This is a genomic window from Agrobacterium tumefaciens, assembly GCF_031801495.1.
Lineage (GTDB): Bacteria > Pseudomonadota > Alphaproteobacteria > Rhizobiales > Rhizobiaceae > Agrobacterium > Agrobacterium tumefaciens_K.
On record NZ_JAOEGC010000001.1, the window covers coordinates 1568115 to 1625785 of the forward strand.

At 59.5% G+C, this 57671-nt stretch carries 52 protein-coding genes and 1 pseudogene (2 of these 53 cut by a window edge); 33 read left to right on the plus strand and 20 right to left on the minus strand.

Annotation, left to right across the window (positions count from 1 at the left end; genetic code table 11):
* Positions 1-183, plus strand: the 3' end of a protein-coding gene (locus N7578_RS07335; protein WP_422646674.1) for a fasciclin domain-containing protein. 375 nt of this gene lie to the left of the window's left edge; the window shows 183 of its 558 coding nt (coding positions 376-558); its start codon lies beyond the left edge, outside the window; it ends in the stop codon at positions 181-183.
* A 191-nt stretch (positions 184-374) separates the two neighbouring features.
* Here the strand turns inward: N7578_RS07335 and N7578_RS07340 are convergent, their stop codons facing one another.
* Positions 375-1166, minus strand: a complete 792-nt coding sequence (locus tag N7578_RS07340; protein WP_311109619.1) for a DUF4394 domain-containing protein — start codon at positions 1164-1166, stop codon at positions 375-377.
* Positions 1167-1362: 196 nt separating this feature from the next.
* Here N7578_RS07340 and N7578_RS07345 point away from each other — a divergent pair, with 196 nt between their 5' ends.
* The 8 genes from N7578_RS07345 to N7578_RS07380 all read left to right on the plus strand — a co-directional run bounded on the left by N7578_RS07345 (position 1363) and on the right by N7578_RS07380 (position 8848).
* Entirely contained in the window at positions 1363-1914 is a 552-nt protein-coding gene (locus N7578_RS07345) for a sigma-70 family RNA polymerase sigma factor (RefSeq protein ID WP_311110083.1), read from the plus strand.
* The gene (locus N7578_RS07350; RefSeq protein WP_311109620.1) at positions 1911-2618 is read left to right on the plus strand and encodes an anti-sigma factor domain-containing protein; all 708 of its coding nucleotides are present in this window, start codon (positions 1911-1913) and stop codon (positions 2616-2618) included. Before N7578_RS07345 ends, N7578_RS07350 begins: the two co-directional genes overlap by 4 nt.
* Before the next feature lie 164 nt (positions 2619-2782).
* Positions 2783-4318 (plus strand): ABC transporter substrate-binding protein, encoded by a 1536-nt coding sequence (locus N7578_RS07355; RefSeq protein WP_311109621.1) that lies wholly within the window; start codon positions 2783-2785, stop codon positions 4316-4318.
* A 223-nt stretch (positions 4319-4541) separates the two neighbouring features.
* Positions 4542-5492: an ABC transporter permease gene (locus N7578_RS07360; RefSeq protein ID WP_311109622.1), complete on the plus strand. Its 951-nt coding sequence runs from the start codon at positions 4542-4544 to the stop codon at positions 5490-5492.
* Positions 5489-6310, plus strand: coding sequence for an ABC transporter permease (locus tag N7578_RS07365; RefSeq protein WP_311109623.1), 822 nt, complete (start codon positions 5489-5491; stop codon positions 6308-6310). The genes N7578_RS07360 and N7578_RS07365 overlap by 4 nt, the downstream gene beginning before the upstream one ends.
* Positions 6311-6367: 57 nt before the next feature.
* The gene (locus N7578_RS07370) at positions 6368-7765 is read left to right on the plus strand and encodes an amidase (RefSeq protein WP_311109624.1); all 1398 of its coding nucleotides are present in this window, start codon (positions 6368-6370) and stop codon (positions 7763-7765) included.
* A 95-nt stretch (positions 7766-7860) separates the two neighbouring features.
* Positions 7861-8427 (plus strand): DJ-1/PfpI family protein, encoded by a 567-nt coding sequence (locus tag N7578_RS07375; RefSeq protein WP_311109625.1) that lies wholly within the window; start codon positions 7861-7863, stop codon positions 8425-8427.
* Positions 8428-8497: 70 nt separating this feature from the next.
* Positions 8498-8848 carry a ribbon-helix-helix domain-containing protein gene (locus N7578_RS07380; protein ID WP_311109626.1) on the plus strand — a complete coding sequence of 117 codons (351 nt, stop codon included), beginning with the start codon at positions 8498-8500 and terminating at the stop codon, positions 8846-8848.
* Positions 8849-8921: 73 nt separating this feature from the next.
* Here N7578_RS07380 and N7578_RS07385 read toward each other — a convergent pair whose 3' ends face one another.
* The 3 genes from N7578_RS07385 to N7578_RS07395 all read right to left on the minus strand — a co-directional run bounded on the left by N7578_RS07385 (position 8922) and on the right by N7578_RS07395 (position 12630).
* Entirely contained in the window at positions 8922-9842 is a 921-nt protein-coding gene (locus tag N7578_RS07385) for an ABC transporter permease (protein ID WP_311109627.1), read from the minus strand.
* Entirely contained in the window at positions 9835-10845 is a 1011-nt protein-coding gene (locus N7578_RS07390; protein WP_311109628.1) for an ABC transporter permease, read from the minus strand. Before N7578_RS07390 ends, N7578_RS07385 begins: the two co-directional genes overlap by 8 nt.
* Positions 10846-10920: 75 nt before the next feature.
* Complete coding sequence (locus N7578_RS07395) at positions 10921-12630, minus strand: peptide ABC transporter substrate-binding protein (RefSeq protein ID WP_311109629.1); 1710 nt, start codon at positions 12628-12630, stop codon at positions 10921-10923.
* A gap of 308 nt (positions 12631-12938) precedes the next feature.
* On the opposite strand from N7578_RS07395, the gene N7578_RS07400 reads away from it, so the two are divergent.
* A complete protein-coding gene (locus N7578_RS07400; protein ID WP_311109630.1) occupies positions 12939-14102 on the plus strand; it encodes a M20 aminoacylase family protein in 1164 nt (387 codons plus the stop codon).
* A 47-nt stretch (positions 14103-14149) separates the two neighbouring features.
* Positions 14150-16000, plus strand: a complete 1851-nt coding sequence (locus N7578_RS07405; protein ID WP_311109631.1) for an ABC transporter ATP-binding protein — start codon at positions 14150-14152, stop codon at positions 15998-16000.
* A 129-nt stretch (positions 16001-16129) separates the two neighbouring features.
* On the opposite strand, the gene N7578_RS07410 is transcribed toward N7578_RS07405, so the two are convergent.
* On the minus strand, positions 16130-17026 hold the full coding sequence (locus N7578_RS07410; RefSeq protein ID WP_311109632.1) for a LysR family transcriptional regulator: 897 nt from the start codon (positions 17024-17026) through the stop codon (positions 16130-16132).
* Between the two features lie 123 nt (positions 17027-17149).
* On the opposite strand from N7578_RS07410, the gene N7578_RS07415 reads away from it, so the two are divergent.
* The 10 genes from N7578_RS07415 (at position 17150) to N7578_RS07460 (ending at position 27785) form a co-directional block, all read left to right on the plus strand.
* Positions 17150-17500, plus strand: a complete 351-nt coding sequence (locus N7578_RS07415) for an antibiotic biosynthesis monooxygenase (protein ID WP_311109633.1) — start codon at positions 17150-17152, stop codon at positions 17498-17500.
* A gap of 236 nt (positions 17501-17736) precedes the next feature.
* Positions 17737-18693, plus strand: coding sequence for a sugar-binding transcriptional regulator (locus N7578_RS07420; protein ID WP_311109634.1), 957 nt, complete (start codon positions 17737-17739; stop codon positions 18691-18693).
* A gap of 142 nt (positions 18694-18835) precedes the next feature.
* Positions 18836-20149 (plus strand): sugar ABC transporter substrate-binding protein, encoded by a 1314-nt coding sequence (locus N7578_RS07425; protein ID WP_311109635.1) that lies wholly within the window; start codon positions 18836-18838, stop codon positions 20147-20149.
* A 232-nt stretch (positions 20150-20381) separates the two neighbouring features.
* The gene (locus N7578_RS07430) at positions 20382-21254 is read left to right on the plus strand and encodes a sugar ABC transporter permease (protein ID WP_311109636.1); all 873 of its coding nucleotides are present in this window, start codon (positions 20382-20384) and stop codon (positions 21252-21254) included.
* A gap of 14 nt (positions 21255-21268) precedes the next feature.
* A complete protein-coding gene (locus N7578_RS07435) occupies positions 21269-22093 on the plus strand; it encodes a carbohydrate ABC transporter permease (RefSeq protein WP_311109637.1) in 825 nt (274 codons plus the stop codon).
* Between the two features lie 15 nt (positions 22094-22108).
* Positions 22109-23107 (plus strand): ABC transporter ATP-binding protein, encoded by a 999-nt coding sequence (locus N7578_RS07440; RefSeq protein ID WP_311109638.1) that lies wholly within the window; start codon positions 22109-22111, stop codon positions 23105-23107.
* Positions 23104-23880 carry an L-iditol 2-dehydrogenase gene (locus N7578_RS07445; protein WP_311109639.1) on the plus strand — a complete coding sequence of 259 codons (777 nt, stop codon included), beginning with the start codon at positions 23104-23106 and terminating at the stop codon, positions 23878-23880. Before N7578_RS07440 ends, N7578_RS07445 begins: the two co-directional genes overlap by 4 nt.
* A gap of 63 nt (positions 23881-23943) precedes the next feature.
* Positions 23944-25428 carry a mannitol dehydrogenase family protein gene (locus N7578_RS07450; RefSeq protein ID WP_311109640.1) on the plus strand — a complete coding sequence of 495 codons (1485 nt, stop codon included), beginning with the start codon at positions 23944-23946 and terminating at the stop codon, positions 25426-25428.
* Positions 25429-25433: 5 nt separating this feature from the next.
* Positions 25434-26150, plus strand: coding sequence for an HAD family hydrolase (locus N7578_RS07455; RefSeq protein WP_311109641.1), 717 nt, complete (start codon positions 25434-25436; stop codon positions 26148-26150).
* Positions 26151-26210: 60 nt separating this feature from the next.
* Positions 26211-27785 (plus strand): FGGY-family carbohydrate kinase, encoded by a 1575-nt coding sequence (locus tag N7578_RS07460; RefSeq protein WP_311109642.1) that lies wholly within the window; start codon positions 26211-26213, stop codon positions 27783-27785.
* Positions 27786-27798: 13 nt separating this feature from the next.
* On the opposite strand, the gene N7578_RS07465 is transcribed toward N7578_RS07460, so the two are convergent.
* Entirely contained in the window at positions 27799-28644 is an 846-nt protein-coding gene (locus tag N7578_RS07465; protein WP_311109643.1) for a MurR/RpiR family transcriptional regulator, read from the minus strand.
* Positions 28645-28935: 291 nt separating this feature from the next.
* Here N7578_RS07465 and N7578_RS07470 point away from each other — a divergent pair, with 291 nt between their 5' ends.
* Positions 28936-29673, plus strand: a complete 738-nt coding sequence (locus N7578_RS07470; protein ID WP_311109644.1) for a sulfate transporter family protein — start codon at positions 28936-28938, stop codon at positions 29671-29673.
* Here the strand turns inward: N7578_RS07470 and nth are convergent.
* Positions 29635-30417, minus strand: coding sequence for an endonuclease III (nth, locus tag N7578_RS07475; RefSeq protein ID WP_311109645.1), 783 nt, complete (start codon positions 30415-30417; stop codon positions 29635-29637). The genes N7578_RS07470 and nth overlap by 39 nt on opposite strands.
* 37 nt (positions 30418-30454) lie before the next feature.
* Between nth and N7578_RS07480 the strand changes: the two genes are divergently transcribed.
* Positions 30455-30937: a DUF2244 domain-containing protein gene (locus N7578_RS07480; RefSeq protein ID WP_311109646.1), complete on the plus strand. Its 483-nt coding sequence runs from the start codon at positions 30455-30457 to the stop codon at positions 30935-30937.
* Positions 30938-31008: 71 nt separating this feature from the next.
* Positions 31009-31881 carry a bifunctional helix-turn-helix domain-containing protein/methylated-DNA--[protein]-cysteine S-methyltransferase gene (locus N7578_RS07485; protein ID WP_311109647.1) on the plus strand — a complete coding sequence of 291 codons (873 nt, stop codon included), beginning with the start codon at positions 31009-31011 and terminating at the stop codon, positions 31879-31881.
* A gap of 146 nt (positions 31882-32027) precedes the next feature.
* On the opposite strand, the gene N7578_RS07490 is transcribed toward N7578_RS07485, so the two are convergent.
* A complete protein-coding gene (locus N7578_RS07490) occupies positions 32028-33002 on the minus strand; it encodes a sugar-binding transcriptional regulator (protein ID WP_311109648.1) in 975 nt (324 codons plus the stop codon).
* A 219-nt stretch (positions 33003-33221) separates the two neighbouring features.
* Between N7578_RS07490 and tal the strand changes: the two genes are divergently transcribed.
* The gene (gene tal / locus N7578_RS07495) at positions 33222-34187 is read left to right on the plus strand and encodes a transaldolase (RefSeq protein WP_311109649.1); all 966 of its coding nucleotides are present in this window, start codon (positions 33222-33224) and stop codon (positions 34185-34187) included.
* A gap of 110 nt (positions 34188-34297) precedes the next feature.
* On the opposite strand, the gene N7578_RS07500 is transcribed toward tal, so the two are convergent.
* Complete coding sequence (locus N7578_RS07500; protein WP_311109650.1) at positions 34298-35071, minus strand: IclR family transcriptional regulator; 774 nt, start codon at positions 35069-35071, stop codon at positions 34298-34300.
* Between the two features lie 188 nt (positions 35072-35259).
* Between N7578_RS07500 and N7578_RS07505 the strand changes: the two genes are divergently transcribed.
* Positions 35260-35991: an SDR family oxidoreductase gene (locus N7578_RS07505; protein WP_311109651.1), complete on the plus strand. Its 732-nt coding sequence runs from the start codon at positions 35260-35262 to the stop codon at positions 35989-35991.
* A gap of 70 nt (positions 35992-36061) precedes the next feature.
* On the opposite strand, the gene N7578_RS07510 is transcribed toward N7578_RS07505, so the two are convergent.
* The 5 genes from N7578_RS07510 to N7578_RS07530 all read right to left on the minus strand — a co-directional run bounded on the left by N7578_RS07510 (position 36062) and on the right by N7578_RS07530 (position 39867).
* Positions 36062-36235: a DUF1328 domain-containing protein gene (locus N7578_RS07510; protein ID WP_311109652.1), complete on the minus strand. Its 174-nt coding sequence runs from the start codon at positions 36233-36235 to the stop codon at positions 36062-36064.
* A 108-nt stretch (positions 36236-36343) separates the two neighbouring features.
* Entirely contained in the window at positions 36344-37207 is an 864-nt protein-coding gene (locus tag N7578_RS07515; protein ID WP_311109653.1) for a metal ABC transporter permease, read from the minus strand.
* A complete protein-coding gene (locus N7578_RS07520) occupies positions 37204-38064 on the minus strand; it encodes a metal ABC transporter permease (protein ID WP_311109654.1) in 861 nt (286 codons plus the stop codon). Before N7578_RS07520 ends, N7578_RS07515 begins: the two co-directional genes overlap by 4 nt.
* On the minus strand, positions 38045-38980 hold the full coding sequence (locus N7578_RS07525) for a manganese/iron ABC transporter ATP-binding protein (protein ID WP_311109655.1): 936 nt from the start codon (positions 38978-38980) through the stop codon (positions 38045-38047). Before N7578_RS07525 ends, N7578_RS07520 begins: the two co-directional genes overlap by 20 nt.
* Positions 38977-39867, minus strand: coding sequence for a metal ABC transporter substrate-binding protein (locus N7578_RS07530; protein WP_311109656.1), 891 nt, complete (start codon positions 39865-39867; stop codon positions 38977-38979). The genes N7578_RS07525 and N7578_RS07530 overlap by 4 nt, the downstream gene beginning before the upstream one ends.
* Positions 39868-40150: 283 nt before the next feature.
* Between N7578_RS07530 and N7578_RS07535 the strand changes: the two genes are divergently transcribed.
* Positions 40151-41098, plus strand: a complete 948-nt coding sequence (locus N7578_RS07535; RefSeq protein ID WP_311109657.1) for a hypothetical protein — start codon at positions 40151-40153, stop codon at positions 41096-41098.
* A gap of 39 nt (positions 41099-41137) precedes the next feature.
* Here N7578_RS07535 and N7578_RS07540 read toward each other — a convergent pair.
* The 6 genes and pseudogenes from N7578_RS07540 to N7578_RS07570 form a co-directional block, all read right to left on the minus strand.
* Positions 41138-42845: pseudogene (locus N7578_RS07540) on the minus strand (patatin-like phospholipase family protein).
* Positions 42846-43179: 334 nt separating this feature from the next.
* Positions 43180-44679: a lysine--tRNA ligase gene (gene lysS, locus N7578_RS07550; protein ID WP_311109659.1), complete on the minus strand. Its 1500-nt coding sequence runs from the start codon at positions 44677-44679 to the stop codon at positions 43180-43182.
* Positions 44680-44884: 205 nt separating this feature from the next.
* Positions 44885-46342, minus strand: a complete 1458-nt coding sequence (gene gltX / locus N7578_RS07555) for a glutamate--tRNA ligase (RefSeq protein ID WP_311109660.1) — start codon at positions 46340-46342, stop codon at positions 44885-44887.
* A 193-nt stretch (positions 46343-46535) separates the two neighbouring features.
* The gene (locus N7578_RS07560) at positions 46536-48308 is read right to left on the minus strand and encodes an SLC13 family permease (RefSeq protein ID WP_311109661.1); all 1773 of its coding nucleotides are present in this window, start codon (positions 48306-48308) and stop codon (positions 46536-46538) included.
* Positions 48309-48548: 240 nt separating this feature from the next.
* Positions 48549-49304 (minus strand): TerC family protein, encoded by a 756-nt coding sequence (locus tag N7578_RS07565; RefSeq protein ID WP_311109662.1) that lies wholly within the window; start codon positions 49302-49304, stop codon positions 48549-48551.
* A gap of 174 nt (positions 49305-49478) precedes the next feature.
* Entirely contained in the window at positions 49479-50144 is a 666-nt protein-coding gene (locus N7578_RS07570; protein ID WP_311109663.1) for a TetR/AcrR family transcriptional regulator, read from the minus strand.
* A 169-nt stretch (positions 50145-50313) separates the two neighbouring features.
* Here N7578_RS07570 and N7578_RS07575 point away from each other — a divergent pair, with 169 nt between their 5' ends.
* The 6 genes from N7578_RS07575 to xylA form a co-directional block, all read left to right on the plus strand.
* Positions 50314-51504, plus strand: coding sequence for an HlyD family secretion protein (locus tag N7578_RS07575; RefSeq protein ID WP_311109664.1), 1191 nt, complete (start codon positions 50314-50316; stop codon positions 51502-51504).
* 17 nt (positions 51505-51521) lie between these two features.
* The gene (locus tag N7578_RS07580) at positions 51522-53105 is read left to right on the plus strand and encodes a DHA2 family efflux MFS transporter permease subunit (protein WP_311109665.1); all 1584 of its coding nucleotides are present in this window, start codon (positions 51522-51524) and stop codon (positions 53103-53105) included.
* A 390-nt stretch (positions 53106-53495) separates the two neighbouring features.
* On the plus strand, positions 53496-54146 hold the full coding sequence (locus tag N7578_RS07585; protein ID WP_311109666.1) for a pyridoxamine 5'-phosphate oxidase family protein: 651 nt from the start codon (positions 53496-53498) through the stop codon (positions 54144-54146).
* A gap of 252 nt (positions 54147-54398) precedes the next feature.
* Positions 54399-55421 carry a LacI family DNA-binding transcriptional regulator gene (locus N7578_RS07590; protein WP_311109667.1) on the plus strand — a complete coding sequence of 341 codons (1023 nt, stop codon included), beginning with the start codon at positions 54399-54401 and terminating at the stop codon, positions 55419-55421.
* A gap of 24 nt (positions 55422-55445) precedes the next feature.
* Positions 55446-56894 carry a xylulokinase gene (gene xylB, locus N7578_RS07595; RefSeq protein WP_311109668.1) on the plus strand — a complete coding sequence of 483 codons (1449 nt, stop codon included), beginning with the start codon at positions 55446-55448 and terminating at the stop codon, positions 56892-56894.
* Positions 56895-57041: 147 nt separating this feature from the next.
* Positions 57042-57671, plus strand: partial view of a xylose isomerase gene (gene xylA / locus N7578_RS07600; protein WP_311109669.1) — the start only. It continues 681 nt past the right edge of the window; the window shows 630 of its 1311 coding nt (coding positions 1-630); the start codon lies at positions 57042-57044; its stop codon lies off the right edge, out of view.

Sequence of the window (57671 nt, forward strand, 5' to 3'; positions counted from 1 at the left end):
GACGATAACGGCACGCATGACGTCAAGACCGTCGGCGGCTGCGTGCTGAAGGCCAAGAGCAGCATGGGCAAGATCACGCTGAGGGATGAAAACGGCAACGTCGCGCAAGTGACTATTGCCGATGTCAAACAGTCCAACGGCGTTATCCACGTCATAGACAAGGTTCTTCTGCCGAAGATGTGATCCGCACTTTCAGAGCGTTTCCAGTCAAAACGCGTAGCGGTTTTGCGTCCGGACAATGCCTGAAACCAAGAATACAGAGCACGTGCGAAGGCTTCGTTTGAACTGGGAATGCTTTTGAAGCCGCTCTAGGGAGCGGCTTCTTTTTGCAGGATGGGTTACGGGGAGATACCCGCCATCCATATATGTTGCCATCACATAGCAGGCAGGATGGCGATGTCGCGGATCTCGGTTTCCAGACCGCCAACCGCGCCCACTTCCGTTGCTGCACCCGTCTCAAGGTTGATGCTGTAGAGCGTTTTATTCGCAACGAGATATGCGTTGTTCTTGCCGCCTTCCATGCCCTGAATGTCGAATGCGTAGGTTGCCGGCATTTCCTTGATTCCAAGCTTGCCGATTGCCTTTAGCGTGCCATCGTTCGGCTTGGTCTGCTGGATCAGCGCGCCGATCGTGGCGTCGATGTTGTACATCGCGGTCTTTTCCGGCTTGCCGATGGAGTTGGTATAGGCGGCCGCAACGATGTTCGGTGTTTCACCCTTGTGCATGTCGCCATCCTCGTAGGCCAGCGTGCCATCGACGGTCACGGCACCGGTGTCGGGGTGAACGCGGTGGTTCGTGGTTCCGGTCATGAAGCGCAGGCGGTCGGCCATGGGGTTGAAATCGACAACCACGGGTGCGTCCGTCAGTGTCAAAGTCTTGTCCATCTTCGCCACCTCTGTTGCAGCGCCGCTGTCGATATCGATGGTGACGATGCGGTGATCTGGCGTGACGCCGATAACCGTCTTGGTGCCGGGGCGGAAATCGATGCCGATCAGTTTGTCGACGCCGGTAACATCAACCTTTTTGCTGACAGTGGGCTTTTCCGTGTCGAAAACAACAAGCGTCCTGTCGCCGGTCAGGCCAACCGCGGGGGCTGCGAAAACGGAGGTGGCCGAAAGGGTTAGCGCAGCAGCGGAGGCGATCAAAGCGAAACGGGTGGTGTTCATGTCTATCTCCCTTGGTTGTTACAACGGAAGCGAACCGGCGTTTGCATCTGGCGATGCTTCCAGTCTGGTGACACCTGGGGAGAGGCGTTTGGATGCAGCATGCGAAATTTTTTTTGCCGTGCATCCGAATGGCTGGTTTAAATGTATAGGTTGAAAGAGCGTGATGGCCGTTACGGTCGGGGAGGTCATGGGACATATGCTGATTGGCTCGGTAACGGATGAACTCGAAACTGCTCTGGCCGCCTGTGCCAAAGGCGAGCGTGCCGGGCTGAGGCTCATATACGAGCGTGAGGCAGGACGTCTTGTCGCCGTTGCACAGCGTATTGTCCGCCGCCGCGATCTTGCCGAGGAGGTCGTCCAGGAGGCTTTTATCCGTATCTGGACCCACGCGCACCAGTTCGTGCCCGGCCGCGGGTCTGCGCGCGGATGGATTTACGCCGTCGTCCGCAACCGCGCGCTCAACGTGCTCCGCGACGGTAAACGTGAATACACCGATGAGGAAATAGAGGCGCTGCAGGATGCGGAGCAGGCGAGCGAACTCATTGCCGCGTGGCACAGGCTGGATCGCCAGTCGCGATTGCATGAGTGTCTTGCCTCTCTGGACGACCTCAAGCGTCGTGGCATCCTCATGGCCTATATCGGCGGTTATACGCATGGCGAGATCGCCGGACGACTGAAAATTCCCCTTGGCACCGCGAAATCCTGGATAAGGCGCGGCCTCCTGATGCTGCGGGAGTGCATGGCATGAAATTCGAACGCAGCGATATCCCGACACTGGCTGACGAATACGTGCTCGGTTTGCTCGAGAGTGCAGAGGCGGCGGAAGTCGAGGCTGAGATGGAAAAAGATGCCGGTCTGATGGCAGCCGTTGCCGCAAGTCGCGAGCGTTTTCTTCCCCTCGATACAGCCGTTGATCCGGTCGCGGTCGGCGGTAGCCTGTGGGAGAAGATCGAAAGCCAGCTTCCGGCGCGGCAGACCGTAGCGGCAAGCCCCTCGCTTTTGACCCCTGCCAACGAAAACAAAAGGAATGGATGGCGCGGTGCCGCTATCTCCGCCATCGCCGCATGCCTGTTGTTGTCAGCGGGGCTTGCCTTCAGTCTGATGCGCACCGTCGAGCCGCTGGTCATTGCAGTTCTGGTGAACGAGTCGGGTGAGGTTCAGGCCGTTGTCGAGGATTTCGGAAACGAAAATGCGAGTGTCAGGCTGCTGGCTGATTTCTCCGTGCCTCTGGACAAGACCATACAGGTCTGGACGCTGCCGTCGCGTGAGATGGGGCCGGTATCGCTCGGTCTGATCGAGGATGCCCGCTCGGTAAGTCTTTCCGGACCGTCCCTGCCCAGGCCGCAGAATGGCCAGCTTTATGAGTTGACGCTCGAGAACACGGGCGGTTCGCCGACCGGGCGTCCGACCGGGCCAATTCTGGCAAAGGGCTTTGCAAAAATGCCACGGTGAGAGGCTGCCAGCCGTTGGTATTCAGTGAGATGTCGTGTAGCGATTTCGGCTACGCACCGCACACAAAATTGACGATTGTGTGTGCGCGTGCAACATGACACTGTTTTTGCAACGGGCGGTTTGGGAAGGGCAAAAATGCCTCGGCCGCCAGACAGGGGACATTGATGCTACGCAATTATTTCTCGGATTCGATGAGAGTGATGCGTCGTGCCGCGCTGACGCTGGCGCTTGGTACGGCGCTTGCAATGCCGCTATTTTCCGCGAACGCCGAAGCGGCGGCGAAGAACGCCATCGTTCTCGGCATGGCAGTCGAGCCTGCGGGCCTCGATCCGACGATTGCCGCCCCGGTCGCCATCGGTCAGGTTACATGGCAGAACGTCTTTGAAGGTCTGGTGACCATCGACAGCGCCGGAAAAGTGAAGCCGCAGCTCGCCGAAAGCTGGGAGATTTCCGCTGACGGCAAGACCTATACCTTCAAACTGCGTCAGGGCGTGACCTTCCACGATGGCGAGTCATTCGATTCCTCCGTTGCAAAATTTTCGCTCGACCGGGCGCGCGGTGAAGCCTCAGTCAATCCTCAGAAGCGCTTCTTCGCCTCCATTGACGCCATTGAAACGCCGGATGCGGCAACACTCGTGTTGAAGCTCAAGCAGCCTGCAGGCAGCCTCATCTACTGGCTCGGCTGGCCCGCTTCCGTCATGGTTGCGCCAAAGAGCGCTGAGAACAACAAGACGACGCCTGTCGGTACCGGCCCGTTCAAGTTCGCCAGCTGGAGCAAAGGCGACAAGGTGGAACTGGAAAAGAACCCGGCTTACTGGGACAAGGCCGTTTCGGTGAAGCTTGAAAAGGCGACCTTCCGTTTCGTTTCCGATCCGCAGGCGCAGGCCGCTGCCTTGAAATCCGGTGATATCGATGCCTTCCCGGAATTCGGCGCGCCGGAACTGATGTCTTCCTTTGATGGTGATCCACGCCTCGGCACCTTCGTAGGCAACACCGAGCTGAAGGTCGTTGCGGGCATGAATAGCGCCCGCAAGCCCTTCGATGACAAGCGGGTGCGCCAGGCGCTGATGATGGCGGTGGATCGCGCTACGGTCGTCGAAGGTGCATGGTCCGGCTTCGGCACGGCCATCGGCAGCCATTATACACCGAACGACCGTGGTTACATCGATACCACCGGCGTGCATGCTTATGATGCGGAGAAGGCCAAGGCGCTGCTTTCGGAAGCCGGTTATCCCGATGGCTTCAGCTTCACCATCAAGGCGCCGCAGATGGCCTATGCGCAGCGCACCTCGCAGATATTGCAGGCGATGTTTGCGGAAATCGGCGTGACGATGAATATCGAAACCACCGAATTCCCGGCAAAATGGGTGGCGGATGTGCTCAAAGGCGCGGATTACGACATGACCATCGTTGCGCATGCCGAACCGATGGACATCGATATCTATGCGCGTGATCCGTACTACTTCAACTACAAGAACCCGGCCTTCAATGAGATCGTCAAGAATGTCGAGATGACCGCGGACGCTGGCGAGCAGGAAAAGCTCTACGGCGAAGCGCAGAAAATTCTCGCCGAGGATGTTCCTGCCCTTTATCTCTTCGTGATGCCGAAGCTCGGCGTCGGGGACAAGAAGGTCAAGGGATTGTGGGAAAACGAGCCGATCCCCTCCAACGTCTTGACTGATGTACATTGGGAAGAGTGACCTTTGTTGTGAATGGTAAGGCGTACTCTTCTCCTCATTCCTGTGCTCGTCACAGGAATCCAGCCAGCCCAAGTCCTTGGGCTGAAAATACTCTTCTCGCCGCGCAGACGCGCGTCGACTGGATTGCCGTGACGGACACGGGAATGAGGGGAGGGGCGCACCTGACGGTGAAGACTTATCGGCGCGTGACAGGTAACGAAATCGCGCAAGAAATGAGGGCCAGATGATTGCCGTCATTCTCCGGCGTCTTGCCAGCCTCCTCGTCACGCTGCTTGCCGTGTCTCTCATCATCTACTTGGTCATGGGGTTGCTGCCGGGTGATCCGGCGGCGATCATGCTCGGCACGTCCGCCAGCCCCGATACACTGGCAGCCCTGCAGAAAGAGATGGGCCTCGATCAGCCGCTGGCCCTGCGTTACCTGCATTGGCTTGGCGCGGTTTTTCAGGGCGATTTCGGCGAGTCCTATACCTACGGTGTGCCGGTCGCGGGGCTGATCTTCGAGCGGCTTGCCGTCACGCTACCCCTGGCGCTGATGGCCGTCTGCCTGTCGATCCTCATTGCCATTCCGCTCGGCGTGGCAGCGGCGCGCAACCGCAATGGCGCGCTGGATTTCGGCGCGGGGCTGTTTTCGCATATCGGCATTGCCGTGCCGGGCTTTTGGGTCGGCCTGCTGCTGATCCTCTTCTTTTCCACCATGCTGGGCTGGATGCCGGCGGGCGGCTTTCCGGGCTGGCAGGCCGGTTTCGGTGCCGCCTTTACGGCCCTGGTCCTGCCCGCCGTGGCATTGGCGCTCTCTCAGGCTGGCGTTTTGACCCGTGTCTGTCGCTCGGCGGTGCTGGAAGTCATGAACGAGGATTTCGTGCGCACCGCCCGCGCCAAGGGGTTGAGCGAGCGCGTGGCGCTTTGGCGGCATGCGGTGCCAAATGCGATGATCCCGGTCGTTACCATGATCGGCCTGCAATTCACCTTTCTGATTGCCGGCGCCGTTCTAGTGGAAAACGTCTTCAACCTGCCGGGGCTCGGGCGGCTTGCCTATCAGGCGCTGACGCAGCGCGATATCGTCGTCATGCAATCGGTGGTGCTATTCTTTTCCGGCCTCGTCATCGTCATGAATTTCGTCGTCGATATCGCCTATCTGTTTATCGACCCACGGCTGCGGGCAGGTGCGCGATGATGAAAACGATCCGCCGACGCCCCGCTTTCCTCCTTGGCCTTGCCGTCACCGCGTTTCTTGTGGCGGTTGCCCTTCTGTCGCTCGTCTGGACGCCGGTGTCTCCGACGAAGATGCAGATTGTGCAGAAACTCAAGTCACCGTTCGCCTATGGTGGTTTCGGCACAGATCATTTCGGTCGGGACGTTCTGTCCATGCTGATGGTCGGCGCTTGGAATTCGCTGTCGACCGCCGTTGCCGCCGTTGCCATCGGTGCTTTCATAGGAACGCTGGTCGGCGTGACTGTCGCTGCCCTTCGCGGCTTCACCGAAACCGCGGTCATGCGCATCTGCGATATCATCTTCGCGCTGCCGCCCATCCTTTCTGCGATGATGCTCGGCGCTTTCATCGGTACGGGCCGCTTCACGGCCATCATTGCCATCGCGACCTTCATGGTGCCGGTGTTTGCCCGCCTGACGCTGGGTGCCGCCTTGCAGATCTGGGCGCGGGAATACATCACGGCAGCAACGAGCATCGGCCAGAACCGGGCGAAGATAACCGTTTTCCATATCGTGCCAAACATATCGAACCAGATCATCGTGCAGGTGACGATCCAGCTCGGTCTGGCGATTCTGACGGAGGCCGGATTGTCGTTCCTCGGGCTTGGCATGCCGCCGCCCGCTGCCACCTGGGGCCGTATGCTGGCCGATGCGCAGACCTATCTCGGTGCTGCTCCCTGGCTTGCGATCATGCCCGGCCTTGCGATTGCCCTTGCGGTCTTCGGCTTCAACCTGCTCGGCGATGGTCTTCGCGATCTACTCGATCCACGCGACACGAGCTGAATGGCTTTACGCCCATTCCATCCCATTTTTCTGTTTGTTTTTGACGAGACGAATCCCATGACCGATCTCCATCAGCTCAACACGCTCGAAATTCTGTCGCTCTACGACGAGAAAAAGCTGTCGCCGTCTGAATATTGGCAGTCGGTGGAAAAGCGTATCGAAGCGTTCGAACCGGCCGTCAATGCGCTCTATGCCTATGACCCGGAAGATGCCCGGGCACAAGCGCAGACGTCGACAGAGCGCTGGCAAAAGGGCGAAACGCTTGGCGCGCTCGATGGCATTCCGGTATCGCTGAAGGAACTGATCGCCACCAAGGGCCAGCCGATCCCGCTTGGCACCAAGGCCGTGGAACTGGTTCCCGCTGCCGAGGATGCGCCGGTGGCCGCCCGTTGCCGTGAGGACGGGGCGATCATTTACGCAAAGACGACCTGCCCGGATTACGGCATGTTGTCGTCCGGCCTTTCGAGCTTCCACAAGCTCAGCCGCAATCCCTGGGATCCGACGCAGAACCCCGGCGGTTCCAGCGCCGGTGCTGCATCCGCCGGTGCTGCCAGCTACGGCACGCTGCATATCGGCACGGATATCGGCGGTTCGGTGCGGCTTCCGGCCGGTTGGACCGGTCTTTTCGGCTTCAAGCCCAGTCAGGGCCGCATTCCGGTCGATCCCTACTACACCGGCCGTTGCGCTGGACCCATGACCCGCACGGTGGTGGACAGCGCCTATGCCATGGCCACGCTGTCACGGCCCGACTGGCGCGACGGCACATCCTTGCCGCCCAATGATATCAACTGGATGGACCTCGATATCGATGTGAAGGGGCTGAAGATCGGCCTGATGCTGGATGCCGGTTGCGGACTGACGGTCGATGACGAGGTGCGTGAGGCGGTACTGTCGGCCGCGAAACTGTTCGCGGAGGCCGGCGCAATCGTCGTTCCGGTGGAGCCGGTCTTGACCCGTGACATGCTGGACGGTCTGGATGATTTCTGGCGGGCGAAATTCTGGGGTGATATTTCGCTTCTGAGCGAGGAACGCCGCGCTTCGATCCTGCCCTATATCTACGAATGGGCGGTCAAGGGAGCGGAGGTCACCGGCGCCCGCGCCGCCTTTGGTTTCAATCAAACGATGGAAATGCGCAAAAGCTGCGGACGGTTGATGCAGACGGTCGATGCGGTGATTTCGCCGACCAACCCCATCGTCTCCTATCCGGCGGACTGGGCTTCGCCCACCAACGATCCGCAGCGGCCGTTCGAACATATTGCTTTCACCGTGCCGTGGAACATGTCGGAGCAGCCGGCATCCTCGATCAATTGCGGGTTCTCGAAATCCGGCATGCCTATCGGCCTGCAGATCGTTGGCCCCCGTTACGCAGACCTCTTTGTACTCAAGATTTCCAAGGCGTTCGAGGACTGGACCGGCGGCGTGAAAAACTGGCCGCAGCCGCCAAAGGTCCGCTGATCTCTCCTTTATCGCGCGTGTAGTAACGCCATAATACCCGCATCCGTGTTCCTCCTGTTAGCCTGCTTTCGGTATTCGATACGGGAGGAACAGTCATGCCGAAAAAGATACTGATGATCACCGGCGATTTCGCCGAGGATTACGAAACCATGGTGCCTTTCCAGACGCTTCTGGCGGTGGGCCACACGGTCCATGCCGTCTGCCCCGGCAAGAAGGCGGGCCAGACGATTGCCACCGCCATTCATGATTTCGAGGGCGACCAGACCTATTCGGAAAAGCGGGGCCATAACTTCGCGCTCAACGCCACCTTTGCCGATATCAAGGCTGTGGATTACGATGCGCTGGTCATTCCGGGCGGTCGTGCGCCGGAATATCTGCGCCTCAATGCTGATGTGCTGGCAGCGGTGAAACACTTCTTCGATGCCGACAAGCCGGTCGCCGCCGTCTGCCACGGTGCGCAATTGCTAGCCGCCGCCGATGTCCTGAAAGGCCGGACATGTTCGGCCTATCCGGCCTGCCGCCCGGAGGTGGAACTGGCGGGTGGCATCTATGCCGATATCGCCATCGATGCGGCCGTTACAGATGGCAAGCTGGTGACGGCGCCCGCCTGGCCCGCTCATCCAGCCTGGCTCAGCCAGTTCATGGCCGTTCTCGATAAATAAGGTGAAAGGGGCGGGGCTTTTTCCGGCCCCGTTTCCCGTCTATCTTCTGATCATGGTGAGGGAGGAAACCATGTGCAAGCTGTTCATCAAGGCAGACCCGACGCTTTGGGAAAGCCATACCCGATCTCTCAGGATCGACGGCATGGTGACGAGCGTCAGGCTCGAAAACTTCTTCTGGACGACGCTGGACGAAATCGCCCGTCGCGATGGTATGAACAGCGTGCAGCTCATCGCAAAACTCTACAACGAGTCGATCGATGCCGGTCACGACCTTGGTAATTTCACCTCGTTCCTGCGGGTGTGCTGCGGGCGTTATATGGCCTTGCAACTTTCCGGAGATATCCCTGTTCGGAGCGATATTCCGATTGCCGCACTGGATGCCGACAGCATTCTCGATGCGGAAAAGGTGAACTACCACTAATCCGCAGCCTCATACTCTACGTCATCCTCGGGTCAAGCCCGAGGATGACGCAGGAGAGGTTCTGCGCGTTTCTTCAATTCTTCAGCGCACGCGGGTCGAGTGCATCGCGCACTGCATCGCCGATATAATTGACGCTGAGAACGGTGAGAGAGATCGCCAGCCCCGGCCACAGGACGCGTGAAGGCGTGAGTTGCAGGAAGTTCGCGCCATCGAACAACAGGCGTCCCCATGTCGGGAAGTCGGACGGGAATCCGAGGCCGAGGAAGGAGAGCGCCGATTCCGTGATGATAGCCGAGGCGATGCCGAGCGTCGCTGAAACCATGATGGAACTCAGGACGTTGGGCAGGATGTGCTTGAGGATGATGCGGTATTCGCGCATTCCGCTCGATTTCGCCGCCATGATGAATTCCTGGTTCTTGATCGTCAGTACATCGCCGCGCACGATGCGGGCGGTGTGCATCCAGCTGGTTATGCCGATCACGAAGACGATCAGGATGAAGATGCCGCTTTCCGGTCCGAAGGCGGCGCGCAGCGTATCGCGAAACAGCATGATGATCACGAGCAGCAGCGGCAGAAGCGGCAGTGCGAGGAACAGGTCCGTCAACCGCATCAGCGGCCCGTCCAGCCGGCGGAAGTACCCGGAGAGAACGCCGACGAGCGTTCCCAGAACCAGCGCCAGCAGCATGGCGGTGATGCCGACGGCAAGCGAGATGCGCCCGCCCGCCAGAACCTGCGCCAGCATGTCCTTGCCTAGGTTATCCGTGCCGAACGGATGCGCCAGCGAGGGCCACTGGTTGCGGTCCTTCACGTTGAGGGCGTTGGGGGCGACCGTGTGGATGTAAGGCCCGACATAAACGGCAAGCAGGATGAACACGAAGACGATCAGCCCGACCACGCCGCCCTTATGGGCGCGGAACTGCTTCCAGATGTCGGCCAGTGCGGACTGGGTAGGGGTGGGGGCAACGGCTGGCGCTGCAACGGTGGCGTCAGTCATAGCGGATCCTCGGGTCAAGAATGCCGTAGAGAACGTCGGCGATCACATTGAAGAGAACGATCAGCACGGCAAAGATGAAGGTCAGGGTCTGCACCAGCGGAATATCTGCGCCCTGCACGGCGGTAATCAGCAGCTGCCCGAGCCCGTTCACGCGGAAAATCTGCTCGGTGATGATCGCGCCGGAAAAGATCGTCGGAACGCCGAGCGCGATGACCGTCACCACAGGAATGAGACTGTTGCGCAGCACGTGCACCAGCAGGACGGCCTTTTCCTTGACGCCCTTGGCGCGGGCGGTGCGCACATAGTCCTGATGCAGGTTGTCCAGCATGGAGGCGCGCACGAAGCGGCTGATCTGCGAGACGTTATAGAGTGTCAGCACCATGACCGGCAGGAACATCTGCTTCACCTGCGCCACGAAGCTCGCCCAGTCCGTGACCCTGAGATTGGTGTCGTAGACGGAGGGGAACCATTGCAGGTTGGAGCTGAAAATCACCACCAGCAAAACGCCGGTGAAGAAGGTGGGAACCGAATACCCGACCATCGAGACGAAGGTGCCGATCTGGTCGAAGATCGAATATTGCTTGTAGGCCGAGATCACCCCGATCGGGATCGCCAGCAACGCGCCGAACAGATAGGCAAGGCCGACGACCCAGAGCGTCTGCGGCATGCGCTGGATGACGAGATCGACAACCGGGCTGCGGGTCGCCCATGACAGGACGCGGGTGCGTTCGCCATCACCGATCTGCCAGCCGGTCAGCTTTTCGAAAAGGTTCAGCGGTTCGTTGATGAAAAACTGCTGCAGCCACAACAGGTAACGGATCAGGAAGGGCTGATCGAGGCCGAGGGAAGCGCGGATCTGTTCGCGAACTTCCGGCGGAATGGTGAGCGGCAGGTCGCCGGTCGGATCGTTGGGCGCGAGATCTAGCAACGCGAAAATGACGAAGCTGATGACAAGCAGCGTCGGCACGGCAAAAGCAAGCCGTCGGAGCGTAAAGGTAAACATGGGAAAGTCTCCAGACCGTCAGAGCGGGATGGCAAAGCGCCGGTTCCCTCAAGGGAAACCGGCGCGTCCTGCATCTTACTTCTTGCGGGACCAGTCAGCGACGTTCCAGAGTTCCGAATCCCAGGCGTTCATGCGAACGCCCTCGAGCGTCAGCGAATGCGACGAAACGCTGCCTCGGTGGATCAGAGGAATGTGCGCGCCTTCTTCCGTCAGCATGTCGTTGGCCTGCTTCGTCAGTTCGGCGCGTTTTGCCAGATCGGCGGTCTTGGAGAGTTCACCCACCAGCTTGTCATATTCCGGGTTGCAGTAACGCGGAATGTTCTGGCCCTGCCAGCCGGTTTCCGGACGCGGAATCTTGTCGCACAGCCATTCCGCCAGATATTTTTCCCCATCCGTGCCGTCGAAGTTATTGGTGTACATTTCAACGTCGGCATAGAATTTCTGGAAAGTGTCCGGGCTTGCCGGGTCGCCACCGAAGAAGACGGAGGCAGAGACGTTGCGCAGTTCAGCACCGACGCCGATCTGCGACCACATGTCCTTGACAAGTTCCTGCGTTGCCTGACGCACGGAGTTGGTGGAGGTCTGGTAGAGGAAGGAAAGCTTCACGCCGTTCTTGGCGCGGATGCCGTCGGAACCCTTTACCCAGCCTGCGTCGTCCAGCAGCTTGTTCGCACCTTCGAGATCCTGCTTCAGGCACCAGCTGTCGTTTTTGGTCGATGCGATCGCTGCTGGAGCAGGAACGATGTTGCAGGTCGGCTGACCGCCTTCGCCGTAACCGGCTTCGTCGATGATTTCGCGGTCGATGGCGAGCGACAGCGCCCGGCGAACGGCCGGATCGGAGAGGGCCGGATGCGGGCCTGCCTCCTTGGTGGAGCGCTTGTCACCAAGCGACGGATCGGCGTTGTACCAGTTGAGGTTGATACGTTCGACCTGCGTGCCGAAGGCGGTTTCCAGCTTGCCCTTGCCTGCGGCAACCATGGTCGCCAGAATTTCCGGCTCAACCTGCATGTTCCAGGCATAATCGTATTCGCCAGTTTCCAGAACGGCGCGCGCCGCGGAGGCCGCGTCACCGCCGCCCTTCAGCGTTGCAGTCGCGAAGGCAGGCTTGCTCGGGTCGCGGTAATTGGGGTTGGCAACGTAGCTGATGACGTCGTTCGGCTTGAAATCCTTGACGACGAATGGGCCGGTGCCGATCGGGCCGAAGTTGGCGGAGGTGCAGCCCGGAGCGGCCGCGCCGACGCAGTTTTCGAACTGCTTCTTCTGGATGACCGGAGACTGTGCGCCGACGAAGGCGGAATAGGGGTATGGCTTCGGCTCGGTGAAGGAGATCTTCACGGTGTACGGATCGAGAGCCTCAACGGATTTGACGCCCTCATACTGGGCAGCCTGTGCACAACCGCCATCGGGTGCGGTGCAGTATTTCCAGGTGAAGATCACGTCGTCTGCCGTGAACGGGGTGCCGTCGGACCACTTCACGTCCTTTTTCAGCTTCCAGGTCATGCTGAGCAGGTCTTTGGCGACGCCGCCGTTGTCGACTGTTGGGATTTCGGTCACAAGCATCGGAACAAGCTCACCTTTTTCGTCGTAACGCGCCAGCGGCTCGATGACCATGGAGGAGCTGTAGACCTCTTTCGTGCCACCCGAAAGATAGGGATTGAGCGTCGATACGGCCTGCCAGAACAGGATTTTCAGCTCGCCGTCACTGCCGCGCTCGGCGTGGGCGGCGGAGCCTGCCAAGGCCAAAGCCGCAACCGTGCTGGCAAAGAGAACGCTACGCTTGTTCATTGTATTTTCCCCTTTTTTGATTTTATCCGTTTGAATGTCTGGACGCCTTTCCTCAAGCGTCACATGCAAAGCCTGTTTATTTAAGTATTTGACTTTACTCGGAAATATTCCGTGCATTCTCCCTGATGCTATTGTTGGATTTTTTGAAATGCAACCCCCAAAGTTTCAGAGATGAACAAAAATTGTGCCATCGTGTTTCGGGCCTATTTTTCGCGCATGCAGCAAAATTCACACTTGCAAAACGGAAATTTCCCATCGCAATATGCCAACCAACAACCCGGCGGGGAACAAAAAAAGGAAAAACGGGAATGCCGATATTGAACCGAGTGGCCGAAATGCAGGAAGAAGTTGCCGGCTGGAGGCGCCACCTGCATCAGACTCCGGAACTGCTTTACGACGTGTTCGAAACCTCGAAATTCGTGGCGGAAAAACTGCAATCCTTCGGGTGCGACATCGTGGAAACCGGCATCGGCAAGGCCGGTGTCGTGGGTATCATCAAGGGGCGGCACGGCGATGGCCCGACCATCGGTTTCCGCTCCGACATGGATGCGCTGCCGATTCTGGAAACCAGTGGCAAGCCATGGGCGTCGAAGACGCCGGGCAAGGCGCATTCCTGTGGCCATGACGGTCATACCGCGATGCTGCTCGGTGCTGCGCAATACCTTGCCGAAACCCGCAATTTCAAGGGTTCCGTCGCGGTGATCTTCCAGCCTGCGGAAGAGGGCGGTGCTGGCGCGCTTGCCATGCTCAATGACGGCATGATGGAAAAATTCGGCATCAGCCAGGTTTACGGCATGCACAACGAGCCGGGCATTCCGGTGGGCAATTTCGCCATCCGCAAGGGTTCGACCATGGCGGCGGCGGATAGCTTCGAGATCACCATTACCGGGCGCGGCAGCCATGCCGCAGCGCCGCACCTGTCCATCGACCCGGTGTTGACGTCCGCTCACATCATCATCGCGCTGCAATCCATCGTTTCCCGCGAGACGGATCCGCTGAAGTCGCTGGTCGTGACCGTGGCGACCACCCATGGCGGTACGGCATCCAACGTCATTCCCGGCGCTGTGACGCTGACGGGCACGGTGCGTACGCTTCTGCCGGAAACGCGCGATTTTGCTGAAAAGCGCCTGAAGGAAGTGGCGACCGCTACGGGCCTGGCACATGGGGCTACGGTGGAGGTGAGGTATGACCGCGGTTATCCGGTCACTTTCAACCACGCCGACGAGACGGAGTTCGCAACGGGCGTCGCCATGGGCGTGGCCGGCACGAATGCGGTCAACACCAATCCCAATCCGCATATGGGCGCTGAAGATTTTTCCTACATGCTGGAAGCGCGCCCCGGCGCGTTCATCTTCATCGGCAACGGCGATACGGCGGGCCTGCACAACGCCGCTTACGACTTCAACGACGACGCACTGCCTTACGGCATCAGCTACTGGGTTTCGATGGCCGAAACCGCGCTTGCTGCGTAAGTTCAATGGCGGCCCCGTGGCCGCCTTCTGCTTTTCAGGAGATCGGCATGCTTTTGGCGGCAACGTCCATGGAACACACCGGCGGCTCGGTAACACCGGTGCTGTCCGTCCAGAATATGACCACCTCTTTTCGCGTCGATGGCGCATGGAAACCGGTGGTGCGTAACATGAGCTTCGAGATCGCGCCCCGGGAGACGGTGGCCATCGTCGGTGAATCGGGTTCGGGAAAATCGGTGACGTCGCTGTCTATCATGCGCCTGCTCGACAAGAAATCGAGCCGCATCGAGGGCAAGGTCATGCTGGGCGGACGCGATCTCCTGGCCTTGCCGGAAGAGGAGATGCGCCAGGTCCGCGGCAAGGACATTTCGATGATCTTCCAGGAGCCGATGACGAGCCTCAACCCGATCTTCCCGATCGGCAAACAGATTGCCGAGGCTCTGACGGTGCATCAGGATATTTCCGCCTCTGCCGCAAAGGCGGAGGTGATCCGCCTCCTGGAAAAAGTGCGCATTCCCAATGCGAAGAACCGGTTCGACGAATATCCGCATCAGTTTTCCGGCGGTATGCGCCAGCGCGTGATGATCGCCATGGCGCTCGCCTCAAAGCCGAAGCTCTTGATCGCCGACGAGCCGACCACGGCGCTGGATGTTACCATTCAGGGCCAGATTCTCGACCTCATCAAGACCCTTCAGGAAGAAGAAGGCATGTCCGTTCTGTTCATCACGCATGACATGGGCGTGGTGGCGGAAGTGGCGGATCGGACCATTGTCATGTTCCGTGGCGATGTGGTGGAAACCGGCGCGACGGACGACATCTTCCATCGCGGCAACCACCCTTATACCCGTGCGCTTTTGTCTGCCGTGCCCAAGCTCGGCTCTATGAAGGAGCGCGTGCTTCCCGCGCGTTTCCCCATCATCGACATCAAGACCGGCGAGAGTCAGCCGATTGTCGAGGTCAAGGATACGGTATCGAAGGCTCGCACGCCGATTTTGGCGGTGAAGGATCTGACGACCCGTTTCGATATCCGCTCCGGCCTGCTCGGACGCAAATCGGGCGCGGTGCATGCTGTCGAGAAAGTCTCCTTCGATCTGGCGGAGGGCGAAACGCTGTCTCTGGTGGGCGAATCGGGCTGCGGCAAATCCACGACGGGCCGTTCGATCACGCGTTTGATCGAGCCGACCTCCGGCAATGTGACGCTGGACGGCTACGATGTCATGAAACTCGATAAGACGACATTGCGCACCATGCGCCGCAGCGTGCAGATGATCTTTCAGGATCCCTTCGCCAGCCTTGACCCGCGCATGAGCGTGGGGGCCGCGATCATGGAACCGTTTATCGAACATCGGCTTGGATCGAAGGGTGAGGCGCGAGAAAAGGCCGCCGATCTCATGGGCAAGGTCGGCCTCAGCGCCGATATGATGAAGCGTTTCCCGCACGAATTTTCCGGCGGTCAGCGCCAGCGTGTGGCGATTGCCCGCTCGTTGATGCTCGACCCGAAGGTCATTGTTGCGGATGAGGCGGTGTCGGCGCTGGACGTTTCGATCAAGGCGCAGGTCTGCAACCTGTTGCTCGATTTGCAGCAGAGCCTCAATCTGGCTTTCCTGTTCATTTCGCACGACATGGCGGTGGTCGAGCGCGTCAGCCACCGCGTCGCCGTGATGTATCTGGGTGAAATCGTCGAGATTGGCCCACGCGCCGCCGTCTTTGACAATCCGCAGCATCCCTATACGAAGAAACTGATGTCGGCTGTCCCGGTGCCGGACCCGTCGCGGCGTCAGATGAAGCGCAACATGGCCACGGACGAGATCAAAAGCCCGATCCGACCCGTGGACTACATCGCGCCGCAGCGCCAATATCGCGAGGTTTCCCCCGGCCATCTGGTGCAGGAAGCAGCGTGATTTGAGTGGACCGAGAGTGGGGCGCCGCGCCTCACTCTCGATGTCATCGTCGGACCTGATCCGAAGCCTGACGAGATGAAGTCCGGGGTCGCGGGAGCTCAAGCCAGTCTTCTCGCCATCAAGACGATCCTAGGGATTCTCCACCGCGAACAGATTGTCGGCCATGAAATCCACGAACACGCGGATTTTTGGCGAAAGATAACGGCTTGTTGGCCAAAGCACCCGGAAGACGCCTGCTTCTGCCGTGAAGTCTTCGAGTATCGTGACCAGCCTGCCTTCACCTATCTGCTGAGCCACGGCGAAATGCGGCAGGCACGTCACGCCAAAACCATTCTCGGCAAGATGGATGAGCGGCTCAAGTGTGCTGGCTATCGTGGTCGCCGGCAGCGCGATGCGCAGGTCTTTGCCGTCTCGAGATAATGGCCACGGCTCCAGTTTGCCCGAGTTGGCGTATCGGTGGTGCAAGCAACGATGACGCAGCAGGTCTTCAGGGATTTGCGGCATGCCTTCTTCTTCGAGATAGGCGGGCGAAGCGACTATGCGGTGCGTGAAGGCGCCAAGCTTTCGGCTCATCAACCGGGTATCACGCACCTCGCCTGTCCGGACAACGGCATCGAAACCTTCTTCGATCACGTCAACGAGGCGGTCGGTAAAGTCAAGGTCGAGCCTGATTTCGGGATAAGCTTTCATGAAAGCCGATATCGCCGGCATCAGCAGCATTCCTGTCAACGGAAAACTCACGCGCAAAAGGCCGCTGGGCTTGCTGTGAGATCTTGAAAGCTGCGCCTGCGCCGTATCCAGTTCGGACAGGATGCGACGGCAGGTGTCGAGAAAGAAGCTTCCTTCCTCGGTCAGTGTCATGCTGCGCGTCGAACGATGGAAAAGACGCACACCCATCTCCTGCTCAAGACGCGCTATTGCCTTGCCGACGGCCGAGCTTGAGAGGCCCAGTCGTTGAGCGGCGGCGACAAAGCTGCCACCCTCGGCCGTTTGAACGAAGATACCCAACGTGCCAAGCTTATCCATATCGGTCCTATTCAGGAATATTATTCCGCTCTCATCGGAATACGCGACCATTTATCGCCTATCGTGTCATCGATATCCAGTGTGGCGCGGCAACCAGTGCCGATTTTCATGAAAGGAAAGCATATGGATACGAAGTTCACCGCCGGGTTCTCCGTCGCACCGAAGCCGACAACGTTTATCGTCAACGTTATTCACGCCCATCCGGGCAAGCAGGATGAGGCGTTTGAGATCATTCAGGATGTGGTTCACTATGTGGCAGAAAGAAAGGCTGGATTTCTCTGGAGCAATCTGGCCAAGAGCACGGATGGACTGACCGTGGTCAACATTGAAGCAATCCAGGATGCAGGTAACGTCGACGAATTCTTCTCCGATCCGGTTTTTGTCGAGAAATTCCGCAGGCTTGATACGGTCTCAACCAGCGAATTCCATGCCTATAACGTTGGTGATCTGGTTCTGCCCAAACTGGCAGTTTGAACGCGATAAGCTGTTCATCCCCCACGAGCGGTAAACTCGTCACCGTGTCGCCATCGCTTCGCCGATGGCGACCATCCCTCTCAATGCTGCCGCACAGGAGAGAAAACAGGCGACGTGGCGGTGTCTTACTCTCCAGATTTTGCCCCACCGGACATTCCCGCGGGCCCTCACGCGTTTGACACGCGGCCTCAAATAATGTCAGCACATGTCGAGGACATACGGACAAGGGCAGCGAGATGGCCAAACGAAGCGAGGCGGCACACGGGCGGCTGGATGATGCGGCGCGGGCAGGGTGGCTTTATTACGTCGCCGGTCGCACACAGGATGAGATTGCCGCTGCCATGGGCATTTCCCGCCAGTCGGCGCAACGCCTCGTATCGCTTGCGGTGGCGGAGCGGCTTATCAAGGTACGGCTCGATCACCCCATCGCCGCCTGTCTCGAAAAATCGGAAAAGCTGAAAGAGCGTTTCGGTCTGAAGCATGCCGAGGTGGTTCCGAGCGACCCGGCGGGTGTGTCCTCGACTGTCGGTATCGCCGAGGCGGGTGCTGCCGAAATCGAGCGCTGGCTGAAAAGCTCCGATCCCATCGTGCTGGCCGTTGGCACGGGGCGCACGCTCAAGGCGGCGGTGGATCAGCTGCCGCCGATGGAATGCCCGCAGCACCGCATCGTGTCGCTCACCGGTAATATCGGGCCGGACGGATCGGCGGCCTATTACAACGTCATCTTCTCCATGGCAGACGCCATCAAGGCACGGCATTTCCCCATGCCGCTGCCGGTCCTTTGTTCTTCGGCCGAAGAGCGCGAATTGCTGCACGATCAGTCCATGGTGCGCTCCACCCTTGCGCTGGGGGCTGCGGCGAATGTCACTTTCGTCGGTGTCGGCGAACTGGGTGAAAACGCGCCGCTCTGCGTCGACGGCTTTCTCGGTGTGGACGAGATGAAGGCGCTGATGGCAAGCGGCGCCGTCGGAGAGATCTGCGGCTGGATGTACGATGCGAACGGCCGGGTGCTGGAGCATTCCGTCAATGAGCGGGTGGCCTCCGTTCCCATCCCCTCGCGGCAGACCTGCACCGTTATCGGCCTGGCTCAGGGACCTCGGAAGCAGGCCTCGATTCTGGCCGCGCTGCGAGGCGAGCTATTGAACGGCATCATCACCGATGAAGTGACGAGTGAATATTTGCTCACTAATTGAGCAAAAATTATATCAATAAAATCAAATGTCTAGTTTTTCCATGTGCGGCGCAGCACAGGACGTGGCTTGACTTTTGTTGTTTTGAGGTGAGTAAATGCCCTAGAGCAAAGCGAATGCTCAATAATTCTTCTGGGAGGAAGATATGACGTTGAAGACCATTTTGCTGGGCGCCTGCTCGGTTCTCGCCTTTTCCACCCTCGCTTCTGCAGAAACGCTCACGATCGCCACCGTGAACAACGGCGACATGATCCGCATGCAGGGGCTGACCTCCGACTTCACCACCAAGAACCCCGACATTCAGGTTGAGTGGGTCACGCTTGAAGAAAACGTGTTGCGTGAACGCGTCACGACCGACATCGCAACCAATGGCGGCCAATACGACATCATGACCATCGGCAACTACGAAGTGCCGATCTGGGCCAAGCAGGGCTGGCTTCTGCCGCTCGAGAAACTTGGCGACACATACGACGTGGACGATCTTCTGCCTGCCATCCGTGGCGGTCTTTCCGCCGAAGGCAAGCTTTACGCAGCGCCTTTCTACGGCGAATCCGCAATGATCATGTACCGCAAGGATCTGTTTGAAAAAGCCGGTCTGAAGATGCCTGAAAACCCGACCTGGGAGTTCATCGGCGATGCGGCCCGCAAGATCACCGACCGCTCCGGCGACATTAACGGCATGTGCCTTCGCGGCAAGGCCGGCTGGGGTGAGAACATGGCGTTCATCACCGCGCTCACCAACTCCTTCGGTGGCCGCTGGTTCGATGAGAACTGGAAGCCCCAGTTCGATCAGCCGGAATGGAAGAACGCCCTGCAGTTCTACGTCGATCTGATGAAGGATGCAGGCCCGTCCGGTGCATCGTCCAACGGCTTCAACGAAAACCTCACGCTGTTCCAGCAGGGCAAGTGCGGCATGTGGATCGACGCCACCGTTGCGGCATCCTTCGTGTCCAACCCCAAGGACTCTACGGTTGCTGACAAGGTTGGTTATGCGATCTTCCCGACTCAGGGCGAACTGAAGAACCATGGCAACTGGCTGTGGTCGTGGAACCTGGCGATCCCGAAGAGCTCCAAGAAGTCGGAAGCTGCTGAAAAGTTCATCGCCTGGGCGACCAGCAAGGAATACACCGAACTCGTCGCTTCCAAGGAAGGCTGGGCTAACGTGCCTCCCGGCACGCGCACCTCGCTTTACAAGAACGCCGAATATGAAAAGGCGGCTCCCTTCGCCAAGCCGACGCTTGCCGCAATGGACGCTGCCGACATCACCAAGCCTACCGTCAAGCCGGTGCCTTACACCGGTGGCCAGTTCGTAGCGATCCCTGAGTTCCAGGCGCTCGGCACCACGGTCGGTCAGCTGTTCTCGGCGGTTGTCGCCGGTCAGTCGAGCGTTGACGATGCACTGGCGGGTGCCCAGTCCACCGCAACCCGTGAAATGACCCGCGCCGGTTACATCAAGTAATCCTCCCGAAGATCGCTGTCCGGCAGGCTTGCCGGGCAGCGACACCTGCGGGGTACCTGTCAGGGTATGCCGGGTCTCCAGAGCATTTCCAGCAAAAGTCGAAACCGGTTTTCCGTCCGGAAATGCGAAAAACAAAAAGAGACCCGGCTGCCACCCGATCCAATCAATAAGAAAAAACGGCCAGAATGCCGCCTGAAGCGGCGCTGGCAAAACCTGAATGTGGGAGGTTGTCATGGCGACGCGGAACACGAGTGGTTTGGCGCGGATGATGCTGGCGCCGTCTGTATTGCTGCTTCTGGTATGGATGATCGTGCCGCTGGCGATGACCCTGTGGTTCTCGTTCCAGAACTACAATCTTCTCAACCCGGCCAATGTCAGCTTCGCCGGGCTGTTCAACTATCAGTTCTTTTATACCGATCCGGCCTTTTTCCAGTCCATCTGGAACACGCTGCTCATCGTCGTCGGCGTGCTGTTCATCACCGTCGTCGGCGGAACGGCGATCGCGCTTCTGCTGGATCAGGAAATCTTCGGCCAGGGTATCGTTCGCATTCTGGTCATCTCGCCGTTCTTCGTCATGCCGCCGGTCGCCGCTCTTGTCTGGAAGAACATGATCATGCATCCGGGCTATGGCGTGCTGGCGGATCTCGCCCGCTTCTTCGGGGTGCAGCCGATTGACTGGTTTGCGCAATATCCGCTGTTTTCCATCATCATCATCGTCGCATGGCAGTGGCTGCCATTCGCCACGCTGATCCTTTTGACCGCGCTGCAGTCGCTGGACGGCGAGCAGAAGGAAGCGGCCGAGATGGATGGCGCCAACTTCTTCAACCGCTTCATCTATCTGACGGTGCCGCATCTTTCCCGCGCCATCACGGTCGTCATTCTCATCCAGACGATCTTCTTGCTCGGCGTTTACGCGGAAATCCTCGTCACCACCAATGGCGGGCCGGGCTACGCGTCCACCAACCTCGCCTTCCTCATCTATCGCACGGCGCTGCTCGGTTATGACGTCGGCGGTGCATCGGCAGGCGGCATCATCGCCGTCATCCTCGCCAACGTCGTCGCCATCTTCCTGATGCGCGCCGTCGGCAAGAACCTCGATCGCTAAGGGGGAGAAAGATCATGGCACGCAAAGCATCGACCCGCTCCAAGATCGGTTTTTCACTGGCTGCATGGGCCGTCGCCCTCCTGCTGTTCTTCCCGATCCTCTATGCCTTCCTCACCTCCCTCAAGACGGAGCCGGAAGCGATTGCAGGCTTCAGTCTCCTTCCATCCGGAACGCTGGAAAACTACATCACGGTGCAGACGCAGCGCGATTACTTCAAGCCGTTCATGAATTCCGTCGTCCTGTCGCTCGGTTCGACCATCATCGCGCTCATTATCGCCATTCCGGCAGCATGGGCCATGGCCTTTTCGCCAACCAAGCGCACCAAGGACATCCTGATGTGGATGCTCTCCACAAAGATGATGCCGGCGGTTGCCGTGCTGGTGCCGATCTACCTGATCTTCCGCAACGCCGGCATGCTCGATACCCGCATCGGCCTGACGATCATGCTCACCTTCATCAACCTGCCGATCGTGGTGTGGATGCTCTACACCTACTTCCGGGAAATTCCGGGTGAAATCCTGGAAGCCGCGCGTATGGATGGAGCCTCGCTGTGGAACGAGATCGTCTATGTCCTGACGCCGATGGCGGTTCCGGGCATAGCCTCCACGCTGCTTTTGAACGTCATCCTCGCCTGGAACGAATCCTTCTGGACGATCCGGCTCACCACCACCAATGCAGCGCCGCTCACCGCCTTCATCGCCTCGTTCTCCTCACCGCAGGGTCTGTTCTGGGCGAAGCTTTCGGCGGCCTCGATGATGGCGATCGCGCCGATCCTCGTCATCGGCTGGTTTTCCCAGAAACAACTTGTGCGCGGCCTGACCTTTGGCGCGGTGAAATAACAAGGAACGATAACAATGGGCAGCATCTCGCTTAAAAAAGTTTCCAAGGTCTTCGGCGAAGCCAAGGTCATTCCTTCCATCGATCTCGATATCAACGATGGCGAGTTCGTCGTGTTCGTCGGCCCGTCCGGTTGCGGCAAGTCCACGCTTCTGCGTCTGATCGCCGGTCTCGAAGACGTTTCGGGCGGGCAGATCGTCATCGACGGCAAGGATGTCACCGAAAAGGCGCCTGCCGAGCGCGGCCTCGCCATGGTGTTCCAGTCCTATGCGCTTTATCCGCACATGAGCGTCAGGAACAACATCGCCTTCCCGCTGAAGATGGCCAAGCTCGACAAGGCGGTCATCGACAGGAAGGTGGAGGATGCGGCCCGCGTTCTCAACCTCACCGATTATCTGGAGCGCCGTCCTTCGCAGCTCTCCGGCGGTCAGCGCCAGCGTGTCGCCATTGGCCGAGCCATCGTGCGCGAACCGTCGGCGTTCCTGTTCGACGAGCCGCTCTCCAACCTCGATGCGGCGTTGCGCGGCACCATGCGGCTGGAAATCTCCGAACTGCACAACACGCTGAAAACGACGATGATCTACGTCACGCACGATCAGGTCGAGGCCATGACCATGGCCGACAAGATCGTCGTTCTGAACCGCGGCAACATCGAGCAGGTCGGCTCTCCGATGGAACTGTACCGCAGCCCCGCAAACCTGTTCGTTGCGGGCTTCATCGGCTCGCCACGCATGAACCTCATCACCGGCGATTACGCCCGGGCCAGAAGCGCCGCAACCGTTGGCGTACGCCCGGAACATCTCACCCTCTCCAAGGAAAGCGGGTTGTGGAAGGGCACCGTCACGGTTGCCGAACACCTCGGCTCTGACACTTTCCTGCATCTCGAGGTTGAGGGTATCGGCCCGATCACCGCGCGCGCCGATGGCGAGTTTGCCTGCAAGCATGGCGATACCGTCTTCATCACGCCGGATGAAACCAAAATCCATCGCTTCAATGAAAAAGGCATCGCATTATGACAGGCAGACTGAACGGCAAATCGGCACTGGTCACAGGCTCGGCCCGCGGCATCGGCCGCGCCTTTGCCGAAGCCTATGTGCGCGAAGGCGCAACCGTTGCCATTGCCGACATCAATTTCGAACGCGCTTCGCAAACCGCCAGTGAAATCGGTGAAAACGCCTACGCCGTCGAACTCGACGTGACCAAGCAGCATTCCATCGACACCGCGATCCGCACTGTGGAAAGCCGCCAGGGTGGCCTCGATATTCTCATCAACAACGCGGCGCTGTTCGATCTTGCGCCCATCGTCGAGATTTCGCGCGACAGCTATGAGCGGCTGTTTTCGATCAACGTGTCAGGCACGCTGTTCATGATGCAGTCGGCCGCGAAATCGATGATCGCGCGTGGCAAGGGCGGCAAGATCATCAACATGGCCAGTCAGGCTGGCCGTCGCGGCGAAGCGCTGGTCGCGGTGTATTGCGCCACCAAGGCGGCCGTCATCAGCCTGACCCAATCTGCCGGTCTGGACCTCATCAAACATGGCATCAACGTCAACGCAATTGCGCCCGGCGTGGTGGATGGCGAGCACTGGGACGGCGTGGATGCGCTGTTTGCGAAATACGAAAACCGGCCGCTTGGCGAAAAGAAGAAGCTGGTCGGCGAGGCCGTTCCATTCGGGCGCATGGGGCGTGCCGAAGACCTGACCGGCATGGCGGTTTTCCTCGCTTCTTCCGAGGCGGATTACATCGTCGCCCAGACCTACAACGTCGATGGCGGCAACTGGATGAGCTGACCCGCTGGCGCTCCGGCGTCTGCGCTTCGGCACGAACAACGTTTCCCTTTCGAGGATCGTCTCATGACATGCAAACTTTCACTCGCAACGCTCGACGAAGCCAGAAAAACGGCGGCTGTTCCGGCTTACTCCCGCGCCGATTTGACCGCCGGTATCGTGCATTTCGGCGTCGGCAATTTCCATCGCGCCCATCAGGCGGTCTATCTGGATGACCTCTTCAATACCGGCGCGGATCATGACTTCGCCATCATCGGCGCGGGCGTTCTGCCCTCCGATACGGTGATGCGCGAGAAGCTCGCCGCCCAGGATTTCCTGACGACGGTGGTGGAGCAGGACAACAACCGCACCGGTGCGCGTGTCACCGGCCCGATGATCGACATTCTTCCGGTCGGCGTTGCCCAGACGGCCATCGATACGCTGGCCGATCCGAAAATCCGCATCGTCTCTATGACCATTACCGAAGGCGGCTATTTCATCGATGCATCCGGTGCATTCAATCCAGCGCATCCGGCCATCGTCGGGGATGCAAACAGCCCGTCATCCCCGAAGACCGTGTTTGGCCTCATCGTTGCCGGGCTGAAAGCCCGTCGCGACAAAGGCATTCAGCCATTCACCGTCATGTCCTGCGACAACATTCCCCACAACGGAAAGGTCACGAAAAACGCGGTGGTCGGGCTGGCCGCACTTTCTGATCCGGCCTTCGCCAGCTGGATCGCTGAAAACGTCTCGTTCCCGAATTCCATGGTGGACCGCATCACGCCCGCAACCGGCGAGCGAGAGCGCAACATCGCCCGTGACGACTTCGGCATCGAGGACAACTGGCCGGTATTCTGCGAGGAGTTCAAGCAATGGGTGATGGAGGACAAGTTTCCTGCAGGTCGCCCGGCGCTTGAAAAGGCAGGCGTGCAGTTCGTGCCGGATGTCGCGCCCTACGAACACATGAAGATCCGCATCCTGAACGGCGGCCACGCCGCCATTGCCTATCCGGCAGCTCTTCTCGATATCCATTTCGTGCACGAGGCGATGGAGCATCCGTTGATCCGCGCCTTTCTCGCCAAGCTTGAAAAGGAAGAGATCATTCCCATCATTCCACCGGTGCCGGATACCGATCTCAACGAATATTTCGCGCTGATCGAGCGCCGTTTCCTCAACCCCAAGATCGGCGACACCATTCCGCGCCTTGCGCAGGATGGCTCCAACCGCCAGCCGAAGTTCATCCTGCCATCCACGGCGGATCGCCTAGCGGCGGGGAAGGACATCGTTGGCCTGTCACTGGTGTCGGCGCTGTGGTGCCGGTATTTCTACGGCACGTCGGACAGCGGCAAAGAAATCGTGTTCAACGACGCCAGCGCCGAGCGGCTTCAGGCCGCCGCCATCAAGGCAAAGGACGATCCGATGGCCTTTCTCGCCTTGCATGACATCTTCGGCGATGTTGCCGAATCGGAGCTTTTCCGTAAACGCTTCGCCCATGCACTGGCAACGCTGTGGCGGGAAGGCACGGCGAAAACCTTGCAGCTCTATCTGGATAACAAGCTGGCCGGGACGTGAAGCTTATGCGCGACGGGAACGAACCTTTGCTGATTTTCGATTGCGACGGCGTTCTCGTCGACAGCGAGCCCGTTTCCATCGCGGTCCTTCTCGACATGCTCTCCCATCTCGGCGTGGAGATGGGGGAGGAAGAAGCCTATAATCGGTTTCTGGGGCGCAGCGTTTCCAGCATGACGACCACCCTTTTCGAGGATTACGGCGTCGAGACGGATATCGATTTCCTTGATCATATGCGGGTGACGCTGTTCGAGCGTTTTCGAACGGAGCTGAAGCCCATCCCCGGTATTTTCGAGACACTCGACAGGCTGAGCCAGCCGCGCTGCGTTGCCTCGTCCAGCCAGCCGGAGCGTATCCGTTATTCTCTTGGTCTGACCGGACTTCTCGACAGGCTGGAACCGCATATTTTCAGCGCGACGATGGTGAAGAACGGCAAACCCGCGCCGGATCTTTTCCTGCATGCTGCGCGCGAGATGGAGATTTCCCCTGAGCGCTGCATCGTCATCGAGGACAGCCCGGCGGGCATCGCTGCGGCGAAGGCCGCGGGCATGACGGTGTTTGCCTTCACGGGTGGTTCGCATGCACGTTTTCCCGCTTTCCGGGAAAAGATCGCGGGGCTGGGAGCGGATGCGGTGTTTGACGCGATGCCGGATTTGGTCCAACTTGTCGGCGGTTATTTGGGGCGGGATGGCTCGGACAAGCAGGTGGAACGTGGTGCGCTCTGACGCTAAACTCATCCGCTCCTGTCTGCCGGTCATGGTGCAAGGGATGGAAGCCGAAACTTGATGCGTCAAAACCTCGTGGCTGTCGATGTCGGTACGGGCAGCGCGCGTGCCGGCATTTTTGATCCGACTGGCCGGCTTCTTGCCCGCGCCACGCACCCTATCATCATGAACAGGCCGCGTGAGAACCACGCCGAGCATGATTCCACCGATATCTGGAATGCGGCCTGCGTTGCGGTGAAGGCGGCGCTGGCCGATGCTTCCGTTTCCCCGCAGAGCATCGCTGCTATCGGCTTCGATGCCACATGCTCGCTCGTCGTGCGCGGACGGGAAGGGCAGCCGGTTTCGGTTTCGTTGAGTGGCGAAGAGCGGTTCGACACCATCGTCTGGCTTGACCATCGCGCAATAAACGAGGCGGATTTTCTCACGGCATCCGGGCATCGCGTTCTTGATTTCGCCGGCAAGAGCATGTCGCCGGAAATGCAGATGCCGAAGCTGATGTGGCTGAAGAAGCATCTGCCGCAAAGCTGGTCGCGTATGGCTTATGCCTTCGATCTGGCCGATTTCCTGACATGGAAAGCCACGGGTTCGGCGGAGCGCTCCAACTGCACGCAGACGGCCAAGTGGAATTTTCTGGCTCAGGAAAATCCGGGCTGGCAGGCGGATTATCTGGCGCTGGCGGGCCTTTCCGATCTTGTCGAGCGTGCGGGCCTTCCTGAAACCACGGTCCAGCCGGGCGGAAGCATGGGAACGTTGACACGGCAGGCGGCGCAGGAACTCGGCCTCGATTGTGAATGCCATGTGGCGGCAGGCATGATCGATGCCTATGCCGGAGCGCTTGGTGCACTCGGCGGCTCGCTTCAGTCGGATGTCGGCGCGCATGTGGCGCTGATTGCCGGAACCTCCAGTTGCCTTGTCGCCCTGTCCGAACGGCAGATGCCGGGTCACAGTCTGTGGGGGCCGTACTGGCAGGCGGTTCTGCCCGGGCATTGGCTGGTGGAGGGCGGTCAGTCCGCAACCGGCGCGCTTCTCGACCATATCGTACGCATGCACGCGGCGGGTGGAGAGCCGACAGCCGAACTGCATGGCCGCATCGTCAACCGGGTGATGGAGCTGCGCGCCGGGGAGGGGGATGCCTTCGCCGACCGGCTGCATGTCCTGCCTGATTTTCACGGCAATCGTTCGCCACTGGCCGATCCGCATGCGGTCGGTGTCATCAGCGGCCTGACGCTGGACACGTCCTTCGACAACCTCTGCCGTCTCTACTGGCGCACGGCCGTGGCGATTGCGCTCGGTGCGCGCCATGTTCTTGATGCGATGAAAGGCTTCGGTTACGCCGTCGAAACGCTGCACGTGACCGGTGGGCATGTGAAGAACCCGCTTCTGATGGAGCTTTATGCGGACGTGACGGGGAAGCGAATCGTGGTTCCTCAAAGCGCGGACGCGGTTCTGCTCGGTACGGCGATGACGGCGGCGGCGGCAGGTGGCGTGCACCGAAATCTGGCGGCGGCCGGTGTTGCGATGTATCAGGGCGAGGAGGAGTTTTTCGCAAATCCGTCAACTGCCCCCCGCTACGACCGGGATTATCGCCGGTTCCTGGCCATGTACCGTCATCGTCAGGAACTTGAGGCGATATGAACGTCTCGCGCCGTCAGGCGCTGAGTGCGCGCTTCAGGCCGGTCAGGTTTTTCAGCCGCGTCTTGCAGACCTCATCGGCATTTGCCGCAAGCGTGCAGAGCGCAAACTCCATCAATGAGACGAGTTGCAGCAGCCCTTGGCCACCATTTTGCACAAGCGGCATGGCGAGGCAGATATCGGCGCGTTCCGGCCCCCACTCGTAAAAGCGGGTGGTAATCAGCAGCGTTCGATACCCGCTCTTGCGTGCAGTTTCGGAAAGCCGCTGCAAGGTGGTGAGGTTGCCGCCGCCATCCATCATGATGAGCAGCGTGCTGCGCGGATCGGAATCCCACAGCGAGACATAGGCCGAACTGTCGCTGCTGAGGTAATGGACGTTCTTGCGGTATTCCAGCATGCGGCCGTGGAAGTAGCGGCCCGCACCAAGGCCTTCCGAGGATGGGGCAAGGAATACCTGCGGCGCAGAGGCGATCTCGTTCATGGCCAGCCGCCAGACGGGCTGCGAGGTCATGTCGAATGCGGTCTGTACGGCCTGGATCTGTTGCAGCAGCAGCTGCGAGAAGGGATTTGTCGGCGTCTGCGTTGTTTCACGCAGTGCCGCCGGTTCGCTACTGGGCGTTTCTTCCGCCTGTCGCAGATCGGCGCGGATATCGCTGAACTGGCGGTATCCCAATGACCGCAGAAAGCGGCCGACCGTCATCGGGCTCAGGTTGAGCTTGGCGGCGAGTGTCGCGGCCGTTTCAAACGGCAACTCGTCCAGATGCTCGATCAGGTATTTGGCGATCTTGCGTTCGGACGGCGTGCCGGATTTCATGGCCCGTGTCAGGTTGAGTAGCAGCTTTTCCACCAACGCCTCATTCATTCGTGTTCAATGGACGATATTCTTGGTAGCACGCCTGCCGCTTGAAAACGGGCAGCGCGTTTCATGGTGATGAGCCTGCTGTTGCCGGTCCTCCCTCCAGCGGTCCGAATATAATTTATTATAGGTTGTTTATTATATTTTAGGAGTTTCTTTTGTTCAAGCGGAATTCCATCTTCGATTTCATTTCAACCGCTTGTCATCCGCCTACCTTCTTGTCGGTCAGGCTGCGAGTGACTATCTCCGCTTCTGACAGGAAGTGCGGGCAAATGCCGCTCATGCCGGGAGTTTTGAATGATATTTGATGCTGCAAGACGGGCATTCGGTAATATTTTTGCCGCAGAAACGCGGTCCGTGTTCTGGAAGATGCTCGGCATCACATTGCTTGTGCTGGTGGCGCTCTGGTTCGTGATCCGATCCGTTTTCATCTATTTCGCGCTACCTTGGGTGGATGCGCTGATTCCCGGCATTCCCGACTGGGCCGGATGGCTCACATTCATCTTCGCCATCCTGGCTGGCATCGGTTTGGCGCTTGCGCTTGCGCTTTTGATTGCACCCGTCACGGCCATCGTCGCCGGTCTTTTTCTCGACGACGTGGCAGAGGTGGTGGAAAAGGGAAGTTATCCCAGCGATCCGCCCGGCCGCGCCTTGCCGATGGGTGAGGCGCTTGTGTCATCCCTCAAGTTTTTCGGCGTCATCATCGTCGGCAACATCGTAGCGCTGTTCCTGCTGCTGGTGCCGGGCATCAACCTCGTCGCCTTCTTTCTGGTGAACGGATACCTGCTCGGCCGGGAATTTTTCGAATTTGCCGCGATGCGCTTCCGTCCGCCCGCCGAGGCGCGGGCCTTCCGGGTGAAGCATCGCACCACCGTTTTCATGGCCGGACTGGTTATTGCCGGTTTCCTGGCGGTGCCGTTCCTCAACCTTTTGACGCCGCTCTTTGCCGCCTCGTTGATGGTGCACCTGCATAAATCCGTCAGCCGGCGCGATCCCTTATTCGCCGCTGGCGGCCCCGAAAAGCTGGGCGGGTAGCTCGACGAGGGGCGCTGGAATATCGAAGGTCTTTTCCGGCGACTTGCAGATATCAGCGATCACGCAGCGCTCGCATTCCGGCTTGCGGGCCTTGCAACAGTAACGTCCGTGCAGGATCAGCCAGTGATGGGCGTGGAACAGATATTGTTCGGGAATGATCCTGACCAGCCGGTCTTCCACCTCGTCCGGGGTTTTCCCCGGCGCAAGACAGAGCCGGTTGGCAATGCGGAAGACATGCGTATCGACGGCAAGCGTTGGAATGCCGAAGGCCATCGACATCACCACATTGGCGGTCTTGCGACCCACACCCGGCAACGTCACCAGTTCGTCGCGAGTTTTGGGAACCTCGCCGCCAAAATTGTCGATCAGCATCCGCGAGAGTGCGATCACGTTCTTCGCCTTGTTGCGATAAAGACCGATGGTCTTGATGTGGTCGATCAGCCGCTCCTCGCCAAGCTCCAGCATCTTTTCCGGGGTGTCGGCGATCTTGAACAGGGCGCGTGTGGCGCGGTTCACGCCGACGTCGGTGGCCTGTGCGGAGAGCGCTACAGCCACCAGCAGCGTGAAGGGATTGGTGTGCTCCAGCTCGCCTTTCGGTTCCGGCCGCTGGATGGAAAAGCGGCGGAAAATCTCCGTCAGTTCGTCCTTGGAATAGAGCGTTCTGACCCGTGTGACGCGGGTCCGCGACGCCGGATTTGACTTTTTCGGGGTTTCGGTGCTGGATCGTTTTCTGGCAACTGTCATGATCCATTCATAGCCTCAGGGCTTTGAGGAAAGCAACGTGGATACGCCCGAAGACAAGCCGATTTTCTCTGCCGAACTCGTGCCGTACCGGTCGCTCGGGCGCAAGGGTTTCCGCCTGCTCCTGCTGGTGTCCGGCCTCGTCTGCCTCGTCTATGGCGGTTTCTTTCTCGCGACGGGTGCGTGGCCGGTCGGGCTGTTTTTCGGTGTGGATTTCCTGCTGCTCTACTGGGCATTCCGCGCCAATTATCGTGCCGCGAAAGCGCGGGAGGAGGTCAGCGTTTCCCGCTTGAGCCTGTCGATCCGCAAGTTCTCGCCCGCCGGGCGTATGGTGGAGCATCGCTTCAACCCGTTCTGGGCGCGGTTCCGTGTGAAAAGGCACGAGGAGATCGGCATCCTGTCCATGCACGTGACAGGCGAGGGGCGCGCAACGGATATCGGCTCCTTCCTCAACCCCGACGATCGGGAAAGTTTCGCGAAGGCTTTCGGCAGCGCGCTTGCGACCGTACGGCGGCGGATTTGACTGGACGGCGCAAGAAACGGGTGGAGAGACAGACGATTGCGTGGTTTTCTTGAAATCCAAGGAGAAACGCGATGAACGCCAATATCATGTTGAAAGAAGACATCACCCCGGTCGGCTCGGACTACGAGACGGTGCGCCGGGTGATTGAAATCCTGACACTCGATTATCGCGACCAGCCTTCTCTGGAAGAGATCGCCACAAAACTTGGCCAGTCGCCCACACAGTTGCAGAAGACCTTCACCCGCTGGGCCGGGCTTTCCCCCAAGGCGTTTTTGCAGGCCGTGACGCTCGATCATGCCAAACGGCTGTTGCGTGACGAGGATCTGCCGTTGCTGGAAACCTCCATCGAGGTCGGCATGTCGGGGCCGGGGCGTCTGCATGATCTGTTCGTCACGCATGAGGCCATGTCGCCCGGCGAATGGAAGGCGAAGGGAAGTGGGCTGACGATCCGTTACGGTTTCCATCCATCGCCCTTCGGTCTGGCGCTGGTCATGGTCACGGACCGAGGCCTTGCCGGTTGCGCCTTTGCCGATCTGGGAGAGGAGCGCGCCTGTTTCGAGGACATGGCGCGCCGCTGGCCGCAAGCGGATTATGTCGAGGATCGCGAGGCAACGGCGCCTTATGCGGTGCGTATTTTCGAACCGTCGCTCTGGAGTGCCGACAGGCCGCTGCGTGTCGTTCTGCTCGGTACGGATTTTCAGGTCCGGGTCTGGCAAAGCCTGCTGAAAATCCCGATGGGCCGCGCCGTCACCTATTCCGATATCGCCTGCGATATCGGACAGCCAACCGCTTCGCGGGCCGTTGGTGCAGCCGTTGGCGCCAACCCCGTTTCCTTCGTGGTGCCCTGCCACCGCGCCGTCGGCAAGAGCGGTGCGCTGACCGGCTATCACTGGGGGCTGACTCGTAAACGGGCGATGCTCGGTTGGGAAACGGGCAAGGTGTGATACGGTGATTTCGCTTTTGCGCTGCGCCAACAAATTCGAAGTGACTGACAGCGCTCCTCACACTCAACGTCATCCTCGGGCTTGACCCGAGGATCTACCCGTCGCGGAAACCAAATGGATCCTCGCCTCAAGGGCGAGGATGACGTCTAAGCCAGTTCCATCAGCGCGGTTGCTGCTGCCTCGTCGGTGATCAGCGTGTTGCAGCCGATGCGCTTGATCGTAGCGCGGATGGCGGTGGCGCGGTGTGCGCCGCCGGAGGCCAGCACGATATGCTTGGCCTTGCGCAGCGTATCGAGATCGATGGCCATGGCCCGTTCGTTGATCGGGTGGTCGACGGAGCGGCCTTCGGCGTCGATGAAGTTGAACATGGTGTCGCAGACGCAGCCCGCGTCGATCAGCTCCTGCAAGGTCTCTTTCGAAATGAAGCCTTCCGACAGCGAGGTCGAGTGCGGGCCGATGTCGCCGCAGGATACGATGGCGAGGTCCAGCGTTTCGGCCAGATCATAGAGCGTCGCGAGGCCGCATTTTTCGATCAGCGCCCGCTTGGTGGCAACGGAATCGACCAGAAGTGGTGCGAGAAACATGTAACATTCCGCACCGAGCGCGCTTGCCAGCCGCCAGGTGTAGTCCAGCGGGTTGGTCTGGTGCACGGCGACGATGCCGCCGAGCAGCGACACCACCTTGCAGTTTTCGCGGCGCGGAGGGCGAAAGCTCGAGAGCGAGGCGGTCATGGTGCGGCCCCAGCCGACGCCGATGGTGGCGTCGTTCGGCACGACTTCGGACAGGAACTGCCCGAGCGCGAGTCCCACGGCTTTTGCGGTGCCATCGGCGGTCGCCTTGCCCGAAGAGGGCACGATGACGGCTTCATCCAGGCCGTAGGCGGCTTCTAGACGGCTGGCGAGGCCGACGAAATCCTCGATGCCCTCGTTGATCCAGATCTGTACCTCGGAGCGTTTCATTGCCTCGTCCAGCAGGCGGATCACCGTCGACCGGCTGATGCCGAGCCTCTCGGCGACATCTTTCTGCGTCATTCCCTGATTATAATAGAGCCATGCGGCTCTCAGTCTCAGCGACGCCGCTTCCGAATAGGCCGTATGGGTTTCTCTTCTTAGTTTCGCCACGGTTTCCGCCATTGTTTGGGTCCGGGCGAGTATCGCAGGCGTGAAACTTATGTCAATTGCGATGCGCAAATGTCTTGACTTTCGGTCCGCTCGCTTGCGATAGTCTGAGCCGGAAAGAACCGTGGTTTCGGCCTTGGGCGCACCTGTTCGTCAAGGATATGTGCGGGAACGAAAAGACGGAAGAATCAGTTTTAGAAAGATCATGAAGGATCACTCGGTATGACGTCTAAACTCGAACAACTCCGCGCCATCACCACCGTCGTTGCCGATACCGGCGACATCGAGGCTGTGGCCCGTCTGAAGCCTGTCGATTGCACCACCAACCCGACCATCGTTCTCAAGGCACTCGGCACGCCGGTCTTTGCAGATGCGGTGAAGGAAGCCGTGGCCTGGGGCCGCAAGCAGGGTGGACAGTCGGATGCGGTCGTCGGTGCCGTTGCCGACCGTCTCGCAATTTCCGTCGGTGCCGCTCTTGCCGGTCTTGTACCCGGCCGCGTTTCGACCGAAGTCGACGCCGACCTGTCGTTCGACACCGAAGCATCCATTGCCAAGGCGCGTCAGATCATCGCCGCCTACAAGGAGCGCGGCATCGAGCGTGAACGCATCCTCATCAAGCTTGCTTCCACGTGGGAAGGCATCAAGGCTGCCGAGGTTCTCCAGTCCGAAGGCATCGATTGCAATCTGACGCTGCTCTTCTCGCAGGCTCAGGCCATTGCCTGCGCCGAAGCCAAGGTATTCCTGATTTCGCCCTTCGTCGGCCGTATCCTGGACTGGTACAAGAAGTCCACCGGTGAAAACTACACCTCCGAAACCGATCCGGGCGTTGTTTCCGTCCGCAGCATCTACAACTACTACAAGGCGAACGGCATCAAGACGGTCGTCATGGGCGCATCGTTCCGCAACGTCGGCGAAATCGAAGCGCTGGCCGGTTGCGACCGCCTGACCATCAGCCCGGCGCTGCTGGAAGAGCTGGACAAGGACACCGGCACGCTGGAGCGCAAGCTCTCGCCTGACAACATCAAGCCGGAGCCGCTGAAGTCGCTCGACGAAAAGGCGTTCCGCTGGGCGCTCAACGAAGATGCCATGGCAACAGAGAAGCTGTCGGAAGGCATCCGCCTGTTTGCCAAGGATCTCGTTACCCTGCGTGAAATGGTCCGCAAGGAACTGACTGCAGCCGCAGCCTGATAAAAAACGGGGAACGTTTCGCGCAGCCGAACGTTTCCATCACATAAATCTCCAGTCATTGAAGGCGCAGCCGGGTCCCTGCCGGTTGCGCCTACTTTTTGTTTATTGTCTCAGGTGCCCTGTTCGCCCGCCACCACGGCGGAAATGCGCTTTGCCGTGTCGCGGATCAGCCTCTCGCAATCCTCTCGGGAGGGGGCGTTCCCGCCAAGCGTCGTGATATAGGGGCAGGTGACGACCGCAAGCGCCGTGCCGTCCAGCGTCAGAATCGGGGCAGAGATGTTGCGCACGCCTGCGGTCTGAAGGCTGTCCATGGATTCGAAGCCGTTCCTGCGAACCTGCGCCAGCCGTTGCGAAAGCCCTTCGGGCGCGGCCTCGCCACCGCCACGCAGCTGCTCGGCAATCATGATGTCACGCTGGGCTTCAGTCTGGAAGGCCAGCAGCACCAGTCCGGAGCCGGTGTGGAACAGACTCATCTGCGCGCCGACGCGCATCGACATCGCCCAGTAGGTCGAGGATTCCTGCTGCGCGATCACCACCACGCCGCCTCGGTCGTAGACCGCCAGATGGCACGCCTGTCCGGCATCGCGCGAGAAGTCGCGCATCAGCGGCGCGGCAAAGGAAACCAGTCGCCTTACGGGGGCGTGGAAATGCGCCAGTCCGAACAGTTTCAGCGTCAGGGAAAACCGGTCGCCATCCTGTCTGTGAACGTAACCGCGACGCACCAGCCGGTCCAGCATGCGGTAGAATTCATTGGGGCTTTTGCCGATCGCCTTGGCGATTTCGATCTGCGTCAAGCCGCCGTCCGTACGGGCCAGCAGTTCGAGAATGTCGAGCCCCTTGTCGAGTGCGGGCGCACGGTATCTTTCGCTGTCGTCGTCGGTCATCTGGCCTCAGTGATGTTTCAAGGGACGCGTTGTTTTTGATGGCAAACATGCCGTACGACCCGTCCGGATCCGGCTTGTCTGCTTGACGGATTATGAATACCCCGTTTACATATGAATTGTCGATCCATATTTGAGATCAAGCGGTTTGCGGTCTGCGATAAGAGGCGCGGGCCATAGCGGAGGTTTTCATGGTGCAGGATTTTAGCGGCCGTACGGTGGTCATCACGGCGGCCGGTCAGGGTATCGGTCGTGCGGCGGCGGAGCGTTTCGTGTCGCTCGGCGGACGCGTAATAGCGACCGATATCAACGAACAGGCGCTTTCGACGCTAAAGGGTGCCGAAACCCGTATTCTGAACGTACTGGATGGCGATGCGGTGAAGGCGTTCGCAGCCGAGATCGGCACTGCCGATGTGCTGTTCAACTGCGCCGGATACGTCCACTCCGGCACCATCCTCGACTGCGAGGAAAAGGACTGGGATTTCTCCTTCGACCTCAACGCCAAGGCCATGTACCGCACCTGCCGCGCCTTCCTTCCGGGCATGCTGGAAAAGGGCAAGGGGTCCATCGTCAACATGTCGTCGGTTGCGTCCAGCGTGAAGGGCGTCGCCAACCGTTTCGCCTATACGGCGTCCAAGGCTGCCGTGATCGGTCTGACAAAGGCGATTGCCTCCGATTACGTCACCAAGGGTATTCGCTGCAACGCCATCTGCCCCGGCACCGTCGACAGCCCGTCCCTGCATGATCGTCTGCGCGCTACCGGCAATTACGAGCAGGCTCTCGCCGACTTTATCGCGCGCCAGCCGATGGGCCGTATCGCCACGCCGGAAGAGATTGCCGCACTCGTGACATATCTCGCATCCGATGAGGCAGGCTTCACCACCGGCCAGGCTCACGTCATCGACGGCGGCTGGACCGGCTGATTTTCCTTTCCATGGAAAAGAGCAAAGGCGACCGGTTCTGACCGATCGCCTTTTTTGTTGTCTTGTCCGGCTACACCACGGCGCTGCCAGCCATCAGGGCGAGCACCAGGAAGACCAGGAAGATCACCAGGGCGATGAAGAACAGGATGCGGGCGACACCCGCTGCCGCCGCCGAAATTCCGGTAAAGCCGAAGACGCCCGCGACGAGGGAGATGACAAAGAAAATAAGAGCCCATTTCAGCATGGCGTCCCACCTTTCGTTTAAGGTTTCAGGCCTGCAACTTTGCCGCAGGCTTGGAGAAATGACGCGCAAAAAGCGAAAATGTTCCGTGGCTTATAAAAAATCCCCGTTTCAGATAGTCTGCTCGTCCGCCTTGTCCATATTGTCCATGCGTCGTGCCTTCATCGTCGTGCGGATGAAGGTTGCGACGAAGAAAAGGCTCATGAACAGCACGATGGTCGGCGCGGGTGCACTGTCGATCAGGAAGCTCAGCCAGATGCCCGCCAGAGAAGCCGTAATGGCGACAGCGATCGCCACCAGCAGCATGCTGGCGAAACGCCGCGTCAGCAGGAAGGCGATGGCACCGGGGGCGACCAGCATCGCGACCGAGAGGATGATGCCGACGGCCTTCAGAGCGCCTACCACGGTCAGCGACAGGACCATCAGCAGGCCGTAATGCAGTACGCGCACCGGCAGACCGATTGCCCTTGCATGCTGTGCATCGAACGCATTCACCAGCAGATCCTTGCGCAGGATGCCGAGGAACAGTGTGGCCAGCAGCGCGATGATCCCCGTTTCGATCATGTCTGCAACCGAAATGCCCAGCATGTCGCCGAACAGGATATGGTCGAGGTGAACGTCGCTCTGCACCTTCACGTAAAGTACGAGGCCAAGGCCGAACATACCGGAAAAGACGATACCGAGAACCGTGTCTTCCTTGATGCGGCTGTTTTCCTTGATGTAGCCGGTGCCGAGCGCGCAGATCATGCCGGCGATGAACGCGCCGATGGAAAGCGGAATGCCGAAGATATAGGCGATCACCACGCCGGGTAGAACGGCATGCGATACGGCGTCTCCCATCAGCGACCAGCCTTTGAGCACCAGAAAGCAAGACAGCATGGCCATCGGTACGGCAATCATCAGGGTTATGATGAAGGCGTATTGCATGAAGGGAAGCTGGAACGGCAGGATCGCCAGTTCGAGATACTCGCTCATGGTGTGTCCTCCAGCGCTTCACGCGCCCGTGCCCTCGCCGCGAGAAGGCCATGCTTGGGGGCGAAGACGAAGGCCGTCAGGAAGATCGCCGTCTGTAGAACGACGATGACGCCGCCGGTCGCGCCGTTGAGGAAGTAGCTCAGATAGGCACCGGTGAAGCTGGTCGCCGCGCCGATGATGAGGCTCATCAGGATCAGACGCTCGAAGCGGTCGGTCAGCAGATAGGCGGTGGCGCCGGGCGTCACCACCATGGCGACGACCAGAAACGCGCCGACCGTCTGGAGGGCTGCAACCGTCGATGCCGCCAGCAGCGTGAAGAAGATCACCTTCAGCACTTCAGGCCGCAGGCCGATGGTGCGGGCGTGATTCTCATCGAAGAACACCACCATGAAGTCGCGCCATTTCAGCGCCAGCACCAGAAGGCTGATGCCGCCGATCAGCGCAAGCTGGATGGTGTCTTCGGCGGTGATCGCCAGAATGTTGCCAAGCACGATGGTCTGGATGTTGATCGAGGTGGGCGACAGCGACACCATGAACAGGCCAAGCCCGAAAAACGAGGTGAAGATCAGCCCGATGATCGCGTCTTCCTTGAGGCGTGTTTTCTGGTTGAGAAACAGCATCGAGCCTGCCGCCAGTCCGCCAGAGAGAAATGCGCCGAGCGAGAAGGGCAGGCCCAGCATATAGGCGCCCGCAACGCCGGGAACGATGGCATGGGAGAGCGCATCGCCGATCAGCGACCAGCCTTTGAGCATCAGGTAAGCGGAGAGAAAACCGCAGACGCCACCCACCAGCGCGCTGACCCAGATGGCGTTCAGCATGTAGCCGTAGGTGAACGGCTCAAGAAGAGTGGCCATCATCGCTCTTCTCCATGGTTTTGCCGTCGGGAGCGCGGTCATCGCTGCGTGGCTGCTCATGCACCTTCTGGCCGTTCCTGCCGTAAATCACGAAAGGCCGCTCGTCATCGGTAATGACTTTCACACGGCGCGGATCGGCGTCGTCGTGCAGATCCTTGCCGCCAAGGATGAAGTGGCGAAGGCTGCCGCCAAAGGCTTTCTGCAGGTTCTCTTCGGTAAAGGTGTCTTCCGTTCTGCCAGCCGCCAGGACGGTGCCTTTCACGAACACGGCGCGGTCGCAGAATTCCGGCACGCTGCCCAGATTGTGGGTGGAAACCAGCATGATCCGGCCTTCGTCGCGCAAGGCTTTCAACAAGGCGACAATCTGTTCCTCGGTGGTCACATCGACGCCGGTGAAGGGCTCATCCAGCAGGATCACCTGTCCTTCCTGCGCCAGTGCGCGGGCGAGAAACACCCGCTTCTTCTGCCCGCCAGAAAGTTCGCCGATCTGCCTCTTGCGATAGTCGAGCATGTTGACGCGTTTCAGTGCGTCCTCAACCATCTGGTGGTCGCGTCTGGAAGGGATACGCAGGAAGTTCATGTGGCCATAGCGGCCCATCATCACCACGTCTTCCACCAGAACCGGAAAACTCCAGTCGACCTCTTCTGCCTGCGGCACATAGGCGACGAGGTTCTTACGTAGCGCATCGCGCACCGGCTGCTCGAAGATCGACACGGAACCGGCCGCCAGGGGCACGAAACCCATGATCGCCTTGAAGATTGTCGACTTGCCAGCACCATTGACGCCGACCAGTGCAGTGATGGTTCCACGCGGTATGGAGAAGCTGGCATTTCTTAACGCGGTGTGGCCGTTGCGATAGGTCACTGTCGCATTCTGGACCGTCAGTCCATCATCGCTGCGTTTACTGCCCATTCTCATGATGACAGGCCTTTAGCGATGGTGCTGCTCGTCACGCGAAGCAGATCGAGGTACGTCGGCACCGGGCCATCCGCCTCGCTCAGCGAGTCGACATAGATCACGCCGCCATAGTTTGCGCCGGTTTCCTTGGCCACCTGTTTGGCGGGATCGGCAGACACGGTGCTTTCGCTGAAGATGACATGGATGTTGTGTTCGCGCATCGCGTCGATCACACCGCGGACCTGCTGCGGCGTGCCCTGGCTGTCGGCGTTCACCGGCCACAGATAGAGTTCCTTGAGCCCGAAATCGCGGGCGAGATAAGAGAACGCGCCTTCGCTCGTTACCAACCAGCGCTTGTCCTCTGGCAGTGTCGAAAGCGCGTCGCGGATCGGCTGGATCGTGGCGCGGATCTTGTCGGAGTAGGTCTTGGCGTTGGTTGCATAGACCTCGGCGTTTGCGGGGTCGATTTCCGTCAGCCCCTTACGGATATTCTCTACATAAATCAGGGCATTATCCGGAGACATCCATGCATGCGGATTGGGCTTGCCCTGATAGGCGCCGCCGCTGATCGACATCGGCTCGACGCCATCCGTGACGGTGACGCTTGGAACACCGGAGAGGTTCGCCAGGAATTTCTCGAACCACAATTCCAGATTGAGGCCATTGCGCAGGACGAGATCGGCCTTGCGGGCTTTCAGGATGTCGCGCGGGGTTGGCTGATAGTTGTGGATTTCGGCGCCCGGTTTGGTGATGCTTTCCACATTCGCCGCGTCGCCGGCCACGTTGCGCGCCATGTCGGCAATGATTGTGAAGGTGGTGACAACGGTCGGTTTCTCCGCAGCAGATGCCGCGCCGGGCAGGGAAAGTGCAAGAGCGAAAAGTGCATGCCTGATTTTTAGAAACGTCACGTTTGTCACCGATTACTTGTTGCGATCAATTCGCAACAACATCCGGTATAAATTTCCTCTTGTCAATGCTATTGCAAATCATTCGCATTTTAGGAAATTGTCCGGAAACGGGGCATTTTTGCCGTCGCGGCCGCGTGGCAATTAAACTTTTTTCAATGAGAAGACGTCAGTATCGAGCGGCTGGGGCGAGATTCGTCTTTGGCATTTTTGGTCCCGCGTACGTTCCTCTTTCGTTGAACAGTCGCCCGGGATTGGGGTGATTGACGGGGTAGTGAATGTCAGGATGTCGCGTGTGAAGGCTGTATTCAAACGAATGCGGTTTTCGCGCAAACTCGTTTTGATCGGAGGCGGGATCCTGCTCCTTGCGGGCGCGACCGGCTCTGCTGCCGTGTTTATTGGCAGCGAGCGGTTGTTCGGGCCATCCTATGCATCCGTCAACGGGTTGACGTGCGACGTCGTTCAGACGGTCAATATCAAGAAAAACGGTTCACTCTGGATTCGCAAGTTCGTTCGCACGGCGGGCGGCGACGGCACGGAACGCGTGAAAACGGCATTGCGCGTCGCAAAGGCCGTTTATGAAAAACAGAAGCCCGATCTCGTGCAGGTTTCCGTTCTGGACAAGGACGGGCCGGACTTGCGCTCGGAGATGCGCGGCCGCGCGATTGCCGCGCAGGTGGTTTTCATTCCGGATCAGTCGAAACTTCCCGAAGGCATCGAAAGTCAGAAATATTCCGCTTTTTATTATGATGGCCCGCCGAACGGCAGCGGCCAGTTTTACGGTTTGCGCATCGATCTTCCGCTGGAAGATGCGGAGACAATGGCGGCGAGCCTGACGGATATGGCCGATTGCAATGCGCCGGTCGAGGTACAGGAAGCCGGCGGCCATGGTGCGAAAAAATCCGATGGTCACGGCGAAAAGGCCGGACACGGAGAGGCGAAAGAGAGCGGCGGTCACGGTGAAGCTCCGACAGAGGCCGGTCATGACGAACCTGAGGCCGAAGGCCACGGCGCAACGCCTTCGCCGCAGGCACATGGCGAAACGAACGGCGACGAGCTTCTGACCTCGACACCGGAGGCGGAAAGCGAAAGCATGTTCAGCCTCGCCTATATCAAGTCTCTGATCTTCGGAAAAGGTGCGAGCACAGCGCAGGCCGCGGAAGAAGAACCCGCCGGACACGACGCGCCACCTGCCGATGCACCGAAGGAAGCCGGTGAAAACCTAGGGCATTAAGAGGGTGTCGACTGTCGTCCGGCACGCCCACGTTTCTGGTCAGATATCCGGCCCGATGCGCAACCGGCCTATCGGATTTGGAAATTTCTTACGTTTGTTTTCAATTGCCGGAGAGAAGTTTTGCGACAGCGCCGCGAAGGCGGCAATTCGCGCGATGAGCTTTTCTCGGTCGCCCTTTGTGACGGATTTGTAGCTTTTTACGTCAACAACGTAATTTTTCAGCCAGTCTTCGAATCCCCCCTCGTTCCAGCGTCGCTCGGTCGCCAATACTGTATCCTCCAGCCGGTCATAGGCCACGAGCGCACGGCGCCATCGATGCTCGTCAAAATTGAGCGCGCCATTTGCGAATTGCGATCCGACATCAAGCCCGTAGCTCATGAGTTTTGTTGAGCGTTCTGGCGGCATAGTCAGGTTCAACCCGCCTTCATCCTTGGTGAGGAAGACGCGGGCGATGCGTTCTCTCTGGCCCGGCATGGTGGCCAAGGATTGATCTTGCCAGTCTTTGGCGGAATTCAGGATACTCCACAGGAACGAGCCCGTTTTGTCCATCGCGTGAACGGGCACACCTATCCCTTCGCCTGCTTCCTGTGGGATGGAAACGCGCTTGCTGCTGCGGGGCAGAAACTCCGGCAAGTCGTCGAGGCTGAGGGCGAAGGTTGGACGGGAGGGGAGGAGCGCATCGAAGAGATGGATGGGAAAGTTACTGCTGATACCGCCGTCAGAGAACCAGATTTTCGTCTTGATGACGGGCGGTGCCTTTCCGTTGCTGACACGTGCAATCGTATCGAGCGTGCCACGATCATTCGTGTAAGCGGGAATGGCTTTGAAGAGAAGGGGAAAGCTCAAACTCATGCGCGTCGCGACAATGACCGGTAACTGCTTCTCCTCTGGAAAAGCCTTGAGTTCAGGAAAAGGACCGCCCCGTGTTGCGATTTTCTCCAGCCAGTTCATCACGGGCTGGGGAAACAGCTCACGCCATTCTTTCGGGTCATAAGCGACCATAAGACCTGTGGCAGGCAGCGTGTGCGGTCGCCGCATCGACAGATTGGTCGTGATCATCTTCAGATTTATAGTCGGCTTTTCAGGGTCATCTCCCATGAGGTGGCCAAACGTCAAGGGAGGCGCAGTCGCGGCGTCACTGCCAAAGGCGATATCCTGGATCGATGCATGAAGCCATTCCGTCAGGCCCGGAACATCCGCACCGGAAACCGTCAGGCCCGAACAGAAACCGAACCCGTCCCGGGGCAGTCGGTGGAAAATCAGCCACACGATCTGAATGACGATGCCGGTCAGTATCCCCACCAGTCCGCCGAGAACCGATCCAAAAAATCCGCTGTGGAGTGCCCATAGCAAGCCAGCGCCTATTGCGATGCCTGCTATCGAGGCCACGGGAAAGGCGGCAGGCAATCCGAAGACTTTGCCTGCCCATCCACTTGCCTGCGCCTCGCAGCAGATAGTTCATGAGAGGGCGGTAACGGGGTTGCGGCTGAAAAAGCTTGCCGAGAATATCTGGTATCTTGTCACAATGAGTCTGTAAGCGCACGAACCCTTCAGGGTCGGTTCTGACGGTGCGAGAATACTCCGCCGCAGCCGCGAAAGCGGCCGCGATTGCACCGGCTGATGTGCCGCCGATCGAGTGGAAGCGATACCGCCGCGCCAGTTCAAGTACGGCATAGGGATAGACGACACCGGAGGTGATACCGCCTTTCATCACCACGTCGCAGTCCTTGTCCGGAGTTGCGAACATGTCGGGCTGGTATCTGGGAAGCTCATTCTCGGACATGCGTATCTCCCCGACGGCTTGGGTGTACTGAAGCCGTGAAACACAATGCGAAATGATGTTTGACGGCTAGCACAATCGGAGGCAGATTCGCCAGTATATTCCACTGGGAGTTATATGGATTTACTCGATCTGTTCCTCGTCGGGGCGGCAATACTTGATGCGGCCGTGTCTTCTAACAGCGCTCCCAGTACTTCTCTCAAATAGAAGTAAGCGAGCCTTGATGCTCGGGGCAGGCGCAAACAGGTCGATAGAGAAGTTCAGCCAGAGGTGGCCACAAGCCACCTCTGGTCATTCCTTTTTAGTCCGCCTTGTTGCGGCGGGCAGGGAACAGGATCACGTCGCGGATCGACGGTGCGTTGGTCAGAAGCATGATCAGGCGGTCGACGCCGATGCCGAGGCCACCGGCGGGCGGCATGCCCTGATCGATGGCGTCGAGGAACTCGTCGTCTAGCTGCTTGTCCTTCTCGCCGCGGGCGTGGGCCTGCTCGAGCTGTTCCACCATGCGGCGGCGCTGCTCTTCCGGGTCGTTGAGTTCGGAGAACGCATTGCCCACTTCCCAGGCGTTGCAGTAGCTCTCGAAACGCTCGACCAGACGCGGTTCGCCCGGCACTTCCTTGGCAAAGGGCGAGATGTCCTTCGGGAAATGCGTGACGTGGCTCGGCTGGATCAGCGTGCCTTCGACCTTTTCTTCGAAGATGAAAGCAAGGCATTCACCCCAGGTCCAGTCCTTCTCGACGGCAAAACCGGCAGCCTTGGCGGCAGCGCGGGCTTCCTCATCGGTCTTGAGGCTAAGGAAGTCGATCCCGGTCGCTTCCTTCACGGCATCCGGCATCGGCACGCGCTTGAACGGACCCTTGAAGGAAATCGTCTGGCCCTGGAATTCAACTTCGGTCGTGCCGTGGATGGCGATTGCCAGCGTCTCGAACAGACGCTCCACGAGGCCCATGATGTCCTCGTAGTCGGCGTAGGCCCAGTAGCACTCCATCATGGTGAATTCAGGGTTGTGACGGGTCGAAACGCCTTCGTTGCGGAAGTTGCGGTTGATTTCGAATACCTTGTCGGAAAGGCCCGAAACCAGCGTGCGCTTCAGGAACAGTTCCGGCGCGATACGCAGGTACATGTCCATCTTCAGCGTGTTGTGGAAGGTCTTGAACGGATCGGCCGTCGCACCGCCATAGACGGTCTGCAGCATCGGCGTTTCCACTTCGAGGAAGCCTTCCGCCTCCATGAAGCGACGGATGCCGGATACGATCTTCGAACGCTGCTGGAAGCGCAGCTTGGATTCCTCGTTGGAGAGAATGTCCAGATGGCGCTTGCGATAACGCAGCTCGATGTCGGAAACGCCGTGCCACTTTTCCGGCATCGGCAGCAGCGACTTGGTGAGCATGGTGATCTCTTCGGCGTTGATCGTCAGCTCGCCGCGCTTGGTGCGACGCACCTTACCGGTCACGCCGATGATGTCGCCGATGTCGATCATCGGCAGAAGGGCGCGGGCCGCTTCCGGCGTCGTGTCCTTGTGGGAGAAGATCTGCACCTTGCCGGATGCATCATGGATATCCATGAACATGCCGGAGTTGCGGTTGGAGTAAACGCGTCCGGCAACCGTCACCGTATCGCCGGTTTCGACGTCCGCTTCGATGTCGGCGTATTTCTCGGCCAGCTCGGCGTTGGTCAGCGTGCGGTGGAAATGCGCCGGATAGACATCGCCGATCTGCTCGCGCAGCAGCGCCAGTTTCTGGCGGCGAACCTCGGTGGCGTCGGAGGAAAGGGCAGTCGTTTCGGTTGTCTTGTCGTTCATCGTTCAATTCCTGTTGCGGCGTTGCCGCGTCGCCCGTTTGTCTCCGTATCCCTCATTCCTGTGCTTGTCACAGGAATCCAGCGCGCCCAAGTCCTTGGGCGCAGGAGACTCTCAATTCATTCTTTCACGGCGCAGACGCGCCGTGACTGGATTCCTGTGACAAGCACAGGAATGAGGCGGGAGCGTTATGCGCCCTCCTGCTCAATCAGCTTCCGCTGCCAACCATCGTGGCTACGACGGCGATCGCGATCTTCAGACGCTGGCGAACGACCGAGCGACCGAGAAGCGCCATACTATCGAACAGCGGCAGAGACCGTGACGAGCCGGACATGGCGACGAACAGTGGCGGCGTGACGACGCGCAGCTTCTTGCCGGTGCGTTCGGCAACGTCGCGCAGCTCGGCTTCGATCGCCTCGATGTTCCAGTCGGGCATCTTTTCCAGATCGGCGGCAACCGTCGTCAGGATTTCGTGGATTTCTTCCGGCTTGCTCTTCAGGCCCGCGAAGGAAGCGGGCGTCAGGCCCACATCGCTCGACAGCAGGAAGCCCGCAAGGTTCGGCAGTTCGCCCAAACGCGAAATGCGGCTCTGCGAAAGCTTCAGGCCTTCCGTCAGGCGGGAGTTTTCCATCGCCCATTCCAGCGAACGGGAGATGAACTCTTCCGGCGACAGCTTCTCGCGCAGCCAGCGGCCGTTCAGCCAGTCCAGCTTCTGGATATCGAAGATCGCGCCAGCCTTGGAAAGCGCGTCCGGGTCGAACTTCTGCGCCAGCTCGTCCATCGTTAGCAGCTCTTCGCCTTCGGCGATCTGAATGAAGAACAGGCCGAGGAAGTTCATCAGCGCTTCCGGCAGGTAGCCGAGCGCGGAGTAATAAGAAATCGACGTTGGGTTCTTGCGCTTGGAAAGCTTGGACTTGTCGGCGTTGCGCATCAGGGAAAGATGCATGAACACCGGCTCCTGCCAGCCGAAATAACGGTACAGCAAGATGTGCTTCGGCACCGATGCCAGCCACTCTTCGCCGCGTGCGACGTGGGTGATCTTCATCAGATGGTCGTCGATGACGTTCGCCATGTGATAGGTCGGCATACCGTCGGCCTTGATCAGCACCTGCATGTCGACGGCGTCCCACGGGATCGATACGTCGCCGTATACGCCATCGGTGAAGTCGCAGGACCCTTCGGTCGGGATCTTCATGCGCACCACGGAGGCTTCGCCCGCGTCGAGACGCTTCGTCACTTCTTCGGCGCTGTAGCCCAGGCACAGGCCGTCATATTTCGGCGGCTTGCCGGCGGCGCGCTGGCCCTCGCGCATCTGCTCCAGACGTTCCGGCGTGCAGAAGCAACGGAAGGCATGGCCTTTGTCCAGCAGGTCCTGTGCGTAAGGCCAGTACATGTCCTTGCGCTCGGACTGGCGGTACGGGCCGTAAGGACCGCCGACATCCGGGCCTTCAGACCATTTCAGCCCGGTCCATTTCAGTGCTTCCAGCACCTTCTCTTCATATTCGCGTGTCGAGCGCGTCGCATCGGTATCCTCGATGCGCAGGATGAACTCGCCGCCGTGTTTCTGGGCGAAGAGATAGTTGAAGAGGGCAATGTAGGCGGTGCCGACATGCGGCTCGCCGGTGGGGGATGGGGCAATGCGGACGCGAACGCCGGAAGTGGTCATGAAATTCACTCGTCGTGACGTGACTGTGGCAGATAGGCGGTTACGCCCGGATGCCATCAAGATTTACGTTGAATGCGGCAGGAATAGCTGCAAACGGGCGCAATCATGCGCATCTTGCAGTTTCCCATTCGGCTTGGGCTTAGGCCATATTATGCCGCAGGCGTCAAGGAAATAAGGATATTTCCATCAGGCATCAGGATACGGGCCAGACGTAAAGCAGCATGGGAATGCTGACGAGGACGATCATGATCGACAGGGGAAGGCCAAGGCGCGGATAGTCGCTGAAACGATATCCGCCCGGTCCCATGACCAGCGTATTGCACTGGTGGCCGATGGGGGTGAGGAAATCGCAGCCCGCGCCGATCGCCACCGCCATCAGGAAGGCCTCCGGCCTGAAGCCCAGTGTCGTGGCAAAACCTGCGGCAATCGGCGCCATGACCAGAACGGTGGCGGCGTTGTTGAGGAACGGCGTCACGGCCATCGCGGTCAGAAGGATCATGCCCAGCGCCACGAAAGGCGGCATGCCCTGTGCCGCGTGTCCCAGCCATTCGGCGATCAGGTCGCTCGCGCCGCTGGTGCGCAGCGAGTCGCTGACGGGAATGAGGGCGGCCAGCATGACGAGGATCGGTCCGTCGATGGATTTGTAGACGTCTGTCAGCGGTATTGCGCCAACCATGATCATCAGGAAGGCGGCGGCGAAAAAGGCGACGGCGACGGGCAGCATACCGCTTCCGGCGGCAATCATGGCCGCGGCCAGAACGATGACCGGAATGAAGGCGCGGCGCTGGGTGCCGAGCAGGATTTCGCGCTGCGCCAGCGGCAGAAGCGAAAACTCCTGTAACACTTGGGGCAGGGTCTTGCGGCTGCCTTGCAAAAGAATGACGTCGCCCGCCTGAAGCGTCAGCTCGCTAAGACGTTGGCTGACGCGCTGTCCACGGCGGGAAACGGCGATCAGGTTGACGCCGCGTGTGTAGGAAAGGGCAAGCTCGCGTGCCGAAATGCCGCTCAGCACCGATTCATTGGTGATGATCGCTTCCATGGATATGAGGTCGGCGGTTTTCTGGCCGTTTTCGGTCAGCGGCTTGCCGGAAAGCTGCAGTTTTGCCTGTGAGACGACGCGGTCCAGACCTTCCGGGGTGCCTTCTAGGAGCACGGTGTCGCCGGTTCTGAGCTTGACGTCCGGAAAGGGGGCGATGCGTCTCGATCCGCGCAGGATGGTGCTGGCGATCACGTCGCCGTCGCCCTGTCGCAGAAGCTCGCTGAGCGGCTTGTCCGCATAGGTGCTGTCGCTCGGAAGTGTCGCTTCCGCCGTATAGGCGGACTGGTCGAGAATATCCTCAACCGAGGTCTGCTGACGCGCCCGCACCGGCAGAAGGCGGTATCCGAAGGTCAGAAACAGGATACCGATCACCGTCAGCCCGGCGCCTACGGGGGTGAAGTCGAACATGGTGAAGCTCTGGCCGGTCATTTCTTCCCGCAGTCGCGAAACGACGATGTTGGGTGAAGTGCCGATTTGCGTCATCAGGCCGCCCAGAAGTGCGGCAAACGCCATGGGCATCAGATAAAAGGAAACGGGGCTGCCGGACTTGCGGGCGAACTGGAAGGCGACCGGCATCATGATCGCCAGCGCGCCGATGTTCTTGATGAAGGCCGACATGACGGCGACGACGATCATCAGGAAGGCCAGTTGCAACCCTTTCGAGTGCATTTCCGGGAAATATCGTTTGATCGTCATGTCGACGATGCCGGACCGCGCCACGGCCGAACTGACGATGAGCGCACTGGCGACGATGATGACGATATCGTCGGAAAAGCCGGAAAATGCGTTGTCGAACGGCACCACGCCCAGCGCCACCGCCACCAGCAGCGCGCTGCAGGCAACCACGTCGTACCTCACCCTGTCCCAGATGAACGCAAGCATCATTGCAGCGATCACGGCAAAGGCGAGAATCTGGTCTGTCGTCATGCTTGCTTATGCTTTCGAAGGACAGGCGCTGGAAGGACTTTATCGATGAGGATATCGAAGAACGCAGAGCGGGGTGCGGGGTTCCGGGGTGGAGCTGGCGTTTAACGCCGCTCCGTCACGCTGGACGCCGTCCGGCACCCAGCTGACGCGCGTCTGTTTGGCGAAAGAAGTCCTTTCAGCCCGTTGACTTGGGCTGAAAGGATGCCCGGCGCAAGGCCGCAATGACGGTCAGGAACCCTATCAATGCGTCTCTTCGGAAGCGGCGTTTTTACGCCGCCGTGCGTTGCGCGAGATCATGTTGAGCACTTCCACCAGCGCCGAGAACGCCATGGCGGCATAGACGTAACCCTTCGGCACATGGAAGCCCATGCCTTCGGCGATCAGCGTTGTGCCGATCATCAGCAGGAAGGCCAGTGCCAGCATGATGATGGTGGGGTTCCTCTCGATGAAGTTCGCAAGAGGGTTGGCTGCAAGCAGCATCACGGTGACGGACACGACGACGGCGACGATCATGATCGGAACGTGCGGCGTCATGCCGACGGCAGTGATGATGCTATCCACGGAGAAAACGAGATCGAGCAGCAGGATCTGCGCGATGGCCGCCGAAAAGCTGTTTATCGTGCCGCCGACCATATCTTCCTTGTGATCCACAGGGTCGACATTGTGGTGTATTTCCCTGGTCGCTTTCCAGACAAGGAACAGGCCGCCGCCGATGAGGATGAGGTCCTTCCACGAGAAGCCCTGACCGAATAGTTCGAAGACCGGCTCCGTAAGCTGTACGATCCAGGCCACTGTGCCAAGCAGGCCGAGGCGCATGATGAGCGCAAGGCCGATACCGATCTTGCGGGCTTTTTCGCGTTGGTGCTCAGGCAGCTTGTTGGTCAGGATCGAAATGAAAATAAGGTTGTCGATACCGAGCACGACCTCCATGACGATCAGGGTGACAAGTGCCACCCATGCGGCGGGGTCTGAGAGAAGAGGGAGGACGGACTCCATCGGGGAACAATTCCTTTCAACAACACGTATGGCCGAGAATTCGGCCTCCGAGGTTTATGCCGCAATACGCGAGAAACAAGAAGATACTTCTTTTCCAACACGATATTTCATCGAAATTTCGCGTAGACCGAGTATTCTCACGTTCATCAGGCATTTGGCCGTTGCTGAATGAAATCAGTCTTCTTTGGTTCCGTACGCGGCCATGAAAACGTTGACGGCGCTGGAGATGACGCGATCCAGCTCTTCCTGCGGAACCGGACCGTCGATTTCGCCGAAAAGGCGCATCTTGAAGAAGGTTCCGGTGGAGAGCTCGATATATTGCCGGGCCGATAGCTCCACGTCGTCGATCCTGAGATGGCCGATCGTGACGTGATGCTGGATGAAGTCCTGCAGCACGGCGCGGACATTGTTCGGTGCGGAGATGAAGAATCGCTGCGCAAGCTTCGGCATCCGGTCCACCACGCCAAGCACGGAGCGCATGGCAGGTATCATGTCGGAGCATGTCATCTTGTTGGCGAAGGCAAGCCCGAACAGTTTCAGCCCTTCACGCACTTCTTCCGTGCCGGCCAGAATATTGCGCATTGACGCGGCGAATTCCTGCCGATGCTGGTCAACCAGAGCGACGAACAGATCTTCCTTGTTGGAAAAATAGACGTAGATCGTTCCCTTGGAAACTCCGGCTTCCTTGGTGATATCGTTCATGCTGGCGGCATCGAAGCCCTTCAGCTTGAACACCCGCCACGCGCCCGCGAGTATCTGCTCGCGTTTCACCGGGTCTTCTCCGGCCGCAAAGCGGCCAGCGGAATTTGCGGGACAGCCTGCGTCCGTTTCCATGTCCATCGTCTCTTTTTAACCTGCCATCTGTGTTGTAGCCGACGCCAAAAAAATTAACCAGACGTCGAACCAATCGGTTCGATAGGACTTGATATGTGTTAAAGAAGGGATTATGTCAATCGAACCGAACGGTTCAGTTCGAAATCTTTTTTTCAATCTATCACGGTACAAGCTCATGTCGGCCCAGAAGAATAGCGCTGTTCGCGCGCTCAACGATACGCAGGACGCGGATGTCGTCGCAAAGGCTGATGCTGCTCCGGCAAAACCTGCTGAAGCGACCGCTCCACAGGCTGCTGCGCCGAAGCAGAAAAAGCGCTCGAAGATTCTGCCCATCATCGCGGTTGCGCTGTTAGCGGGTGCCGGCTGGTACGGCTACGACTGGTGGACGGACGGCAGGTTCATGGTATCGACGGATGACGCCTATATAAGAGGCGATATCGCTGTCATCGCCCCGAAAGTCTCCGGTTACGTGGCCAAGGTCGATGTCGTTGCCAACCAGGAAGTGAAGGCGGGTGATCCGCTCGTCACGCTGGACGATGGCGATTATCGCATCGCGCTGGAGCAGGCAGAGGCGCAGATCCGCACCGAGGAACTGTCCCTGAACCGTATCGACGCGCAGATCGTCGGCGCGGAGGCCACCCAGCAGCAGGCGATTGCCCAGAAGGGCTCGCTGGATGCGGCCCTGCGTGGCGCTGAAATCACCCAGAAGCGCGCCAGCGAATTGCAGGCGAAGGATGTTGGCACGGTTGCCGCGTCCGACAATGCCCAGGTTGCGCTGGATCAGGCGAGGGCCAACGCCATTGCGGGTGATTCCGCCATCGCTTCGGCCAAGGCGAATGTCGAGCTTCTGCGTGCCCAGCGTGCCGAAGCCGAAAGCACCATCCGTTCCCTCCAGCTGTCGCGGGACAAGGCGGCGCGTGACCTGTCTTTCACGGTTCTGAAGGCGCCTTACGATGGCGTCATCGGCAATCTGGCGGTTCAGACGGGCGACCTCGTGTCGGTCGGCAAGCGTCTGGCATCGCTGGTGCCGATGAACGAGCTTTATATCGACGCCAACTTCAAGGAGACGCAGCTCGCCCGCGTTGCTCCCGGTTCCAAGGTCCGTGTTCACGTGGATGCATTCGACGATGCGACCATCGAAGGCACCGTGCAGTCGATCTCGCCTGCCTCGGGTTCGATCTTCTCCATTCTGCCGCCGGAAAATGCCACGGGCAACTTTACCAAGGTCATTCAGCGCGTCCCGGTGCGTATCGTCTTCTCTAAGGAAGATCTTGCCAGGCACAATCTGCGTGCGGGCCTGAGCGTGGTCGTCGATGTCGACACGCGCACCGCGCCTGAACACACGCAGACAGCGCAAGCGAAGTAACCGAGAGGCAAACGGCCATGGCGGCTACAGTTGTCGGAACGGGCGGGGCCGCAGTCCCCGCCGACCCGCCCATGGACAGACGCAGGCTCATCGCTTTCTTCGCGATGGTCTTTGGCATGTTCATGTCGATCCTCGATATCCAGATCGTGTCTGCCTCGCTTGCCGAAATTCAGGCGGGTCTCGGCGCGGGTTCGGATGAGATCGCGTGGGTGCAGACGTCCTACCTGATCGCGGAAGTCATTATGATTCCGCTTTCGGGTACACTGGCGCGCATTCTGTCGACCCGCGTGCTGTTTGCCACCTGCGCGGCGGGCTTCACCATTTCCAGCGCGCTTTGTGCCACGGCGACGAACATCGACCAGATGATCGTCTACCGCGCCATTCAGGGCTTCATCGGCGGCGGCATGATCCCGTCGGTTTTTGCGGCTGCCTTCACGATCTTTCCGCCGTCCAAGCGCTCGGTCGTCTCGCCCATCATCGGTCTGGTCGCCACGCTTGCGCCCACTATCGGGCCGACGGTCGGCGGTTATCTCTCCAACGCCTTTTCCTGGCACTGGCTGTTTCTCGTCAACATCATCCCCGGCATCATCGTCACCATCCTGACATGGAGCCTGATCGATTTCGACAAGCCGGAACATTCGCTCTGGAAGAAGTTCGACTGGTGGGGGCTGCTCTCCATGGCGGTTTTCCTCGGCTCGCTGGAATACGTGCTGGAGGAAGGTAACAACAAGGACTGGTTCAACGACGAACATATCGTTCTGGGGACCGTTGCTCTTGTGATCGGCGCCGTCGTGTTCTTCTGGCGTGCCTTCAAGGTAGAGTTTCCAGTGGTGGATATCCGCGCCTTCGCGGACCGGAATTTCTCTATCGGCTCGCTGTTCTCCTTCGTCATGGGGATCGGCCTTTACGGGCTGACCTATATGTATCCGCTCTATCTCGGCCGCGTCCGTGGTTACGATGCGCTGATGATCGGCGAAACCATGTTCGTCTCCGGTCTGGCGATGTTCTTCACCGCTCCGATCGCCGGCAAGCTGTCGACCAAGCTCGATCCGCGCGTTATGATGGCCATCGGCTTCATCAGCTTCAGCGCTGGCACATGGATCATGACGCATGTGACGACCGACTGGGATTTCTACGAACTGCTGATTCCGCAGATCCTGCGCGGTTTCGGTCTGATGATGTGCATGGTGCCGATCAACAACATCGCACTAGGCACGCTGCCGCCCGCCCGGATCAGGAACGCATCCGGCCTGTTCAACCTCACCCGTAACCTCGGCGGGGCGGTTGGTCTTGCGATCATCAACACACTGCTGTCGCAGCGCACCGATGACCACTATGTCCGCCTGTCGGAGCATGTCACCTACGCCAATCCGGAAGCGCTGGAATGGCTGAACAGTGTCGGCGCAAACTACGATTCCTACGGGCTGGACGGTGCATCCGTCGCCGTTAAGAAGCTGGTGGGCATGGTGTCGCAGCAGGCTTGGATTCTGGCCTTCTCCGATGTGTTCCTGCTGCTGACAGGACTTTTCATCAGCCTTATTGTGCTGACGGTTCTCATTCAGAAACCGAAGGCCGCGCCGCCACCCGATGCGGCACACTGACAAATAAGAAGAACAAGCCCCTCCCAATCCACCGCAGAGCTGGGCCGTCGCGAATGACGGCCCTTTTTTTTGGGGCCAGCGCATTTTCGGAGAAAGTGCTTGGCGGTTTTACGTCCCGACCAGGCTTCAAAACACATGGAGCGGGCGCGTCCGGCGATTCCGTTTGAACGGACGCACCACGGCACTTCGGGGAGCGCTCTGTGTGCCTATGCTTTGACCGATGTGGGGAAAATCCCGTTTCCGCCTGTTGCCCGCTACGGATAAGGAATGTATATCCTATACATTGAGGTACGTACCTCAATGGATGTCGTGCGGAGTGAATACGGGGGGCGGGAGGACGGCAGCCCCGGATTTACGGCCGGGCGGGTGTTGCCGTTCAGGGAGGGGAACATGACGGCTTTGCAACTTGATACAGATTTCGCCATCACGGATGAGCGGTCGCTTCGCGGCCTGTTCGAACCGACGCATGCTTTGGCAATACAGAAATGTCAGGATAACCTCGGCGAACATGCACGTGAATTCATAAGGCGTTCTCCTTTCCTGTGCATAGGCACCCAGAATCTGGAAGGAGCGGCCGACGTCAGCCCTCGTGGCGATCCTCCCGGCTTCGTAAAGGTTCTCGACGGGCGCACTCTGGCGATCCCTGACCGGCCAGGCAACAATCGCCTCGATACTCTCAGCAATATCCTCGCCAACCCCAATGTCGGCCTGCTGTTCATCGTGCCCGGTTTCGATGATACGTTGCGCGTGAACGGATCTGCGACACTGAGCCGGGATCCCGAACTTCTCAAGCTCATGACCATCGCGGATAGGACCCCGAAACTCGGTATCGTCGTCGAGGTGAGAGAGGTTTTCATGCATTGCGCCAAGGCGTTCAGGCGCTCCCGCCTTTGGGATCCTGCGCATTTCCAGGTCCGTGGGGAAATGCCCTCGCTTATCAAGATCATTCTGGATGAGACGACGGGTGCTCCGGCAAGCGGGGATGAAATGCGCAAGATGGACGAGCAACTTGAGCGGGACTACCGCAGAACGCTTTATTAGAGCTTTTCCGCTTCGAGCGGAATCCTGGCGTATGCTCTATCTATGTGTTTTTACTTGTTTTCTGGACGTGAAGCCACGCCGCACATTTGCTTGAAACGCACTAAGGCGCGGATTCGGAAGATCGCGGCGCACTTTGGCCTTTGGCAGGTGCGCATGGATATTTCTCCGCGATTTGACGAGTAGTGAGGTACGTACATCATTTTTCGATTTACTGTTTCCGTAAAGGCGGATATGCAGGCTGCGGGAGGAAACATGAAGCCTACGGTTCATGATATCGCTGCGAAGGCGGGCGTCAGTCTGGCCACAGTCGACCGGGTGCTCAACCTGCGCCCCGGCGTGCATGCCTCAACCCGGGCGAGGGTCGAGGCGGCGATTTCCGATCTCGGTTATGTGCGCGATATTGCCGCCGCCAATCTCGCCAAGGGCCGCAGCTATTCGCTGGTGTTCATCCTTCCCGGTAACGACAATTCCTTCATGGCCACGCTGCGCGCCGAGGTGCGGGCGGCGGCGTCACGCTCGCATGTGGAACGCACGGCGATCCGCGTCATCGAGGTGCCGCCCTTCGATCCGGCGGCGCTGACGCAGGCGCTCGACGTCGCCCGTCAGGAGCGGCCGTCCGGCGTTGCGTTTGTGGCGATCGATTCAGAGGATGTGGCGGAGGCGGCGGAGCGTCTGGCTGAAAGCGGCATAGCCACGGTGACGCTGGTGTCCGATATCACCGGCGCGAGGCGCGATCATTATGCGGGCGTGGACAACGTTGCGGCGGGGCGCACGGCGGCAAGCCTGCTCGGCCGTTTCCTGTCGGGAAATGCGGGTGACGTGGCCGTCGTTGCCGGTTCGATGCTGGTACGTGACCATCGCGAGCGCCTTCAGGGGTTTCGTGCCGTCATCGACGAAGAATTCCCGCAGCTCCGGCTGCTACCGGTTCTTGAGGGGCGTGATGATCCCGCGACTGTTGAGGCTCTGGTCACCGAGGGGCTGGCGAACGAGGCGCTTGCCGGCATCTACAGCCTTGGCGCAGGCAACCGTGGCCTTGTCCGGGCGCTGAAAGCAGGGGCGGGGAAACGCTTGCCCGCCGTCATTGCCCACGAACTCACCGAAAATACCGCAAGCGCGCTTCGCGAGGGTGTCATAGACGCCGTGCTCAATCAGGATGCCGGGCATGAGGTGCGCAGCGCCATCCGTGTTCTGAAAGCCCGCGCCGACGGTCTGCCTGTCATCGCCGCGCAGGAGCGTATCCGCATCGATATCTTTCTCAGGGACAACCTGCCCTGACCCAATTCCGCAATGGAGAAGAACATGTATCTTGGTCTTGATCTTGGAACCTCGGGCGTCAAAGCGCTGCTGATCGACGGCGATCAGACGATTGTCGGTTCAGCGAACGGCTCGCTCGATGTTTCCCGTCCGCACCACGGCTGGTCGGAGCAGGATCCGGCAGACTGGATCAAGGCGACGCAGACGGCCGTTGCGGGCCTCAAGAAGAAATTCCCGAGGGAATTGGCGGCGGTGAAGGGCATCGGCCTTTCCGGCCAGATGCATGGCGCGACGCTTGTTGACGATGCCGGAAAGGTGCTGCGTCCCTGCATTTTGTGGAACGATACGCGCTCGTTTGCTGAAGCCGCCAAACTCGATGCCGACCCGCGTTTCCGCAAGATCACCGGCAACATCGTGTTTCCCGGCTTCACCGCGCCAAAGCTTGTCTGGGTCGCGAACAATGAACCTGAAGTCTTCGCAAAGGTTGCGAAGGTCTTGCTGCCGAAGGATTATCTGCGTCTCTGGCTGACAGGCGAATACATCTCCGAAATGTCGGATTCGGCTGGCACCTCATGGCTGGATACCGGTGCGCGCAAATGGTCGGGCGAGCTTCTTGCCGCCACCGGGCTGGATGAAAAGCATATGCCGTCGCTGGTCGAAGGCACCGAGGAGGCGGGCGTTCTCAAGGCCGAGCTTGCTGCGGAATGGGGACTTTCCGGCCGCGTCGTCGTTGCGGGCGGGGCAGGCGACAATGCGGCGTCTGCCTGCGGCATGGGTACGGTCAAGGAAGGCCACGCCTTCGTCTCGCTCGGTACGTCGGGTGTGCTTTTTGCGGCCAACGCTTCCTATCTCCCTCGGCCGGAAAGCGCCGTTCACGCCTTCTGCCATGCGCTTCCGGACACATGGCATCAGATGGGAGTCATTCTTTCCGCCACGGATGCACTGAACTGGTATTCGCGCCTCACAGGCAAGTCCGCCGCCGAACTCACCACGGAACTGGGCGACGAGCTGCTGGCGCCGACCGGCGTGACCTTCGCGCCTTATCTTTCCGGTGAACGCACGCCGCACAACGACGCCGCCATTCGCGGCTCCTTCATCGGTCTTGCCCATGAAAGCGACCGCAAGGCGCTGACCCAGGCCGTGCTGGAGGGTGTCACGTTCGCGATCCGCGACAATCTCGAAGCGCTGAAATCGGCAGGAACCTCCATTTCCCGTGTCACGGCCATCGGCGGCGGTTCCCGCTCCGCCTACTGGCTGGCCTCCATCGCCACATCGCTCGGTGTTCCGGTCGATATTCCGGCGGAAGGCGATTTCGGCGCGGCCTTCGGCGCCGCCCGCCTGGGCCTCATCGCCGCGACCGGTGCCGACCCCGTTGCCGTCTGCACCCAGCCGGAAACCGACCGCACCATCGAGCCGGTGGCGGCATTGAGCGGCGCTTATGAGGAGGCTTACGCCCGCTACCGTGCGCTCTATCCGGCCATCAGGCCGCTTTGAAAGACTTAACCTCCCCCTTGAGGGGAGGTCGCCGCGGAGCGGCGGGTGGGGGTATCCATTGCCCCCCAGTAAACAACCCCACCCCGGGCATTCGCCCGGCCCTCCCCGTCAAGGGGGAGGGTGAATAAAACCCAAGGAGGATCATTCGTGAGTACAGGTTTTTTCGGCGATATCGCCAAGGTCAAATATGAAGGCCCGGACAGCACAAACCCGCTGGCCTTCCGCCACTACAACCCGGACGAGATCGTCGCGGGCAAGCGCATGGAAGACCACTTGCGTTTCGCCGTCGCCTACTGGCATTCCTTTGCATGGGAAGGTGGCGATCCGTTCGGTGGTCGCACCTTCGACCGCCCGTGGTTCGGCGATGACATGGCCAAGGCCAAGCTGAAGGCGGATGTGGCCTTTGAAATGTTCAGCCTGCTCGGCGCTCCCTATTACTGCTTCCACGATGCGGATGCGCGCCCGGAAGGCAAGACTTTCGCTGAAAGCACGAAGAACCTCAACGAGATCGTTGATTATCTTGGGCAAAAGCAGGCGGACACCGGCGTCAAGCTGCTCTGGGGCACGGCCAACCTGTTCTCCAACCGCCGCTTCATGTCGGGCGCGTCCACCAATCCGGATCCGGATGTGTTTGCCTACTCCGCCGCAACCATCAAGACCTGCATGGACGCCACGATGAAGCTCGGCGGTGAGAATTACGTGCTATGGGGCGGTCGCGAAGGTTACGAAACCCTGCTCAACACCGACCTCAGCCGAGAGTTCGACCAGATGGCGCGC

Coding starts and splice junctions, on each gene's coding strand:
- N7578_RS07340 (WP_311109619.1), bottom strand. CDS start 1,166: ATGAACACCACCCGTTTCGCTTTGATCGCCTCCGCTGCTGCGCTAACC.
- N7578_RS07345 (WP_311110083.1), top strand. CDS start 1,363: ATGCTGATTGGCTCGGTAACGGATGAACTCGAAACTGCTCTGGCCGCC.
- N7578_RS07350 (WP_311109620.1), top strand. CDS start 1,911: ATGAAATTCGAACGCAGCGATATCCCGACACTGGCTGACGAATACGTG.
- N7578_RS07355 (WP_311109621.1), top strand. CDS start 2,783: ATGCTACGCAATTATTTCTCGGATTCGATGAGAGTGATGCGTCGTGCC.
- N7578_RS07360 (WP_311109622.1), top strand. CDS start 4,542: ATGATTGCCGTCATTCTCCGGCGTCTTGCCAGCCTCCTCGTCACGCTG.
- N7578_RS07365 (WP_311109623.1), top strand. CDS start 5,489: ATGATGAAAACGATCCGCCGACGCCCCGCTTTCCTCCTTGGCCTTGCC.
- N7578_RS07370 (WP_311109624.1), top strand. CDS start 6,368: ATGACCGATCTCCATCAGCTCAACACGCTCGAAATTCTGTCGCTCTAC.
- N7578_RS07375 (WP_311109625.1), top strand. CDS start 7,861: ATGCCGAAAAAGATACTGATGATCACCGGCGATTTCGCCGAGGATTAC.
- N7578_RS07380 (WP_311109626.1), top strand. CDS start 8,498: ATGTGCAAGCTGTTCATCAAGGCAGACCCGACGCTTTGGGAAAGCCAT.
- N7578_RS07385 (WP_311109627.1), bottom strand. CDS start 9,842: ATGACTGACGCCACCGTTGCAGCGCCAGCCGTTGCCCCCACCCCTACC.
- N7578_RS07390 (WP_311109628.1), bottom strand. CDS start 10,845: ATGTTTACCTTTACGCTCCGACGGCTTGCTTTTGCCGTGCCGACGCTG.
- N7578_RS07395 (WP_311109629.1), bottom strand. CDS start 12,630: ATGAACAAGCGTAGCGTTCTCTTTGCCAGCACGGTTGCGGCTTTGGCC.
- N7578_RS07400 (WP_311109630.1), top strand. CDS start 12,939: ATGCCGATATTGAACCGAGTGGCCGAAATGCAGGAAGAAGTTGCCGGC.
- N7578_RS07405 (WP_311109631.1), top strand. CDS start 14,150: ATGCTTTTGGCGGCAACGTCCATGGAACACACCGGCGGCTCGGTAACA.
- N7578_RS07410 (WP_311109632.1), bottom strand. CDS start 17,026: ATGGATAAGCTTGGCACGTTGGGTATCTTCGTTCAAACGGCCGAGGGT.
- N7578_RS07415 (WP_311109633.1), top strand. CDS start 17,150: ATGGATACGAAGTTCACCGCCGGGTTCTCCGTCGCACCGAAGCCGACA.
- N7578_RS07420 (WP_311109634.1), top strand. CDS start 17,737: ATGGCCAAACGAAGCGAGGCGGCACACGGGCGGCTGGATGATGCGGCG.
- N7578_RS07425 (WP_311109635.1), top strand. CDS start 18,836: ATGACGTTGAAGACCATTTTGCTGGGCGCCTGCTCGGTTCTCGCCTTT.
- N7578_RS07430 (WP_311109636.1), top strand. CDS start 20,382: ATGGCGACGCGGAACACGAGTGGTTTGGCGCGGATGATGCTGGCGCCG.
- N7578_RS07435 (WP_311109637.1), top strand. CDS start 21,269: ATGGCACGCAAAGCATCGACCCGCTCCAAGATCGGTTTTTCACTGGCT.
- N7578_RS07440 (WP_311109638.1), top strand. CDS start 22,109: ATGGGCAGCATCTCGCTTAAAAAAGTTTCCAAGGTCTTCGGCGAAGCC.
- N7578_RS07445 (WP_311109639.1), top strand. CDS start 23,104: ATGACAGGCAGACTGAACGGCAAATCGGCACTGGTCACAGGCTCGGCC.
- N7578_RS07450 (WP_311109640.1), top strand. CDS start 23,944: ATGACATGCAAACTTTCACTCGCAACGCTCGACGAAGCCAGAAAAACG.
- N7578_RS07455 (WP_311109641.1), top strand. CDS start 25,434: ATGCGCGACGGGAACGAACCTTTGCTGATTTTCGATTGCGACGGCGTT.
- N7578_RS07460 (WP_311109642.1), top strand. CDS start 26,211: ATGCGTCAAAACCTCGTGGCTGTCGATGTCGGTACGGGCAGCGCGCGT.
- N7578_RS07465 (WP_311109643.1), bottom strand. CDS start 28,644: ATGAATGAGGCGTTGGTGGAAAAGCTGCTACTCAACCTGACACGGGCC.
- N7578_RS07470 (WP_311109644.1), top strand. CDS start 28,936: ATGATATTTGATGCTGCAAGACGGGCATTCGGTAATATTTTTGCCGCA.
- nth (WP_311109645.1), bottom strand. CDS start 30,417: ATGACAGTTGCCAGAAAACGATCCAGCACCGAAACCCCGAAAAAGTCA.
- N7578_RS07485 (WP_311109647.1), top strand. CDS start 31,009: ATGAACGCCAATATCATGTTGAAAGAAGACATCACCCCGGTCGGCTCG.
- tal (WP_311109649.1), top strand. CDS start 33,222: ATGACGTCTAAACTCGAACAACTCCGCGCCATCACCACCGTCGTTGCC.
- N7578_RS07500 (WP_311109650.1), bottom strand. CDS start 35,071: ATGACCGACGACGACAGCGAAAGATACCGTGCGCCCGCACTCGACAAG.
- N7578_RS07505 (WP_311109651.1), top strand. CDS start 35,260: ATGGTGCAGGATTTTAGCGGCCGTACGGTGGTCATCACGGCGGCCGGT.
- N7578_RS07510 (WP_311109652.1), bottom strand. CDS start 36,235: ATGCTGAAATGGGCTCTTATTTTCTTTGTCATCTCCCTCGTCGCGGGC.
- N7578_RS07515 (WP_311109653.1), bottom strand. CDS start 37,207: ATGAGCGAGTATCTCGAACTGGCGATCCTGCCGTTCCAGCTTCCCTTC.
- N7578_RS07520 (WP_311109654.1), bottom strand. CDS start 38,064: ATGATGGCCACTCTTCTTGAGCCGTTCACCTACGGCTACATGCTGAAC.
- N7578_RS07525 (WP_311109655.1), bottom strand. CDS start 38,980: ATGAGAATGGGCAGTAAACGCAGCGATGATGGACTGACGGTCCAGAAT.
- N7578_RS07535 (WP_311109657.1), top strand. CDS start 40,151: ATGTCGCGTGTGAAGGCTGTATTCAAACGAATGCGGTTTTCGCGCAAA.
- lysS (WP_311109659.1), bottom strand. CDS start 44,679: ATGAACGACAAGACAACCGAAACGACTGCCCTTTCCTCCGACGCCACC.
- gltX (WP_311109660.1), bottom strand. CDS start 46,342: ATGACCACTTCCGGCGTTCGCGTCCGCATTGCCCCATCCCCCACCGGC.
- N7578_RS07560 (WP_311109661.1), bottom strand. CDS start 48,308: ATGACGACAGACCAGATTCTCGCCTTTGCCGTGATCGCTGCAATGATG.
- N7578_RS07565 (WP_311109662.1), bottom strand. CDS start 49,304: ATGGAGTCCGTCCTCCCTCTTCTCTCAGACCCCGCCGCATGGGTGGCA.
- N7578_RS07570 (WP_311109663.1), bottom strand. CDS start 50,144: ATGGACATGGAAACGGACGCAGGCTGTCCCGCAAATTCCGCTGGCCGC.
- N7578_RS07575 (WP_311109664.1), top strand. CDS start 50,314: ATGTCGGCCCAGAAGAATAGCGCTGTTCGCGCGCTCAACGATACGCAG.
- N7578_RS07580 (WP_311109665.1), top strand. CDS start 51,522: ATGGCGGCTACAGTTGTCGGAACGGGCGGGGCCGCAGTCCCCGCCGAC.
- N7578_RS07585 (WP_311109666.1), top strand. CDS start 53,496: ATGACGGCTTTGCAACTTGATACAGATTTCGCCATCACGGATGAGCGG.
- N7578_RS07590 (WP_311109667.1), top strand. CDS start 54,399: ATGAAGCCTACGGTTCATGATATCGCTGCGAAGGCGGGCGTCAGTCTG.
- xylB (WP_311109668.1), top strand. CDS start 55,446: ATGTATCTTGGTCTTGATCTTGGAACCTCGGGCGTCAAAGCGCTGCTG.